Genomic DNA, 45,520 nt, shown 5'->3' with positions numbered 1-45,520 from the left:
CATTGCGAGCGCAGCGAAGCAATCCAGAGTCTTTCCGCGGAGGGATTCTGGATTGCTTCGCTGCGCTCGCAATGACGGGCTACTCGACAACCCGCGCCCTTAAATCGGCATCAGGCACGAAGCACGCATCGGACTTGCCAAAAATATGATAGCGGTTGCGCGCGATGAGGCTGTACACGGGGTCCCGCAGCGGTTTTGGCACGGCCAACAACGCGCGCACCCAGCCCCAACCCGGGAGCTGCGACAGCACCGTCAGCGCGGCGTCGGACTTCGTAAACACCGCGCCGCCATGGATCACAGCGTTGGTGTCGGGATCATCCGGATCGATGCCGAATGTGCGCGCGAGCTTCGCCCCATAATCCGACTGGATCGGCGTGAAGCGAAAGCGCTTCGCCGTGTCGCGCGCAGCAACGAAGCGGACCCAGCGCGAGCAGAAGATGCAGACGCCGTCGAACAGGATCACGTCGTCGTCGGGCCATTTGAGCATCAGCGATTTTCCAGCATGAGCAAAGCCACCAGCATCAGCACGATCGCCGGACCCGTCTTGACCAGGGCGCCGAGCGGCTCGATCCAGAGATCGGGGGTGAGGATCGCTGCGCCGAACATGTAGCCGAGTGAGGCCACGATGCCCGCAACGAGCCCGATCGCAGCCGTGCGGCGGAAGGCGATCAGCGCGCCGATGCTCATGTCCATCAGGCTGGTGCCGATGGTGATGGGATCGACCAGCGCAGGCGGAAAATTGTGCGCGGTCAAAATACCGGTGGCGGCGCGGTAGGAGACAAACAAGGCGATGAAGCCGGAGACGAGCCAGAACGCAACCAGGCTCGCAAAAATCAGCGCCTTGATCAGGAAGAGGCGCGCGAACCATTTGTCCTGGATGGTGGCGGGGTGGCGCCCGATCATGTCAGCCAGCGTTTTCGGCGCAAGACCGGTCGCGGCAATCCACGCCGAGGGATCACCTCGCACGCCGCGGCGGAGCTCGGCGATGGCGGTGGAGCGCATCGGCGGCGTCCAGCCGAGATAATTGGCGAGATCGCCGATGTTCGCGCCGAGACCGAGCATGAAGGCCGGCATCGCGACGCGCGGCCAACCCGCCGTGCCGAACGCGAGGCGGAACTGCTTGATGACGCCGGCCATGGTGACGGGTTCTGTCTGCATCAGGTCCCAGGCCACAGCCTTGACGGACGCATCGTCGACGTCGCGCGCGGCGAGCCAGGCGATGGTGGCGGCGACGTCCTCGACCGCGACAGGCTGGAACGGCGTCGCCATCTCCTTGGCCGGCAAATCGAGCGGGAAGGCGGAAAGCGCGCGCAGCATGGCGCTGCCGCCATAGGCCGACGGCGCCACCACGAAGCCCGGCCGCAGGATGGCGTGAGGAATCCCGGAGGCCGCAATCAACCGCTCGGCGTCGCGCTTCGTGATCGCGAAGGCGGTGCGGTCGGCCTCGGCCGTTCCGGGGATCGAGATGTGCACCAGCCGGACCGCGCGGCCGCTGCCTTCGATCGCCTGAAGCAGGCGCGCGACGAAATGGCGATGCACGGCGTTGGTGTCGCTGCCGGGGCCATCCTGGAGCACGCCGAGGCAATTCACGACGACGTCGACGGCATGCTCGCCGAGGAGCCGCGCCAAGGCGTCCGCATCGAGCGAAAGGATCGGCAGCTCGATATCCAGCGCGCTCATCTGCTGCGCCGGCGACAGGCCGCGCGCGACGCCGACGACACGAAAGCCCCGCGTGCGCAGATCGTCGGTGAGGAAGCGACCGATCAGGCCGGAGGCGCCGAGCACCAAGATGGTTCGCTGGTTCATCGCGTCCTTCAAAACGGTTTTGCGACCATCAGCCAGAGGATCAGCATCGTCGCGCCGAAGCCGGGGAAGCCGAACGCAAACCAGCGACGGAACAGGACAAAGTAGCGCACAGGAAGCGCGGTGCGCTGATCGGCGGCCTTGCGCGCGAGGTCGCGCATCTCGATCTGCATGAACACGACGGGGATCCAGAACAGGCCGGCGACCGCATACAGCGCGAGCGAGGCAAGGATCCAGCCTTCGGTGATCGGCGTGTTGGAGAGCATCATCAGCAGGCCGCCGCTGACCGGCTGGAGGATGACGGCCGACAGCGTGAAGATCGCGTCCGCAATCACCACCACCGAGGCCGTACGCGCGATGAACTCCGCGTTATCAGTGCGATGCGCCATCAGCATGAAGAAGGCGATTCCGGTGCCGGTGCCGAGGATGACGATGGCGCCGAGCACATGGAGATATTTGACCAGGAAATACAGCGTCATGGCTGCTTCACCGACGCCGGCTTCAGCACGCGATCGAGCTCGCTGCCGGCAGCTTTGACGCCCGCTTCAGTCTCGATCATCCAATGCCCCTCGCTACCTGTCGCCGGCAGAGCGCGGAAGTCGACCTTGCCGCCACCGCTGCGGAATGCATCTGCCAGCGACCTGGAAAATGCCGGCGTAAAATAGCTGTCATTGGCGGCAACGAGCCATGTGACGGGACTGCGCGCCGCCTTACCGAATTCGGCGGCAGCAGCAAGAAGCATATGTGGCGCACAGATCCGGTTCGGTTCGTCATTGGCATGGCCGCCCCGCCCCGGCGCGAACACTGTGATCGCGGCGATCGTCTTCGGATCGGCATTCGCGAGCGCCAGCGCGCCCCAGCCGCCGGCGGAATGGCCGATCACGATCGCAGCATCCTTGCGCACGAAATCCTGCTTTCGCACATAGTCCAGCGCGAGCGAAATTTCTTCGGCCGTCGCGCGACCGGAGCGCGTGTAGTCCGCCTCGTCGCAGCCGCCCTGATCCTCCACATAGCGGCCACCGGTCGCACCATGGCCGAGCCGCTCCGGCACCAGCACGGCAAAGCCGCGCCCGACGAGGAATGCTGCGAGCGCGCGATATTCCGGCTGCGGCATTTGTGCACGCCGCAGTACGTTCTGCGTCGAGGCATGCGCGATCACCGCGAGTCGAAACGGACCGGTTCCTGCGGGACGAAACAGCAACGCGTGCGCGGCAATGGCGGTATCCGGCGATGGCACGCGCCACTCCTGCCGGCGAAACGGCTCGCCTTCCGCACCCGATGCACCGAACGTGACCTGAGCGCACAGAGGCGGCGCGGTCAGCAAGGCGAGCAGAGACAGGAGCGCAAGGGTGTTGAAGAGCCGCATGAATGGCCGGAGGCGAACACGGACAGCGAAGACCAGACTAACGGGAACGAATCATCCTGGGCGGATTTTCTGCGTTGCCATCGCGGTTCATTGGTTGCCGCAACGTAGTTTTGCACCGATGCAGGCACGCGATTGCCGTTCAAGGCAGCGCCTTGTCCTCTTTCGATACAACATGGTTAAAATACTGATGCAGAAAGTCCACAGGTTAACCGATAATTAACGATAGGTCTTGCCGCCGGCGCGGCGACTTGGTTTGATCGAGTCCATGAGCACAACCCTGATCGAGGTCCGGCCGGCCAAAGCTGCAGATGCAACTGCGGTGGCGTCAACCCATGACGAAGCCTGGCGCTCGGCCTATCAGGGCATCATTCCCGGCGGCGAGCTGGAAAAGCTGATCAACCGCCGCGGTCCGCAGTGGTGGGACAGCGCGATCCGCAAGGGCAGCCGCGTCAGCGTGCTGGTGTTCGGCGACAAGATCGCCGGCTACGCCAATTACGGTCGTAACCGCGCCCGCAGCCTGCACTTCGACGGCGAGATCTACGAGCTCTATCTGCGTCCCGAGTTTCAGGGCCTCGGTTTCGGCCGCCGCCTGTTCACCGCCGCCCGCCGCGACCTGATGCAGAGCGGGCTGAAGAGCATGGTCGTTTGGGCGCTCTCGGACAACGATCCCGCGACCGAGTTCTATCGTGCCCTGGGCGGCCGCATGGTGGCGCGCTCATCTGAGCGGTTCGGGCCGAAGTCGCTCGACAAGGTTGCCTTCGCCTGGACCAATTAAGATTTGGACCAATTGAGCTGCTGAAAGTCTGGCCGGCAGCGCGTCCCATCCGTCGATACCGCCCGCCTTTTGCGCCGGTGATCGCTGGATTCATTATTTCGCAAAAACACGATGGATTGGCGGGCCAAGCCCGCGTATGACAGCGCCAAAATCGCTGCCGGGCGCGATTTACCCTCGGCAACAACGGAGCCTTGAATGCGTATTGATGCGGTCTCGATCGGGAAAAACGTCCCCCACGACGTCAACGTCATCATCGAAGTCCCCGTGGGTGGCGAACCGATCAAATACGAGATGGACAAGGAAGCCGGCACGCTGGTGGTCGACCGCTTCCTCTACACGCCGATGCGTTACCCCGGCAATTACGGCTTCATTCCGCACACGCTGTCGGACGACGGCGATCCCTGCGACGTCCTGATCATCAACACCCGCGCCATCATCCCCGGCGCCGTGATGAGCGTGCGCCCGGTCGGCGTGCTGTTCATGGAAGACGAAGCCGGCGGCGACGAGAAGATTTTGGCGGTGCCCTCGTCGAAGCTGACGCAGCGCTACGACAAGGTGAAGTCGTATTCCGACCTGCCTGATATCACGCTGCAGCAGATCCAGCATTTCTTCGAGCACTACAAGGATCTCGAACCCGGCAAGTGGGTGAAGATCCTGCGCTGGGGCGGCCCGGAAGACGCGCAGAAGCTGATCCTCGAAGGCATCGAGCGCGAGAAGAAAAAGAAGAAGGGCTGAGCTTTGGTGTCCCGGACGCGATGCGGCACGAAGTGACGCGTCGCAGAGCCGGGACCCAGAATGCCGCGAGTATGGGCCCCGGCTCTGCAGCGCACCGTTTCACGCTGCGCTGCGCCCGGGGCACGAGAGTTTGCCTACACCGCCGGCTTCGGCAGGCCTGCGATCGCGCAGGCCGCGCGCAGCGTATTCACCAGCAGGCACGCCACCGTCATCTGGCCGACGCCGCCAGGCACCGGCGTGATCGCGCCGGCAACGCCGAGCGCTTCCTGATAAGCGACGTCGCCGACGAGACGCGTCTTGCCATCGTCCTTCGGGATACGGTTGATGCCGATGTCGATCACGGTCGCGCCCGGCTTCAGCCAGTCGCCGCGCACCATCTCGGGCTTGCCGACTGCGGCATAGACGAGGTCGGCGCGCTTCACGAGCCCGGGCAGATCGCGCGAGCGCGAATGCGCGATGGTCACCGTGGCGTTCTCGTTCAGCAGCAACTGCACCAGCGGACGGCCGACCAGGTTGGAGCGGCCGATGACGATGGCGTTCATGCCTTCAAGCGAGGTGTGGACGCTCTTGGTCAGGATGATGCTGCCCAGCGGCGTGCAGGGCGACAGCGCCTCGAAGCCACCGGCGAGCCGGCCGGCATTGTTCGGATGCAGGCCGTCGACGTCCTTGGCGGGATCGATGGCATTGATCACGGCCTCGGTATTCAGGCCCTTCGGCAGCGGCAACTGCACCAGAATTCCGTGCACGGCGGGATCGCGGTTGAGCTTGGCCACGACGGCCAGCAAGTCCGCTTGTGAGACGTCGGCCGGCAGCTTGTGCTCGAACGAGGCCATGCCGGCGGCCTGAGTCTGGGTGTGCTTGGAGCGAACATAGACCTCGCTGGCGGGGTCGTTGCCGACCAGGACCACCGCGAGACCCGGCACCAGATTGTGCTCGCGCTTGACGCGGGCGACCTCGTCGGCGACACGGCCACGGAGTTCCGCAGCGATGACTTTTCCATCGATGATCTTGGTCGTCATGTCAGTTCCCTCAGTCTATCGATTTGGGGTCTATCGATTTGGCTTGGGCGAGCTGGCGCAGGACTTCGCCGAGCCGTGCCGGGTCGCCATCGACCGCGATCTGCTTCAACCGCGAGGTGGCGCCGGATAGCAGTTTTACGCTGGCCTTGGGGACGTCGAGCGATTTCGCCAGCAGCACCAGAACGGCCTTGTTGGCCTCGCCGCCATCGGCAATCGCGCGCACCCGCACCTTCAGCACGCTGCGGCCATCGGCCAGCTGCTCGATCCCGTCAATGTCGTCGCGACCGCCGCGCGGCGTCACCCGCAGCGCGATGCTGATTCCTGCGGCCGAGTAACGCCAAGGTTCCTTGCGAGATTCGTTGGCAACCAAGGCGCTCCCGCCTGCTCAGATCACGTTCGGGTAGATGTAATACAGGATCACCCGCTCGATGAACATGATGAGCAGGATCAGGATGATCGGCGAGATGTCGAGGCCGCCGAGGCTGGGCAGGAAATTGCGAATTGGCGCCAGGACCGGCTCGGTGATCCGGTACAGGAACTCCGCCACCGCCGAAACGAACTGGTTGCGGGTGTTCACGACGTTGAAGGCGATCAGCCAGGACAGGATCGCGGAGGCGATCAGCAGCCAGACATAGAGGTCGAGCACGATGATGACGATGTCGAGAACGGCACGCATGGCTTTTGAAGACTCTGGCTTTTGAAACTCTGACTGCGGTCGGGATTGACGCCTGTTGCTAGATATCGGTTCCCCCCCGCCCAAACAAGGGAAGTCGATGCCCGGATGGCTAAAACCGCCTTACACCCGTCCTTGACTTGACCTTGCCGGGGACTTAAATGGCGCCCGGTTGTCGGCCGCGTTTACCAGAGCGGCCAGCAAAGGGGCCATAGCTCAGCTGGGAGAGCGCGTCGTTCGCAATGACGAGGTCGGCGGTTCGATCCCGCCTGGCTCCACCACGCTTCGCCCTTCGGGCTACGCGTGGCGCAGCCGCGCAGAGCCCGAAGGGTGAAGCGTGGTGTCCGGCGAAGCCCGAAGGGCGAAGACGGACTGCCTCCGGAACTACCTCCCCGTAAACCTCGGCGGCCGCTTCTCCATGAAGCTCGCCACCCCCTCCCGGAAATCACTCCCGTTCAGCGCCACCATCATCTCCCTGTTCGCCTCGATCGTCGCCTCGGCCATGGTCTGGAACGGCACCTCGTAGAGCTGCCGCTTGATCACGGCCATCGCGCTCGGCGAGACGAAATGGGCGAGGTCGCGCGCATAGGCATAGGTCTCCTCGCGCAGCTTCTCGGGTGAGCAGAGCCGGTTGACCAGTCCGATCCGTAGCGCCTCCTCGCTTGACACACGACGGGCCGAGAGCAGCAGATCCATCGCGTTGGCGTGGCCGACGATGCGCGGCAGCATCCAGCTGATGCCGTGCTCGGCGATGAGCCCACGCCGCGCGAAGGCGGTGGTGAACACGGTGTTGTCGGCGGCAAAGCGCAGGTCGCAATAGAGCGCGTGGACGAGGCCGATACCGGCGGTCGCGCCGTTGAGCATGGCGATGACAGGCTTTCCGATCGACGGATAGAAGCCGTAGCGCGTCTGCCAGTCAGGCCGGCGGTTCATGTCGAAGGGCGGCAGGTTCGAGGCGCGCCTGACGTCGTTGGGATCGAGCCCTTTCAGCGCATCCATGTCGGCGCCGGCGCAGAAGGCGCGGCCCGCACCCGTGAGCACGATGACGCGGACATTGTCATCCACACTTGACGCTTCCATCGCATGGCGCACGTCGCGCTCCATGGTCGGCGTCCACGCATTCATGCGATCCGGGCGATTGAGCGTGATGGTCGCGATCCTGTCGCTCACCTCATAGAGAATGTGTTCATAGGCCATAACGCTCTCCCTTTGCTGCCGGCACGCGTTCGCGCGCGCTCGTTAGCAGCGAGCCTAGCATATCCAGGGATGAGACAAGGGTTTGCGCCAAGGAGTGAAGCAAAGCACCCGCGCGAGGGCGCGATTACTCGGCGGCTTGCGCCAGCACCGGCCGGCGCGTCAGCCAGCCGTCGATGAAATGATCGAGCCAGGCGCGCTCTGCGGCATCGTAGACGGCACGATCCGCGAAATGATGATGCCGCTGCCGCGCGCCGGGCGCGCTGAGGCCGTCATAGCCGCGCGTGGTCCAGCAATGCATCATGGCGTAGGTCACGTCAGGATGGAACTGCACGCCGAAGGCATTGCCGGTGCGGTAGGCCTGGATCGGAAAATCATCGCCTTCCGCAAGCAATTCGGCACCTCGCGGCAACTCGAATCCCTCGCGATGCCAGTGATAGACCTGCGCCGGCCAGTCCGGACAGAGCGCGTGTCCCGCAACCGTGGGACGGATCGGGTAGTAGCCGATCTGGGTCAGCGCCTCCGCATGCGGCGCGACGCGCGCGCCCAACTGCATCGCCAGCATCTGCGCGCCCAGGCAGATGCCGAGGAACGGCCGCTGTTCGCGGAGCGGAATTTCGATCCAGTCGATCTCGCGGCGGATGTAGTCGTCCGAATCATTGGCGCTCATGGGGCCGCCGAAGAAGACGGCACCTGCATGCCGGTCGAGCGTCTCGGGCAAGGGATCGCCGAAGCGCGGACGGCGGATGTCGAGACGATGGCCGAGCGCGCGCAACGCATTGCCGACGCGGCCGGGCGTCGAGGATTCCTGGTGCAGGATGATCAGAACCGGCAACTTCGTTTCGGAGGCGGCGGCGCCCGGCGTCCTTCTTGCGAAGGGCACCACTTCTGCGCCACCAAACCTGTCCGTCCGAAACGACATGGCCTCTGCGAGTGCTATCGGTTCAAGCCGCCAGCATAGCTAAGCGGTGGTTAACATCGTGTGAGTTCGCGCACACACGCCCCGATATTGAAGCAAGCTCCGGGCCACTACGGTCGCTGCTGGCCTTGTCAGTGTCTCTGCCGCTGAAATTTGCTGGTGGCGGACAGGATGAAGCCGCGCGGGAAGAAGCGCAGCGCGAACGGCACAATCTTGATGCCGAGGCCGGGCAGCACTGCCCGTTTATTTGCCATCAGTCCGCGATAGGCCTCCCGCGCAACATCGGAGGCAGGAACGTTGAGAAGGGCCGTATTATGTCCGGACCCAACGCCGGCGCGCGCCTGGAATTCGGTGGGCACCGGACCCGGGCAAAGTACGGTGACACGAACGCCGCGCGGCGCGAGCTCCGCCCGCAACGCCTCGGTGAGGGAAATCACATAGGCCTTGGACGCGTAATAGACGGCCATGCCGGGGCCGGGCAGAAAGCCGGCCACGGATCCGACATTGAGAAGGCCGCCCTTGTTCCTGATCAGCTGATCGGCAAAGCGCAGCGACAGATCCGTCAGCGCCCGGACGTTGACATCGACGATGCCGAGCTGCGCGACACGGTCGCACTCGATCGCGTCGCCAAACGCGCCAAAGCCGGCATTGTTGACGAGATTGTCGAGCTCGACGCCTTCGGCGGCGAGCGCTGCCGCGATCCTGTCGCCGGCATCGGCTTCCTGGAGGTCGCAGGCAATCACGATCGGCTTCTTGCCGCCCTTGGCGGCGAGCTCGGTCGCGAGCGCCTCGAGACGGTCCGCCCGTCGCGCGGTCAGTGCGAGGCGGTGTCCGTTCGCGGCGAACACACGCGCCAGCTCCGTGCCTATGCCCGCCGAGGCACCGGTGATCAAGGTTACGCGCTCAGTCACGATCGAAGTCTCTTGAATTGAAGTTTTTTTGGCCCGGTAATGGCGGAACGAGAGCATAGGCCGTGCGCGACAGGCAAGCGGCGCCGGCGGCATGGCCGTCTGAGCGGGCGTCAGGGACAGCGGGAAAACCACGGATTTCGCAAGCGAATCCGGAACAGGACGGTCGACGGCTACATTAAAGTTTCGTCATGTGGCCGATACAACCGCCACGCTGGGAGAGATCAGCCGCCGACGGCGCCGTCCTTGACCTGGCCACCGGCCCGGTCCGCGACCGCATGCTTGAGGTCGATCCGGTCGCGCTGCGCGATCCCGAGCAGATCGGAGGCGCGCCAAACGACGTTGTCCTCGAACTCGGAGACCTGGCCGTCGGCGTAGACCAGCTCCCACATCATCTGGACGATACGCTTGCGGCCCGCTTCGTCGAGCGAGCGCATGATGACGCTGGTGAAATGATAGAGATCGACCGCCTCGCCTTCGACCTCCGTCGCATCGGCGATCAGGCGATCGGCGGTGCCGCGATCGAGCCCGAAATGGCTTTCGATCAGGCTGTGCAGCTTGCGCTGCTCCGCCGCGGTCGGCTGGCCGTCCAGCGAGACCACGTGGACCAGCAGCGCGGTCGCCGCCAGCCGGTAATCGCTGTCACCGAATGCACGATCCCCGGCATGGGGAGCAACAATATCGGCGATGAATTGGCGCAGACCGTCGAGCATAAGATCCTACCGAAATCGATGACGCCGCGAGAGCGCGGCCGTTACCAGCATTATATGAGCAGGAAACTCAACAGGCGCAACGTGCGTCAGTTCCGCGCGCGTATTACGTTTCGGCAATCTGGAGTGCTGTCATTCCGGGGCGATGCGCCAGCATCGAACCCGGAATCTCGAGATTCCGGGTTCGCGCTCCGCGCGCCCCGGAATGACCGTTGGAAGCTCACGGTATCTCGTACACCACCATCTTGTCGGCGATGCCGCGGAGCGCCGCCTGCTTCTGGATCGGCGTGATCTCGCGCTGCTTCAGCACTTCCGCCACGGCGGGCGCATCGAGCACCGGGCCGGTGATATGGATCTCCTGCGCGGTCGACAGGCTCTGCACGCGAGCGGCGATGTTGACGGTCTGGCCGAAATAATCCTGCCGCTCGTTGAGCATCACCGCAAGGCACGGGCCTTCGTGGATGCCGATCTTGACGATGAGGTCGTCGGTGCCACGTTTCTTGTTGAGCTCGTCCATCGCCGCGCGCATCCGCAGACCCGCGACGATCGCGTGCTCGGGACGAACGAAGGTCGCCATCACGGCGTCGCCGATGGTCTTCACCACCGCGCCTTTCTCGGAAGAGATGATCTCGAGCAGCGCGTGAAAATGGGCGCGCACGAGATCGAACGCGGCGAGATCGCCGACGCGCTCATAGAGCGCGGTCGAGCCCTTCAAATCGGTGAACAGGAAGGTGAGCGAGGTGATCTGGAGCCGCTGGTCGAGACTGAGATTGTCCGCCTTGAACACGTCACGAAACGTCTGGTTCGACAGCATCCGCTTGGCGGTGAGGAATGGCTTGCGCTTGCCGATCAGATGGTGGAGCGCCTCGGCCGCGATGAACACCGACGGCAGCACGCGCACGCCGGCCTGGTTCTCCAGCGACAGCCGCAGCGGGCCCGGCCGCATCGTCGTGGTCCCCGTCGGGGCCTGCACCCTGTTGTACATGATGGCGAGCTGCTGGCGATCCTTGGTCGGCTCGCCCTGCACGTCGATGAAATGGGCGGCGTGCGTCACCGGCTCGAAGATGATGATGAAGTCGTTCGGCAGTTGCAGCGACATGGTCGCCTTCTCGCCGGCCGGCAGCTCCATCGTGTCGAGCGTGACCTCGTCGGACAACGTCGCGAACGATTCCTTGTTGAAATCGACGCCGGAGCTCCAGAACACCTGCTTGAAATAGTCCCACACTGGAAGCGTATCAGGATCGTGGGCCGCGATGCGGCGCACGCGCGGGTTCACGGTGAAGGAGACCTCGACCTGATCGTCGACGGAGGCCTTGTAGCCGCAGGCGCAGAGCGCGCAGTGGTAGTCATCGGGCTTGAGCGCCTTCAGCGTCGAATGCGCGCCAAGTACGCCGCCGCAGCCCGGACACAGTACGTTCCAGCCGAGATCGAACAGCCCGAGCCGCGCCGAATGCAGGAAGGCGGAGATCGCGCGCTCTTCGTCGACATTGTGCTGCCTGGCGAAGTCGAGCACATTGACGCGATTGAGCTCGTGATCCTCGCCGTGCTCGATGAGGCGCGCAATCGCGTCGACCGCTGTCGGATCGGCGGTCTGCTTCAGAACGGAAAACTGGGCCTGGATATCGCTCATGGCGTAACTCTGTCTGTGTTGGATCACGCCATCGGCCGGACGAACGTCCGTCACCGAGCCGTGATGCTGAACAGGGGTGAACGATCCGGCTGGGTCGTGACGACGCCATGCGGGATCACGGGAATCGTATCGGCCAGCTCGACGCGGAACGCACCGATCAGCCGGGCCAGCGCCAGCACGGATTCGGCCTGCGCAAACGGCGCGCCGATGCAGACGCGCGGCCCCGCGCCGAACGGCAGATAGGCGAAGCGGTCGGGTGCCTCAGCCGACAGGAAGCGCTTGGGAATGAACGCGTTCGGCTGGTCCCACAGCTTCTCGTGCCGGTGCAGCAGCCAGGGCGCGATCATGATGATGTCGCCCTTGCCGATCTCAACGCCGGCGGCATTGTCCTTCTCGCGCGCAGCACGCGCGATGAGGAAGGCCGGCGGATAAAGCCGCATGGTCTCCTCGATCACGGCGCGGGTGAACTTCTGACGATCGATATCGGCCATGCTGTCGAGATGCTCGCCGCGCGTCTCGGACGCCACCTCTTCCTGCGTCTCCGGGTCGAGCGCGAGCAGATAGAGCGCCCAGAACAGCGCGGTTGCAGTCGTCTCATGACCGGCAAGAATCATGGTCGCGACCTCGTCGACGAGCTGCTCGTCGGAAAAGCCCTTGCCGGTTTCGGGATCGCGCGCCGCGTCCATGAGGTCGAACAGGTCTCGCGGCGGCGCGCCGTCCTTCTTGCCCATCGCGCGTCGTTCAGCGATCAACATCGCGACGAACTCGGTCCATCGCTTGCGAAAACGGCCGCGGGCGAAATCCATCGGGGTCGGCCAGGACACCGGCAGCAACATGTCGAGGAGGTACGGCCGTCCCAGCCGCTCGCCGTATTCCATGACGAAATTGCGCAAGGTCGAGCCATGCCGGTCCATGCCGAACGAGAACATCGTGCGCCCGGCGATCTCGAGCGTCATGCGTTGCATGACCTCGCGTAAGTCAACCGGCGCACCGGTTTGGGCATCGAGCTTTGCAATGGTCTCGTCGAGCACCGCCGTCATGTGCGGGACGAGATTTGCGGTGGCGCGCGGCGTGAACGCCGGAGCAAGCGTGCGGCGCTGAAACGTCCAGTCGTGGCCTTCGGCGATCAGCAGGCCTTCGCCGAGCACCGGGCGCAGCATGCGGATGCCCGCCGGCGTGCGCGAATAATTCTCGTAATTGCTGAGCAGGACGTGCCGGATCGCATCCGGGCGATTCAAGATGAAGCTCTTGTGGAGGAAGAAGCGGCCCTCGAGGACATCTTCCTCGTAGGCGCGCTGTCCCCAGGTGGCGATCATGTTCTGGCGGATCACGGCGATCCGGCCGAAGAACGACATGTCGTCGGGCGCACGCGGCGGCGTCGGAGGGATGATGGGCCGACGCACGCTGGCGATGTTCATGGCTCTCTCCCGCAGATGTGACGCAGGCAAATAGCTAGTAAGTCAGCTCGGCAATCGCAATCCTGTTCTCGGTGGCGGGCCAGAGGCGTGCCACAATTCGTTCTTCGCCGAATTGGGCCACGATGTTACGCCCGACCTCGCTGATTGGAAGCCGCAAGGTTGCTGCCGAATCCGTGGGCACGCCGGGCTTGACCTCGGCCGGCTCCTTGCCGTCGAGCAGCACGACGTCCCGCGGCAGGCCAAAATAGCCGCGCGGACGTGACATGATCACGATCGCGCCCGCGTCCTTGTCTGCCGGACCGAGCGGGCGCGCCGCGCGCAGGTGCACGACATCAGACGAGCGCGGGAATGGCGAGCGATAGATGTGCGTCGTTGGCGCATCAGGCGATGCAAGGGCGAATTCGAGCGACCATTTGGGATCGACCTGTGCCGCCCCCCAGCGGCCGTCTGCGGCGGTCTTCGAACTGTGCACCGCGCTGCCCGTGCGCTCTCCGGTATCAGGATCGACGCGGAATATCTCGACGGTTGCACCCGTCACCGGGCGATTGGTGGATACGCCGCTGGGCGTGCCTGTGACGAGGCCGCTCAGCCTGACGCTCTGTTCAGGGACGATCGCGATGCGGGCGGGCTCACGTCCCGCGATGAATTTGTAGATCTCGCGGAAGGCGCGCGGGTGGAACGCCACCTCGCGATGATCGAGCGCGCCGAGCACGAGATTGGTGGCCCCCTTCAGCTCCGGCCCCTCGACCGTCACACCGGTCGGCGTGCCCGGCTTGCCGATGAAGCGGCCGTCGGCCTGGGCGTATTTGTCCATGCCGTCGCTGCGCAGCGTGAGGAAAGCTGGGCCCGGCGTGACCTCGCTCTCGCCCTCGTTGAGGCCGCGCAGGAATGCGCCGCGGCCGTTGAACTCGTTGTTGGGCGTATCGTCGGTGGCGAACACGCCGTGATTGGGTGTGCCACACAGCACGGCATGGCTGACATCGCCGGCGCCGCCATTTTTGATGACATTCCGGATCGCATAGCCGCCGCGCGAGCTTCCGACCAGCGCCACGCGGGATGCGCCGGTGCGGCGCTTCAACTCAGCGATGGCGGCGGCGAGCTCACGGCGCTGGTCCTCGGTCGAGGAACGGTTCGCCTGCTCGACCTTGTCGTCGCTGCGCGCGTTGGGATCGGTGAAATTGATCGCCAGCATGCGATCGCGCGCGACGCCGTTCGATTCCATCCGCCACAAGGTCGTCATCCAGAGCGCGTCGTAGTCGCCATTGCCGTGGACGAACAGGATCGGCGGCACCTCCGGTAACTGCCCCGACATGGGCGCCGATTGCGCCAGCGCGCCCGTCCGCAAGCTCGCAACCGCGAAGGGCAGGCTGCCCGCCGCTTGCAGGATCGTCCGTCGCGACAGCTTCATCTGCTCCTCCCCGGCAAAACCAATTCTTTGCACCGCTTATAGCGGCCTAACCACTGGACAGCGAAGGACTTTCACGGGCATCACTGAACTTGCCGGAATCACCCAAAGACAACTTCTGCCAGCCCATTTGGAAGGGGATATGACCGAGCAGACGAACCGTCAGAAAATTGCGGCCGACGGCATCACCGCGCCCCTGCGGTACACCGTGTTCCGGCGCATCTGGCTCGCCAGCCTGCTCTCCAATCTCGGCCTGCTGATCCAGGGCGTGGGCGCGGCCTGGGCGATGACGCAGATGGCGGCCTCGGCCGACAAGGTCGCGCTGGTGCAGACCGCGCTGATGCTGCCCATCATGCTGATCTCGATGCCGGCCGGCGCCATCGCTGACATGTATGACCGCCGCATCGTCACCCTGGTCTCGCTCATGATCGCGCTGACCGGCGCGACGGCGCTCACGATCCTGGCCGGGCTCAAGCTGATCACGCCGGAAGCGCTGCTCGCCTTCTGCTTCGTCGTGGGCAGCGGCAACGCGCTGTTCGGACCGGCCTGGCAGTCCTCGGTCAGCGAGCAGGTGCCGCCCGAAGCATTGCCATCGGCCGTCGCGCTGAACGGCATCAGCTACAACATCGCGCGCAGCTTCGGGCCCGCGGTCGGCGGCGTCATCGTCGCCTCGCTCGGCGCGGTCGCGGCCTTCGCCTGCAACGCGATCCTCTATCTGCCGCTGCTGGTGGTGCTGCTGCTGTGGCGGCGCAATACCGAGCCCTCGCGGCTGCCGCGGGAAAAGCTCAACCGCGCCATGGTGTCGGGCTTCCGCTACATCACCAATTCGCCGCCGATCAAGATCGTGCTGTTGCGTACGCTGGTGATGGGCCTGTGCGGCGGCGCCATCATGGCACTAATGCCGCTGGTGGCGCGCGACCTGCTGCATGGCGGCGCGCAGACCTACGGCATCATGCTCGGCGCCTTCGGCATGGGCGCAGTGGTCGGCGCGCTCAATATTCACGAATTGCGCAAGCGCATGAGCGGCGAGGCGGCGATCCGCGCCTGCACCATCTCGATGGCCTTCGCGATGGCCGCCCTTGCCGTGAGCAGCGAGCCGGTGCTGACGGCAGCCGCGCTGGTGCTGGCCGGCGCGGTCTGGATGGCCGCGGTCGCGCTGTTCAATATCGGCGTGCAGCTCTCGGCACCGCGCTGGGTCGCGGGCCGCTCGCTCGCGGCGTTCCAGGCCTCGATTTCCGGCGGCATCGCGATCGGCGCCTGGGGCTGGGGCCATCTCACCGACTATGCCGGCGTCGAGGTCGCGCTGCTGACGGCCGCCGGCCTGATGCTGATCTCGCCGCTGCTCGGCATCTGGCTCACGATGCCGCGTGTCGGCGCCCGCAACGAGGACGCCGACGTGCTGGCGGATCCCGAAGTGAAGCTGTCGATCACCGGCCGCAGCGGGCCGCTGGTGGTCGAAATCGAATACCGTGTCGCCCAGGAGAACGCGCGCGCCTTCCACAATGTGATGCAGGACGTACAGCTCTCGCGGCAGCGCAACGGCGCCTATGGCTGGTCGATCGCGCGCGACATCGCCGATCCCGAATTGTGGACCGAGCGCTATCACTGCCCGACCTGGTTCGACTATCTGCGCCAGCGCAACCGTTCGACCCAATCGGAACGCGCACTGCATCAGCAGGCGATCGACTTCCACGTCGGTCCCGAACCGGTGCGAATCCGCCGCATGCTGGAGCGGCCGTTTGGCTCGGTGCGCTGGAAGGAAGAGACGCCGGACCAGGCCGCAAGTGAGGTGCTGCCCGTGGTCGCGACCGCGGCGGGGAGCAGCACGTAGGTTGACTCAGTTCGCAGCCCGGATGGAGCGGAGCGTAATCCGGGACGGTCTCGCTGCGTGGAACGAACCCGGATTTCGCTCCGCTCCATCCGGGCTACGGGAATCATTACTGCCCGTGCTCGGTCAGCACCTTGTCGCAGCCCTTGCTCAGCCGCGTGCGGTTCTGCTTCAGGCAGGCGAGCACGGCGCCGTCGCCATTGTTCATCACGGGACGGCAGAAGCGCGTGACATCGCGCGCGCAGGCATCGTGGCCAGGCTGCTGCTGCGCTGATGCCGCCGACGCGCACAGAATCAAAGGGACAATGAAAAGGAATCTGGTCATCGCGTAATGCCTCTTACCCGGAAGATGTGCGGGCGAAGCTAGTGCGACGATCCCCGAGCCGCAACGGCTTTATTGACGGGCTGAATGATGCCGCCGCGTGGCCCCGGCTTGACGCCGGGGCACGTCGCGAAGGGGAGCTAACCGACGCAACGATCGTTGCGCTTACTGACTGTCTTTTACTGACTGTCCTGGGCGTCAGCGACCTTGCGTGAGGCGCCCTTGGCGAGGTCCTTGTCCATCACCGCGCGGCAACCGGCGCTCAGATCCGAGCGATGCTTCATCATGCACGCCGTGATCTTCGGGATGTTGGGGATTTCCGACGAGCAGAGACGGAAGGCGTCGCCGGTGCACTGCTGCTGCGCTTCGGCCGAGAAGGCGAAGCTCGAGGTCGTCGAGATGATCGAGACGATGGCGGCAAAGCCCAGAGCCAGGCTGGTGTCGCGGATCTTGGCGGTCAAAGACTTGGTGTTCAGCGAGGTGGTCATTTGAAGCTCCCATTGGCGCCGCCGTGGCGAGGCCCGTTGTTGATGGGAACTACGATGCTCCAGCAAAACAGTTTCCACTGTGATGACGGTCACGGGCCGCACCCCAACTGTGACTTCGGTCACTTTGGCGCACCCTGCTGAAATTCCTCCGCATCCGCTGTCGTGTTGGTGTCACGTTAACTGTTCCTTCGCATTAATGGCTCGTCGCGCGGGAAATTCCGCAGGTTTGGTTGCGTAATTGGAAAGAGTAGCGATGCGTAATGCGTTGGGCCTGATGCTGGCCAGTGTCCTTGCGGCGGTCGTGATCGCCGCCGGCGGTTGGTTTTATTATTCCTCGCGCGCCGATCAGGGCGCTCCCAAGACGATTGCCGCCCGTGCCGCCGATCCCTTGCCGGCACAGGCGAAGCTCGCCGCCAAGGATGACGTTGCGACCACCGCGACGATCGCGGCCAAGCCGGCGACACTTGCTCAGGCAGCGGCGCCTGCGCCCGCTCCGGCCATGCCGGTGCAGCAGAAGCAGACTTGCGCCAATCCGAACGCGCTGGGCGTCTCCCGCGTGGTCGAGATCGACACGACCGGCGGCCCCGGCTTCGGCTTCGACCATTTCAAGCAGTTCGACTTCCTCACCGACAAGGAGGTCGTGCTGACCTTCGACGACGGTCCCTGGCCGGTGAACACGCCCGCAGTGCTGAAGGCGCTCGCGGATGAATGCACCAAGGGCCTGTTCTTCTCGGTCGGCAAGCACGCGACCTATCATCCGGAGATCCTGCGCCAGGTGCTGGCTCAGGGCCATACGGTCGGCACCCACACCTGGTCGCACGTCAATCTGAACGGCAAGAAGATGACGGAGCAGATGGCCAAGGACGAAGTCGAAAAGGGCATTAGCGCGGTGAAATACGCGCTCGGTGCCAACCCGGCGCCGTTCTTCCGCTTCCCGCAGCTTCAGCACAATCCGGCGATCGTGAGCTATTTCGGCACCCGCAACGTCGCGATGTTCTCGACCGACATCGACTCCTTCGACTTCAGGAAGGGCGCCACGCCGGAGAAGATCATCGAGACCGTGATGACCAGGCTCGACAAGCTCGGCAAGGGCATCATCCTGATGCACGACTTCCAGAAGCACACCGGCGAAGCCATGCCGGCGCTGCTCGCGCGGCTCAAGGCCGGCGGCTACAAGATCGTGCAGATGAAGGCCAAGACGACCCTCCAGTCACTGCCGGAATATGACGAGGCGGTGATGAAGGATCTGAAGGTGCCGACCGCAAGCACGACCACGCGTCCGATCTCGAGCGTGGTGCAGACGGTTTCGCAGTAACGGGATCACCGCTTCGATACGCGCATGGCCGGGCTTTCGCCCGGCCATTTGCTTTTTGGGGCGAGCGACCGCTTACCAATAGATGCCGTGGCGATGCAGCTCGCTGATGATGCGGCGCTCGGTCCAGGCTCGCTGATGCTTCGGCTTGCTGGCCTTTGCCGTCGTCTTCGGCGCAGGTTGAGTTGCCGTCGGCGCCGCAGCCGTCGTGGTCACGGCGGGAGCGATCGCTGCAGCAGGAGCAGGGGCGGCGGCCGGAGCGGGAGGGGCCGGGATTGCCGGCGGGCGATCGACATATTTCGGCGCCTCGACGACCGGCGCGACTTCGCTGATTTGTGTCGTTGGGGCGGTGGTCGTTGTGGCTTGTGGCGCGGCCGTTGCCGTAGACAGCGACAGGCTGCGCTCGCCTGCGTGGGCAGACGCAGAGGCCAGGACCATGGCGGCAACCAGAATGATCTTGCGCATGTGAAATCTCCCCGTGTTTGCGTGACCGGGACATTAGGGGAGACGCGAGCGGGATTATGTGACGGAGATCACGCGAGCCTCGAATGGGCCCGATCTGCTCATTTCCGCCGATTCATCATCGTTGCAGGCTCAATTCCCTGATCGCGAAGCCGAGTTCACGAGGATCGCCGGGGAAGTAAGTTGGAGCATTGGTCTCGATTTCCAGTCGAAGCGTCTCGTCGCCCGAGAATTCGTCCAGCGATCGCGTCAGCAACGATTGGGGTAGAGGTCCCGAGAATACGGGCCTGCCGTTGATGCGCATACTCATCCGGTCTCCCGACACGGGCATTGGCCATATCTGGAACTGCAGCGATCGTGCCGGAGATGGTCTGTTGGGAAGTTCGAACGTCGCCTTTGGGCCGGCCCACTGAAGATCGCCACCTGGCGTCCTTTCGAGACCGTACAGCCCTGTTGTCATGATTACTGCCGGAGTTTGCGTTCCGATTTCGAGCTTGTCTCGACGTCCATTGAGAAAATCTCGCGCGGTATGCTCCGTTGCGAGATCGATGAGCTTTCTTCCGTTGCCCGCCGTCAGTCGATCAGCCGATGCGAGACAATCAAATTGCTCCCAGCCAGTTGGAAAATAGTCCTGGCCTGATCGGCTGGGCCAATTCATCGTCTTTGGGGCTGCCCACGCAACGCCAGCTTCAACCGCAACGCGCCTCAATAGATTGTCCATCATTGGATTGGATGTCTCGATCACGAGGCCCTTGCAGGTCCCAATCTCCGCGCTGATGCGCCGATAGTCCCAGTCGAGCGAGGCCTTTTGCATTTCCACCTGCGCCGCCGCGGTCGGTAGCCCGGGCAGTGCATGGCCGACAACGAGGAATGGCCGCGCCAAGCCAAGGCACAAATGGCCGAGAACGACGAGGCAGCTCGTGATCGTACCCGTCAGATTATTTGGCCCTGTCACGAGTGGAGAGATGACGAGCGCGAACAGCATGGGTGCAGCCATGGCCAGGCCTTTGCCCGCAGCCCAGCCGTGGCCTGATGCCAATATCCCGAGCGGGACCAGACAGCCCACGATGCTGCCGAGGAAAAAACGTGTCCTGGCCATTTCAGGCTCGGTGCGCCACGCCCACAGGATCGTCGCTGCGATGTTCATCAGCAGCAGCATGGTGAAACCGTACAGAACAAGCTTCCAGACGATGGCAAGCGCGACGGGCCAACCATATGTCGGCAAAACTGCAAATAAACCGAGGCCAGCGATTGTGGCCTCTACCGGCCATGAAAACCAAGCGTAGAGTAGATCGCCGAGACTCGTCGACTGACCGCTGACGACATCGAGGTAAAACTCTTCACGGCCGAACAAATGGCGCTGAAAGTATTTCCACCAATCCGGTGTTTCGCCCGCAGCCTGACTCAGAACTCTTACGACATACGCTCCCGTTCCTGACCACAACGGGACACACATCAGGAGACCGATGCCGATGCCGCCACCCATTCCTGCGGCGGCGACCGGGATGGCCTGCCGTGGACCGCGATGACGGAGCGCGAAAACCGCTGCCGTGGCGCTTGCCGGTCCGTAGATGGTGAGCGGCTCCGGATACAAGAAGAAGATGCCGGCAATGAGTGCCGCGAATATCGCCGTCATCCGCCAGATCGCTGAGACGCCAATTCCGAAGCGGTCTTTATCGAAAGCAAGAACGGTGAAACCGAATAGCAGCAGGAAAAGTGGTTGTCCCGCCAGTTGCGACATTGCATTGATATCGAAAATATATTGCCCGAAGAATCCGATCGCGAGCGCGGTTGCGCATACAGCAGCTATCCGTCGTCCAAGCGCCAAAACGTTGGTAAAGACGAAAAGTGCCGCGAAGAGCATATTGAGCTGCAACGCAACCATATATGGATAAGCGCAATCAACTGCACTCCCGCGCGTCAGAGCCGCAATTGCTCCAAGCATCATCGAAACGGCGCCGCGCCAATCGACGAACCACAGTGCCATCGGGAAGATTGGATCCGGCAAGTCCGCATTGGATCGGACCACCAGGGTGGCATAATCGACAACGCGATATGAAACCGCCGAGCCGACGTAAAGCATGTGGTCGTAGACGTTGCCTTGGAAAACTCTGAATCGATATCCGCCTACCCAAGCCGGCGCCAAACAGATGATGACGATGAGAGCGACGGCCGACGCAACGACCACGGCCATTCGGCGAGGGATCGCGAGCGGACGGGTCGCCAGCAGCGCCACGGTGAGCGCGAGGCCACCTGTTGGGAGAATCGCCATGGTGATCCACGGCGCGATATTGCCGCGAACGTAAAACACAGCCGTCGCCGCAGCCAGCAGGCCAAGGCCGATGGGAGGCGCGAGCGCCCACCGAACCGAAAACCGATGCGATGGCAGGAGCAGCGAGAACGGCAGGCCGATGCAGCCAAAGGCCAGCATCGCAACGGCAACGACGAGGATGTCATGCATCGTCGTGAACCTGCGGGGACGGCCTCGGCAAAGGACCATGCAGGCTCGGCCCCTGGAGCGGTCCGTACGCAGCTGCGGACGTGAACGGAACGGCATCGACGGTGAGATCGGACAGAACCAACCATGCGTTCTGATCCGTCGTGCCGGCTCTGTTCTCCGTACCCACCACTTGCCCCGTCACGCACATGTTTCGGCGGCACATCGTAGTGACACCGGCGTCGAGCGCAACGCGCATGCGAGCTGGTCTCAGTGGGCAAGAAGCCGGCTTGTGACGATCGGACGAAGTGAGGCGCTGGTGCCGCAAGAGGGATTCGAACCCCCGACCCCGTCATTACGAATGACGTGCTCTACCGACTGAGCTATTGCGGCGAACCCTGCCGGGTCCGGGCGATGCCGGCCCCGATACGCGCGCTCCTGATATCGGGCATGGCCCGAATTGGCAAGGACAAGCGGGGTGCGAAATACGCCTCATGCGCCCCAGCGGGACCAGAATCCGCGCCAGCCACCGGCCTGGACCTTTGGCGTGCCGATTTGTTCCGTAAATTCATCGCTCGGACCCTCGTCATCGATCCCGGGGTCATCGGGCGCGCGGACGATCGGGATGACGGCGGGGATCGGGGCCGGCGCAGGCTTACCGAGGTCGGCGCGGGTCCGGAACACCGGTGTCGCCGCCACCGGCGATGATTCGGCAACCTCTGGGGTCGGCTCGGCGGGCGTGGCCGCGGGCTCGTCCTTGGCGGCCGAGGGCGAATTGTCCTGCGCGGCCGGCGCCGGAACCGGAGCCGTCGCGACCGGTTCCACCGGGCTCTCGCTCGGGGCTGCCGTCACCCGCTTCGGCGGTGGGGCCGCCAGCATGGCTTCCTCGAAGGCCGAGGCTTCGATCGTGGTGCCCTTGTCCGAGGGCAGGCTCGCGACCGGCGTCTGCCACTGGAAGGCATCGAGGCGGCCGGTGACCGGGGAGACCGGGCGCCAGCGATCGCTGACATAGCCGTCCGCGGTCCAGGCCGGATCGTGGCGGGCGCGCACCGCGCGCAAGGTCCAGGCCCGGGCCCGGCCGCCGTCGCCATGCTCGGTGCGCTCGATCTCGGCCATCAGCAGCGCGACGCGCTGGGTTGGATCGTTGACGTACGGCGCCAGCACCGCGCGGGCGCGGGCGAACTCGGACGCATCGATCGCGGCGCGTGCGAGCGCGAGCTGGCCCTCGACATGGCCGGGCTTATCGGCGGGCGTTTTGGCCGCGAGGGTCTCGACCCGCTGCAAGCGCTGCCGCGCGGAATCACCGAGTTTGACGTGCGCATAGGCCTCGGCGAGATCGGGATGCGGATTGGCGAGCCAGGCGGCCTCGACCAGCTTCATGGCGCGGCGCACCTGATGCGCCTCGCTCTCGAATTTCGCAGCGAGCACTGCGGCCGGCACCAGCGTCGGCGCGAGCTTGACCGCCTCCGTCACACTCTCGCGCGCGACGTCGCGGTCCATCGTTTCCAGTTCCAGCGCGCGCGCGGTGAGCAGCACGCCGCGCTGCCTGCGATACGCCTGCTTGTCGATCAGGCCTGCAGACAAATTCGAATCGAGGATCGCAAGCGCACCACTCCAGTCGCCGCGGGCGCAGCGGAAGCCGAGCACCGCATGCGAGGCCCAGGTCGAGGACGGCGACAGCTTGATCGCTTCCTCCGCGATCATCACGGCGCCGACCGCATCGTCGGCGCGCTGAGCCTCGATGAACAGGCCGCGCAAACCGAGCAGCCGCGTATCTTCGCGCTCCGCCATGGCGCGGAAGGCGCGCTGGGCTTCGCTGCGATTGCCTTCGAGCTGGGCCGATTGCGCATGCAGGAGCAGCGCGAGCGGATCGTTTGCTGCAAGTCGCCGCGCGGTATCGGCGTGACGGCGAGCGAGGCCGGTATCGCCATGGCCAATCGCGAGCAGGCCCTGGGTGATGGCGTGGCGGCCGCGGGCGTGACGCTTCTCGTGACGGCGCCGCCGCATGCGGCCCGGCAACCGCCAGGTCGTGGTCAGGATGCTCCAGAGCAGCACGATCGCCACGGCAAATATGCCGAGAAGAAGCACGAACACTGGAATGGTCGGCGAGGCTCGCCAGGCACCCCAGGTCATCACGACCTCGCCGGGCTGGTCAGCAACCCAGGCCGCGCCCGCGCCTGCGAGTGCAATCAAAACGAGGAAAAGGACGATGCGAAGCATGGCGATTCCTATACGCGCGGATTGTTGCGCGAACCTTTATTGACCAGGCTTGGCCGTACCGGATTTGGCAAGATCGGCCATGGCATCGTCGGCGAATTTGCGGGACGCGGCGAGCGCGGCGTCGCGGGCATCGGCCTTGTCGAGCCAGGCCTGCGCCGGGGCGCGATCGGCCTCGGGCAGCGTCTTGAGCTCGCGCCGCGCCTCGACGAAATCGTTGCGGAGCGCGAAGGCCGTCACGCGCGCGACAACGGCGCCGCGATCATTGCCGACGCCGTCGGTGCGCTCGATGCGAACGAGTTTTGACGCGCCCGCCTGAAGGCGCTCGACGATGCCGGCACCGGCGGCCGGGGCTTCCGCCGGTGGCGACAATTTCGGCACGATGTTGAGCAGCTCGCGGCTCAGGGCCACCGGCGTCGGGATGCCGGACGAAGCAAATGTGTCGAGCGGCTTCAGCATCTCGGGCCTGGCCGCCAGCGACCGCGCCGCGGTCAATTGCGATTCGTAAGCGTCACCATGGCGCACGGCGACGTCGAGCAGGGCCGCCGCCACCACGTGGCGCAGCGGCTTGTCATCCGTCGTTTTCGCATCCGCGATTTTCTCGCCCTGCTGTGCGAGTTCGGCGCGCTCGGTCTTGCTGGCACGCTCGAGCTGCGAAATGCGATCGCTGAGAGCGGCAAGATCAGGCGCCGCAGCGCGCGGCACGGATGTCGTGTTGTTGAGAGCGCTCGCGGTCTTGTCGGATTGCGCGCGCAGATTGGCGACGTCGCTGCGCAAGGCGCTCGCTGATTTTTCCAGCGCGTCGATCCGCGCCACCAGCGCAGGATCGGCGGCGGGTTTGCCGGCCTTGGCTTCGACCGCCGCAACGCGCCCGCTCAACTCGTCGACGGTCGCGCTCGTCACTTGCGGCGCGGCCGGAGGCGCCTGCACGGCGGGCCAACCCAGCGCCCAGCCAACCCCGATCACCAACGCGGCTGCGACAGCGCCGGAGAACGGCGCAATGACCCAGGGAGAAATCGGCGGCGAGACGGGCGCCGACGCCACGGAAGGCTGCTCTTCGGCGTGTTCGGGCTGCGGCTCGGGCTTGGCTTCGTCGACCTCGGCCTCTTCGACCTTGGCCTGCTCATGCGCGGCTTGCCCGGACGCCGGCTCGGCGGCCACCTCCTGCGGCTGGGTCGAGACTTCGGTCGCCTCAAGGTCGATGGTGGGCGGGGTGCGCTTGGCACGACCGGGCTCGGGGGCCAATCCTGCGTCTTCAGGCTTGTCGTCGGCCATCGTGACGGTTCCTCACACTTCCATACCAGAGCGGACCCGATTGCGTCGGATTCGGCCCGACCTCTTACGCCAAACGGGTACGCAAAGCACGCTCCAAGGTGCCAAATAAGGCATTTTCGTCCGGCGTCGCAGCCACTAGAACCTGCGACGCACCGGCATCGCGCAGCACGGCCGCGACCGTCTCGGACAGGCAACATTGCGGGATCGCCAGCGCCGAGATTTCGACACCTTCACCCCGTGCCGCCTCCAGGAAGGCCCGCGCGCTGCGCCGGGAGTAATGCAGCACCGCCTCGACGCCATGGGCGGCAAAGCCCTCGCAGACCTGGCGCGGCAGATGCTTGACCGGCGCCATGCGATAGGTGGTCTGCGTGACCACGTTGAATCCCTCTGCACCGAGCTCGCCGCCGAGATCGCGCGACAAATCAGCGCCCGCGAGATAGAGCAGCGTGCCTTTCTTCTTCAGCACCTTCGCGCGCGTACTTTGAACGACCGTGTCGCGCAAGGAAGCGGCATCGCCGCCGGCGACGATCACCTCGGCAAAGCCGGCATCGCGCGCGGCGGTCGCGGTGTGCTCGCCGACCGCAAACAGCGGCAGCTTCAGGAGGCCAAGGTTCTTTAAGCCAAGATCCTGCAATTGCGGCGCGACGGCACGGATCGCATTGGCCGACGTCACGATGATGGCGCTGTAATTCGCCTCGCTTTCGTCGTGAAAAGCGATCGGTTCGAACTTGAGCACCGGCGCGAGCAACACCACATGCCCCCGCGCGCGCAGACCTTCCGCCGTCGCCTCATTGTCGGGATGCGGCCGTGTGACAAGAATGGACATCGCTCGTGTTCCCGAACCGCGTGACGGTGACGCATTCGCTGGGATGGCCGCGCGTGACGATTGCGCAAGCCGACCCCGGAATGCTACCGGACGTACCAGAACTCTGCTTTGCGGATGAGCGCAAGGGGGGTGAGAAGGGCGCAAATTGGATAACAATTCGCCAATGCTGGTACTGGGCATCGAAACCACCTGCGACGAGACCGCCGCGGCGGTGATCGAGCGCGCGCCTGACGGCAGCGGCAAGATCCTGTCCAACATCGTGCGGTCCCAGATCGAGGAGCATGCCCGTTTCGGCGGCGTGGTGCCGGAGATCGCCGCGCGCGCACATGTCGATGTGCTCGACGGCATCATCGACCGTGCCATGCACGAGGCCGGCATCGACTACGCCCAGCTCAGCGGTGTCGCCGCCGCGGCGGGACCGGGCTTGATCGGCGGCGTCATCGTCGGGCTCACCACCGCGAAGGCGATCGCGATGGTGCACGACACACCGCTGGTCGCGGTGAACCATCTGGAGGCGCATGCGCTGACGCCGCGCCTCACTGACGGGATCGAGTTTCCCTATTGCCTCTTTCTCGCCTCGGGCGGCCATACCCAGATCGTCGCGGTCACCGGCGTCGGGCAATATGTGCGGCTCGGCACCACCGTTGATGACGCGATCGGCGAGGCCTTCGACAAGGTCGCGAAGATGCTGGGCCTGCCCTATCCCGGCGGACCGCAGGTCGAGCGCGCGGCGGCCAACGGCGATGCCACGCGCTTTGCGCTTCCGAGGCCGATGCAGGGACGCCCTGATGCCAATTTTTCGCTGTCGGGATTGAAAACCGCGGTGCGCACCGAGGCGAGCCGGCTCACCGAGATCACGCCGCAGGACATCAGCGATCTCTGCGCGAGTTTCCAGGCGGCCGTGCTGGACTCAACCGCCGATCGCCTGAGCGTCGGCCTGAGACTTTTCCGCGAGCGGTTCGGCGCACCCCATGCACTGGTGGCCGCCGGCGGCGTCGCCGCCAATCAGGCCATCCGCGGCGCGCTGCATGACGTTGCCAAGCAAGCGCAGACGCAATTGATCATGCCGCCGCCCGCGCTCTGCACCGACAATGGCGCGATGATCGCCTGGGCCGGCGCCGAACGCCTCGCGCTCGGAATGACCGACACGATGGAAGCCCAGCCCCGCGCGCGCTGGCTGCTCGATGCCAACGCGACGGCGCCGGCGGGCTACGGCAAGACGCGGGCGGGCTATTGATGCTGTGGTGTCGCCGCGAGCTCCACTTCACCTCGCCCCGCTTGCGGGGAGAGGTCGGATTGCATCGTAGATGCAATCCGGGTGAGGGGGACTCTCCGCGAATCTCTCTGTCACCGTCCTTGCGGAGACTCCCCCTCACCCCGACGACCCTCTCCCCACAAGCCGGGCGAGGGAGTGGAGGGATCGAGCAATGACCACGTTCCAGTCCGTTGCGGTGATCGGCGCGGGCGCCTGGGGCACGGCGCTGGCGACGGTGGCGGCACGGGCAGGTCGGAACGTGACGCTCTGGGCGCGCAATGTCGAGCATGCGACGCGCATTGCATCGACCCGCGACAATCCGCGGTTGCCGGGCGTGCGGCTGGCGCCGGAGATCGTCGTGACGAGCGAGCTGGCGCTCGCCGCGCGCGCCGACATGCTGCTGATCGCGACGCCGGCGCAGCATCTGCGTGGCGCCGTCAACATGCTGGCCTCGCACCTTGCAAAGCCGACGCCGATCGTCGCCTGCGCCAAGGGCATCGAGCACGGCACCCATAAATTCATGACCGATGTGATCGCCGAGGCCGCCTCTCACGCGCAGCCGGCGATCCTGTCGGGCCCGAGCTTTGCCGACGACGTCGCGCGCGGCCTGCCGACGGCGGTGACGCTGGCAGCAAAGGATGAGGCCTTGGCGAGCGCGCTGGTGCAGGCGCTGGGCTCGGCGACCTTCCGGCCCTATCACACGACGGATGTGCGCGGCGTCGAAATCGGCGGTGCCGCCAAGAACGTGCTGGCGATCGCGGCCGGCATCGTGGTCGGCCGCAACCTCGGCGCCTCCGCGCTTGCTGCGCTGACCACGCGCGGCTTCAGCGAGCTGGCACGGCTCGGCCGTGCCTGCGGCGCGCGCACGGAAACGCTGTCGGGACTCTCCGGCCTCGGCGATCTCCTGCTGAGCTGCTCGACCGCGCAATCGCGCAATTTCGCGCTTGGGATCGCGCTCGGTCGCGGCGAGGCCGCACCGGCCGGCAAGCTTGCGGAAGGCGCTTTCACAGCGCCGGTGCTGGTCGAGCTCGCCGCCGCGCGGAACGTCGACATGCCGGTCTCGCAAGCGGTGGCGGCCATCCTGGACGGAAGATTGACGATCGACGCAGCGATCGAAGGGCTGCTGACGCGGCCGTTCAAGGCCGAAGAATGACGGCGGCCCAAGCGTCGCGGGTGGCACTTCACGACCTCTGCATGCTGGTCTAGCCTAGCGGCACACCGCAGGATCCCGGTCCAACAACAACGAAACGGATCCAAGGGAAGAACGCATGCGCAAACCGCATCATGCGATCGTTTCGATCGCCATCATCACACTTGCCGCCGTTACGCTACCTACCGCGGCCTACACCCAGGCCGCACTCTCCTATGACGAGCTCGCCAAGAACGAAGCTGCGGCCAATGCCGAAAACGGCAAGCGGATCGCGCCGGTCAAATCGATCGGCAATCCCGCGGGTGACGTCAGCTCCGATATGCAGGCCATGATCGGCGCACCGTTTCCGCCGCACTTCAATGCGGACCCGAAGACACCGGCAGAGTGGAAGGAGCTGATCGATCGCCGCGCAAAACTGTCGATCGCAGGTGTTCCCACGATGAAGGAGAAGCTCGGCGTCAAGGTCGAGGAGACAAAGATTGCCGGCGTGCATTGCTTCATCGTCACGCCGAACAAGATCCCACCCGAGAACCGACGGCGCCTTCTGGTCCACGTCCATGGCGGCGGCTACGTGTTCGGGCCCGGCGAAGCCGCGTTACCCGAAGCGATCATGATGGCGGGCTTTGGCGGCTTCAAGGTGATCTCGGTCGACTACCGCATGCCGCCCGACTTCCCCTATCCCGCCGCGATGGACGATGCGATGGCAGTCTGGAAGGAGGTCACCAGGGAGCACGATTCACGCCGGATGGCGATCTTCGGGACGTCGACGGGCGGGGCGATGACGCTGGCGATGGTGCTGCGGGCCAAGGACGAGAAGCTGCCGAAGCCGGCGGCGATCGCACCGGGCACCCCGTGGTCCGATATCGACAAGGTCGGCGACACCTATGCCAGCAATGAGTGGGTCGACAACGTGCTGGTGACCTGGGACGGCTGGCTCGGCCGCGCCGCAAAGCTCTACGCCAACGGCACGGACCTGAAAAATCCCTACATCTCGCCGATCTATGGTGACTTCAAGGGCTTCCCACCGACCATCCTGACGTCGGGCACACGCGATCTGTTCCTCAGCAACACGGTGCGCACGCATCGCAAATTGCGCCGCGCCGGCGTGATCGCCGATCTCAACGTCTATGAAGGCCAGTCGCACGCGCAGTACCAGTTCAACATCAATGCGCCGGAGACGAAGGAAGCTTTCACCGATATCGCAAGATTCTTCGACCGATATCTGAAGGAGTGAGCGCTGCGATGGATACCGGATGCCCGCGCTTGTCGCGGGTATCCGCGTGCTTGTATGGTCGCGGCACGTGAGACATAAGCGAATGGGGCAAGTTGCGATGAACTACTGGCTGGTGAAATCCGAACCGTCGGTGTGGTCCTGGGACCAGCAGGTGGCGAAGGGCGCCAAGGGCGAGGCCTGGACCGGCGTACGCAATTACACCGCGCGCATAAACCTCGTGAACATGAAGAAGGGCGACAAGGCGTTCTTCTACCATTCCAACGAGGGCAAGGAGATCGTCGGCATCGCGGAGATCATCAAGGAGGCCTATACGGACCCGACCGACAAGACCGAGAAATTCGTCTGCGTCGACATCAAGGCCGACAAGCCCTTGAAGACACCGGTGACGATGGCGGCGATCAAGGCCGAGAAGAAGCTCGCCGAAATGGCCCTGGTGAAATATTCGCGCCTCTCGGTGCAGCCGGTGACGGCGGAGGAATGGAAGCTCGTCTGCAAGATGGGCGGGGTCTAGGCGGTACCGTAGCGCAATCCGGGACAGTTCAGATCGAGGCACGACCCCGGATTACGCTGCGCTCCATCCGGGCTACGATGTCTGCAGTTATGGGGCCGACAGCGCAAAGACCTCGCATGGCGCGGCAATGCCGCGCAGCGGATGCGATCCCATCGCGATCAGAGGCATATCCGTTTCGGCGGCGAGCACGCCCGACACCAGCACGGTCCTGCCGAGCGGCTTGCACAATCCTTCGAGCCGGCTGGCGAGATTGACGGCGGGACCGATCGCCGTGAAATCGAGCCGGTTTGCGGCGCCGATATTGCCCCAGAGCATCTCGCCGAGATGAAGGGCGGCACCGAAGGCGAGCGGCGACAGCCCTTTGGCGCTGCGTTCGGCGTTGAGATATGCCATTCCGGCTTCGGCTGCGCTTGCCGCACGCAAGGCAGCATCGCATGCGCGGCGCGGTGATGCCTCGACCACCGGAAAGATCGCGAGCACGCCGTCGCCGATGAATTTCAGCACCTCGCCGCCGAAGGCGTGCACCGCGCCGGCGATGCGGTCGAACCAGGCATCGAGCGCGGCAATGACCTCCGCAGGCGGTGTGGTTTCCGACAGGCTCGTAAAATTGCGCAAATCGGCATAGAGCAGCGCGGCCTGAATGGTTTCGCCGAGATCGCGCCGCAGCGGCGCTGCCAGCACGCGCTCCGCACTGCGCTTGCCGAGATAGGCATCCAGCGTCGCCCGCAACGTGGCGCGCGCAGCGAGCACGGCAAGGGGAGTCGCGGCAAAGCGCGCCGCCTGGCGCAGCTGCCCGATTTCATCCGGGGTGAACGGACGCGGCCCGATCCAGCCGAGCAACGGTCCATCGGGCCGCCCGGCGGCATCTTCGTGCACCTCGCCATCTGCGATGTCGCGCAACCAGCGGCGACCGGCATCGTTGGGCGGATCGGGCGCCAATCCACTCGGTGCAAAGCCGAGCGCTTCGATCACCCGGCCGCTCTCCGCACGCCACAACCAGGTCCGCTTCGCGATCAACGGATGCGGTACCTCCAGCGTCAGGGCGCCTGCCGCAAGCGACAGGCCGTCGGCGATCAGATGCGCGCCCAGATCCGCAAGCAGACGGTCGGCCCCGGGACTATCGGAGGCGGCATCGACGAGCCAGGCGAGGGTCGGAGAGAGCTGCATGGCCCGATGATGGCGAAGCAAGGCCGCCTTTGTCACGGGCAATCCTTGACGGGCCGCACCAGCGCCGCCATGTCCCGGTGTCAGCCCAGGGATGATCGCCGATGACCGAACCGTTCATAGTGCGACGCGAGACCCAGATCGCGGCCCCACGTGCCACTGTTTTCGCTTACCTGACCGACCCCGAGAAGATCCTGAGCTGGATGGGCTCCGACGCCACCACGGAGCCGCATCCCGGTGGGCTCTATCTGCTGAAGGGTATCGGCCCGCGCGGCAGCGTCGCTCGCGGCGCCTTCCGCGAAGTCGTGCCGGTGCATCGCCTCGCCTACACGTTCGGCTGGGAGGGCGGTCAGGAAGTGCCGCCCGGCTCGAGCCTGATTGAAATCGACCTGATCGAGCGCGATGGCGGCACGTTGCTGCGGATGACCCATAGCGGGCTGCCGAGCGAAGAGCAGGCGGCTGCGCACGCGAAGGGCTGGGCGCATTACCTGGGACGGCTCACGAGCGCAGCTTCAGGCAGCGATCCCGGTCCCGACAGGGGTTTATCCGACAAGATGTGATGCCGGCGGGCGGCTTAAACCGCCGCGGTCGCCACCACCTGCTGCAACAGCTGCTCGCGCCTCGCCTGCGAGCGCTGGCCCTTCATGGTCGCGGCGAAGCGCTCGAGGATGCCGTCCTCGAAGGCGGTGACGATGGTGTCGTGGACGTAGCTCTTGCGGCAGATCGCCGGCGTGTTGGAGAGCTGGTCGGCGGCGGCGCGGATCGCGTCCAGCACCTGCTTCTTGCGGCCGCGCTGGCTGGTCGCCGGCGTGATCCGCGACAAGGATTCGACGACGACGGCAGACGCCATCAGCGTGCGAAAGTCCTTCAGTGAAATCTTGATGCCGGCGATCTCGCGCAGAAACGCGTTCACCTGTGTGGTGCTGACGGCCCGGACGATGCCGTAGGCGTCCCGATACTGGAACATGCGCTTGCCGGGAACGCTGCGCAGAATGCCGATGGCACGCACCAGCTTGGCCGCGTCGCACTCCTTCCGCACCGCCTTGCCACCCTTCGCCTTGAAGGTCAGCACGAAGCTATCGTCTTCCAGCGTGACATTGGATTTCAGCATCGTGGTGGCGCCGCGGGTGCCGTTGAGGCGGGCATAGGATTCGTTGCCGGGGCGGATCGCGGTGCGCGCGATCAGCTCGATTACGGCCGAGAGCGCGAACTCGCGCGTCGGCTCGTCGCCCGACAGGAACGCCGACACCTTGCGCCGGATCTTTGGCAGCGCGCCGACGAGCTTTTCCAGGCGATGCGCCTTGCGGTGCTCGCGAACCTTTTCCCAATCGGCGTGATAGCGATATTGCAGCCGGCCCGCGGCATCGCGTCCCACCGCCTGGAGATGCGTGCTCGGATCGGCCGAGTAACGCACCTCGCGGTAGGCCGGCGGCACCGCCATGGCGTGCAGCCGGCGGATGGTGCGGGCATCCCGGATATGGGCGCCATTGCCACGGACGAAGGAATAGCCCTTGCCGCGCTTGATACGGCGGATGGTCAGCTCGTTCTGGTCGCCGAGCCGCAAGCCGAGCTCCTTGGCGAGGGCCTCGACAGTCGCCGCAGGCGCCGTGTCGAACACCTTTTTGGGGCTGGAACGGCTGGAACCGGCCGGTTTCGGCCATTGTCCGAGGGCTTTGGCCAGCGCAATAGCGGCAGGATCGGCTGAAGCGGGCCGTATCGTCCCGAGATTCTGCTGATCCATCATAGTCTTATGCCTGGCCCTGTCTGTTACCGTTCAATGCCGCTGTTCTGAATTTTGTTCCAAGGGGCCGCTTGAGGGTCTCTTGGAGGGTCTCTTGGGACCCGGGTTAGCCACTTAGGGTGTTCCGAACCGTATTGCGAGTCCCGAATCAGTGAGGGACGGTTTCTAATTACCTTCGTGGGGCGCATGGGGCTCTGCACCGGCCTGTTCCGGCGATTTGGGTAAAGAGCCAAAAGGCCCCTCCCGGCCTGTTTCAGATTTGCGACAACCGGCCTTCGCGGCTTGATCCTCCGCATGGTCGGCGGCTCGCCGAAGGTCCAGCTTGTGCTCCTTGTCGGGTCCGGTTAGCCCGACGCATAATCGGTTCAACGATCGAGTTGGCTCGCCTGTCGCTTGGGTTCGGCTAGCCGTATGTGGAGGGAATCATGTCCGAGAAGATCTACGACGTTCCGGCGGAATGGGCGAAGCGCGCCTGGGTCGACCAGGCCAAGTACCAGGAAATGTACGCCCGCTCTATCTCGGACCCGAACGGTTTCTGGGCCGAGCAGGCCAAGCGTATCGACTGGATGCACGCGCCGACCAAAATCGAGAACGTCTCCTTCGCGCCCGGCAACATCTCGATCAAATGGTTCGAGGACGGCATCCTCAACGTCGCCCATAACTGCATCGACCGTCACCTGCACAAACGCGCCAACCAGACCGCGATCATCTGGGAAGGCGACGATCCCTCGCAGTCCCGGCACATCACCTACAAGGAGCTGCACGACGAGGTCTGCCGGATGGCCAACATCCTGCGCACCCGCAACGTCAAGAAGGGCGACCGCGTCACCATCTATCTGCCGATGATTCCGGAGGCCGCCTACGCGATGCTGGCCTGCGCGCGGATCGGCGCGATCCACTCCGTGGTGTTCGCCGGCTTCTCGCCGGACTCACTCGCCCAGCGCATCAACGACTGCCAGTCCAAGGTGATCATCACCGCTGACGAAGGCCTGCGCGGCGGCAAGAAAGTGCCGCTCAAGGCCAATGTCGACGCCGCGCTCGCCAAGGCCGACGGCGTCGACTGGGTCGTGGTGGTCAAGCGCACCGGTGGCGCTGTCGACATGAATCCCTCGCGCGATCTCTGGTACCACGACGCCGCCAAGATGGTGACGACGGAATGCCCGGTCGAGCATATGCACGCCGAAGATCCGCTGTTCATCCTCTATACGTCAGGTTCGACCGGCCAGCCCAAGGGCGTGCTGCACACCTCGGGCGGCTATCTCGTGTTCGCCGCGATGACGCATCAATACGTCTTCGACTATCATGACGGCGACATCTACTGGTGCACCGCCGACGTCGGCTGGGTCACCGGCCACAGCTACATTCTCTACGGGCCGCTCGCCAACGGCGCGACCACGCTGATGTTCGAAGGCGTGCCGAATTACCCGGATAATTCACGGTTCTGGAGCGTCATCGACAAGCATAAGGTCAACATCTTCTACACCGCGCCGACCGCCATCCGCGCCCTCATGCAGAGCGGCGACGAGCCCGTGAAGAAGACCTCGCGCGCGTCGCTCCGCCTGCTCGGCTCGGTCGGCGAGCCCATCAACCCGGAAGCCTGGGAATGGTATCACCGCGTCGTCGGCGACGACCGCTGCCCGATCGTGGACACCTGGTGGCAGACCGAGACCGGCGGCATCCTGATCACGCCACTGCCGGGCGCGACCAAGCTGAAGCCAGGCTCGGCAACGCAGCCGTTCTTCGGCGTGGTGCCTGAAATCGTCGATGCCGATGGCAAGGTGCTGGACGGCGAGACCACCGGCAATCTGTGCTTGACGCGGTCGTGGCCGGGCCAGATGCGCACGGTCTATGGCGACCACGCCCGCTTCGAGCAGACCTACTTCTCGACCTACAAGGGCAAGTATTTCACGGGCGACGGCTGCCGCCGCGATGCCGACGGCTACTACTGGATCACCGGCCGCGTCGACGACGTCATCAACGTCTCCGGCCACCGCATGGGCACCGCGGAAGTCGAGAGCGCGCTGGTGGCGCATGAGAAGGTGTCGGAGGCCGCCGTGGTCGGCTTCCCGCATGACATCAAGGGCCAGGGCATCTACGCCTATGTCACCCTGATGGCCGGCGTCCAGCCGTCCGACGATCTGCGGAAGGAGCTCGTGACCTGGGTGCGCAAGGAGATCGGCCCGATCGCCTCGCCCGACCAGATCCAGTTCGCGCCCGGCCTGCCCAAAACCCGCTCCGGCAAGATCATGCGCCGCATCCTGCGCAAGATCGCCGAGGACGAACCGGGCAGCCTGGGCGACACCTCGACCCTGGCCGATCCCGGCGTGGTCGACGATCTCGTCAAGAACCGGCAGAACAAGAAGTCAGCGTAAGCCACTCTGGCGCCCCGGACGCAGCGCAGCGCGCACTTGCGCGGTGCGCTGCAGAGCCGGGGCCCGCGCAATAGCGGAATGTGTGGCCTTCTTGGTCCCGGCTCTGCGCCGCACCGCTTCGCGCTGCGCCGCGTCCGGGACACGAGACCGCATTTGGCGGCACCCTCCCGAAACAACAGCCGTTCACACCTTCACGCGTTTGTCAGGGCGCGCGCGGGCACGGCCGTATCTTTCCCGCCGAGTGTTGTTTTCAAGTCATTTACTTTGTTTCGAACATTTCCTTTGTTCCCTCTGCTGGCTGGCCCTTGGCGGCCGCGTGTGGAAACCATCCGGTTAACGGGCGCGGTTAAGATTGTCGGGACGAGCGGGCAATTGCCGGTTTTGCGTAGATTTGGACGACCCGTTCGGGGGAAGGGGAAAATTGATGTCGATGAGGATTGCACTGGCGCTGGCCGCCACCATCGGGGCAGGGGTCTTGATGTCGACAGCGGCCGAGGCGCGGCCAGAGATGGTAGGGGCACACCTGGCCGACTATTCGCCGGGCACCATCGTGGTCAAAACCAACGAGCGGCGGCTCTATCTCATTCTCGATAACGGCCACGCCGTGCGCTATCCGGTCGGCGTTGGCAAGTCCGGCAAGCAGTGGGCCGGCACCACCCGCATCGACGGCAAGTATCGCAATCCGGCCTGGTCGCCGCCTGCCGAGGTGAAGCGCGACAAGCCGAGCATTCCGGACGTCATTCCCGGCGGCTCCCCGCGCAACCCGATGGGCGTTGCGGCGATGACGCTCGCCGGCGGCGAATATGCGATCCACGGCACCAACGTGCCGGGCTCGATCGGCGGCTTCGTCTCCTATGGCTGCATCCGCATGCTCAACGAAGACATCACGGATCTCTACAGCCGCGTTTCCGTCGGCACCACGGTGGTCGTGGCGCGCTGAGCGCAGCGACCAGATTCAGGACAGCCAAAGCCGCGTCACTCGACGCGGCTTTTTTGTTACCAGAAGCGCCAGCCGCGCGCGGCGCACCAGCCGTCGCGATGGCCGCCATTGTAGCTGCGCGCATAACCGCCGGCGAGCAGCGCGGCCGACACGTTGGCGGTACGCTTGGTCGCGACGTCAGCAAGGACCCGCCCGTATTTGTCGGCGCCGAGATTGGTGATGGTGACGCCGCCCTCACGCAGCAGTCCCCGCAACGCATCGGCGGCGGCTTCAGCCTTGTCCAGCTCCTCCTGGCAGGACGCCTTCATCTCCGGCGCATCGATGCCGCGCAGGCGAACGCGCGCGACGAGATCGCGGCCGCCCTGCTGATAAACACGCGCGAGAAAGGTGTCGCCGTCGATGGTGCGGATGACGTCGACTGGACGACGAGCATCGGCGGTGCCGGCCTGCTGAAGGATGATCTCGGCGTCCTGCGACCGACCGTCGGCTCCGTGCGGAACCGGCCAGTTCGCTCCGTGCCGGAAGACGAGCACGATCGCCACCACGATTCCGACTACGAACATCCATGGCAACAGGCCGGAGAAGCGGCGGCCGAACGGCGAGCCGCCGAATTGCGGCCGATAGGCATTGGGGCGATCCTGGAAACGCATCGGCTCACGCTAGGACTGAGTCGGGGAAACCGGCAAGGCACGATCGGATGCCCGGCCTGCCGCCAACGCGCGTCTCGTCCGGATCGTGACCGGTCGTAAATTCCACCTATGCAGAGAACGCTATTCCAAGCGCGACGGATAAGGCCGCCGCAACGCTCCCGTTGTCGATTAACTCACCCGCTCTACGCGCGCTGCATCTCCGATCGAGTTGGTTCTACGCCAAGCTGCATCGAGCTTTACCACGAGCCGATCGCTGGCTTCGAGGGTGACGGCCGTGGCTAAAGTGCTCATATGCTCTGCTGTCCATAGCAGATGGCTGTCGGACCAGAGTTCTTGTGTCCAAAGGATGGCATTGCATAAGCCCGGCGCGACAAGGTCCAGGCTCAACTCGCCTGGATAAGGTGCGGTTTGCGTCTCTGCACCGTAGTTGATGTCGGCAACCTGGCTTTCTCTGCTCAGTTTGCGGAATGCGCCGCGCAGATAACGATAACCTCCACTTCCCCACGATGGAGACCATTCGTAGTCAGCGCTGATGCGCGGGCGCGCCATCGTGTGTTGTAACTCCATGCGCGCCGTCTCGAACAGCGTCGTCAAGCTAAGCTGATACCGCTTTTCCATATCGGAAATAGTGCGGCGCAGATCATCTAGTTCGGTACCGGCGTCGACACCGGGCCATTCACAAGCAACACCGGAATAGCGAACCCGGTCCGGTATGATGATGCAATTCGGCCCACCGAATTGCTCGCGCAAAGCGTAAACAAGCGTTGAGCGAGCCTCGTCGACAACGAGATGATTCGTATAGACGAAGGCGATAATGGCATCGAAGCCACCATTGAGCGTGTCGCGCGACTGGGTTGTGAGATCGCCTTCGACGAAGCGGATCTTGTTTGAAAGACCATTCTCCTCGGCTAGGGCGCGCGCGAGCTCCACGTTCTCGCGATCGATCGCAACGACCTCAGAAGCGCCCGCCTTCGCAGCGAGGAACGACATGAGCCCGGTACCACAGCCGGCGTCGAGCACGCGCATTCCGGGTCGGATGAGCCGTTCGATGGCGCGTGCAACGGCCATGGTGCGATCGACTCGTGCGAGCAGTCTGACATGCGTAATACTGGAGAACAGTGGGTTGTGAAAGGAATGGGCAGGTTTCGTAGCTGTCGACATCGGCGGAAATCCGGGTGCTATGGTTGATTCCACTTTCAGTTCGGGTGTTAGCATCGTCTCGGAGACCGACGCTAAGCCGAAATTCTCATAACGTTGCCGGCGGGAAGATCAGTACCGGCGATTCAAATCATAAGTTTCAATCGTGTGAGCAGCTCGGGGGCGCGGCGTCTGGAACCGGTCGTCCGGCTCCGCTCAAGATTCTTTCACCTGTTCATAGGCTATTGCTATCTTAAGATGTGTCAACGACATTCGATGCCTATACCCGCCTAAGTAGATTCATCCCACCGTCGGAATGGCCCCCGGCGCGGAGCGGAACTTAGCAAGTTACGGATTCGGATCAGGGAATTGCGACAGATGGCTCGCGTTCTGGCACCAAATCCGCTCCACTAGCGTGGCGGATCAGAAGTTCGCCAAACTGGTGTTGCGAAAATGGCGGCGACCACGATCTCGGACGCCATCTCCGATGGCTGCCGCGCAGCCGGATGTCGCGGCCGCGACCACCGTTGCCGGAGGCGAATGCGCGATTCACGTCACCGACCGGCCCGGATCAATCGACGTCTTCGTATCCTGTGACTGCATTCGCACGCTGAACGAAGACGTTTCCGATCTCTAGAGTCACGTTTCGCTCGCCACCACAAAAGGTCGTGGGCGCTGACGGAATTGATGCCGCGCGGCTTGCTGTTTGCGGCGCATCCACGCGCTGAACGACGCTATCATCGCCGTCACCAGCCTCGTTTCGGATGATCACGATTGGCTGAAGCAGCGCGACCCCGTAATTCTACCACCAGGTGTGGCAATCTTCCGTGGCTACTTTGCATAAAGTTGCAATTCGTTTACGCGAATTTCAATTTTTGGTTGCCAACTGACAAGAGTATTTGCTGGGACGGGGGTTCACGATGGCATCATTCAAATTTCGTATCGGTACAAAGCTGGGCATCGTCTCAGCGATCAGCATCCTGCTGGTCGGTGGCATGCTGGTCAATCAGGCGCTGGGCAATCGGTCGATTGTCGCATCCAACGGCTTGTTGATTCTCAACTATCTCAACAAGGGCAATGCGCAGTCGGCGCAGACGGCGATAGCGCGGGCGCAGACAACCGCTCTTGAGATTGCGTCCGCGCCGTCAGTCGCAAGAATCGATGAGCTCCTTCAGGTTCTCCGCGCCAACGTGACCAAAGCCGACACGGAGATTGATGCCGCGCGCGATCGGGCCAAACAACAGTTTACAAAGGATGCCTATCAGGCGGCCCGGCAAGCAGTGGATGCCTATCTGACCAGCGCCCTCGAGCTTGCGGAGGCGCAAAAGCGCGTCATTGGCGCCAATGGAGGGGCCGAGGCGGAAGCGGCGAAGGCCCGCGTTCTTAACGAGCGTACGTTCCCGGCGGCTGCGCAAGTCAATGCTGCCATCGACAAAGGGGTGGACATCGCCAACGACTACGCGGCCAAGCGCAAGAGCCAGGTGCTGGAGGAACTGGATTCCACCGCCAATCTCGCGCTCATAATCGGCGTGGCCGTCATGTTGACGCTGATGGGTTCCGCAGTCTTCGCGGTATTGAACATCGCCCGACCGATCCGGCGTATCGGCGGTGTGCTGCTGCAGCTCGCCGACGGCAACAAGACCATCGAGATTCCCTTCACGACCCGTGGCGACGAAATCGGTGACAACGCCCGTGCGGCCCGTACCTTCAAGGACAATCTGATCCGCATCGAGCAGATGGAAGCCGATCAGAAGGATCTGGAGGCCGCAGCCGCCGCCCGGCGCAAGGATGAGATGATGAAGCTCGCCGGTGCGTTCGAAGCCGCGGTCGGTAGCATCATCACCTCGGTATCGTCAGCCTCCAAGCAACTCGAATCCGCAGCCGGCACGCTGTCCGGGACGGCAGAGGAGACGCAGCAACTCTCCGGGATGGTGGCCGCAGCTTCCGAAGAGGCCTCCGCCAATGTCGGCGCTGTGGCTTCCGCCGCAGAAGAGATGAGCACGTCGGTGGTCGAGATCGGCCGGCAGGTGCACGATTCCAGCCGCATCGCCGGCGAAGCGGTGAGGCAGGCCGAGCGCACCGACGCGCAGATCAACGAATTGCTCAAGGCTGCGGGCCGGATCGGCGACGTCGTCAAGTTGATCACCGCGATTGCGGAGCAGACCAACCTGCTGGCGCTAAACGCCACGATCGAGGCGGCTCGCGCCGGCGAGTCCGGCCGCGGCTTCGCCGTGGTCGCGAGCGAGGTCAAGGCGCTCGCGGCACAAACCGCGAAGGCCACGGAGGAAATCGGCGCGCAGATCGCCGGCATGCAGAGTGCGACGGAAGACTCCGTTGGCGCGATCAAGGAGATCAGCGCCACCATCGCCAGGATCTCGGACATCTCGACGACCATCGCTGCAACCATTGAAGAGCAGGGTGCTGCGACGGCCGAGATTGCGCGCAATGTCAACGAGGCAGCGAAGGGAACCGTCGAAGTTGCGGACAAGATCGCTCAGGTCAGCCAGGGCGCCAGCGCCACCGGCGCTGCGTCCGGACAGGTGCTGTCATCGGCGCGCTCGCTCTCCAGCGAGAGCGGGCTCCTGAAAGCCGAGGTCGAGAAGTTCCTCGAGACGGTGCGCGCGGCCTGATTTGATTTGCGGCGAAGCGGCGAGCATCGCGTCGATGCTCGCCCGTCGCGACCCCGGTAAGTCCCGGGTTTGACGGCAATCAGAAAGCAACTATAGGTAGGCGGTGCCCCGAAACGCGCGATCATCGTCGCCAGCGGTATCTGTTCCAGGGAGCCCCAACATGAACAACGAGCAGGTCTTCGCCGATTCTCTGCAACGAATGGCCGATCTGATACGCCAGCAGCACAGCTCGCTCGACGTCATGTCGCTCTCGCCAGTTGGCGAATTCCAAACCAGAACAGTCAGTCTCGAGACTTTGACGCGGGAAGTCACTGAGTGCCTTTCCGCAAGCTTTCGGCAGCGGCCGGCGCACGATTTTCCGACGCTGCATTTCGCATGGGGAAAATGCCGCGTCGGGTCGACGGCGCTGACCAACCTGTTTGGCACGATGGGAATGCCCTCATACTACCAGCCGGTGAAAGCCATCCTGCGCGATGCAATGGTGGGCAACTCATTGAGACCTTGGATCGTGCCACCAGCAAGCAATAGCCCGAATATCTTCAGCAAGGAGACGATGGGCCCCTATGTGCTCGCGGAAAGTCTGTTCAATCCCCTACGGATATTGATTGATGCGGGCTATCCGCGACACCGGCTCCATTGCATCATGCTCGATCGCGAACCGGCAAGTTCACTGGCGTCGTGGATCGAAAAATGGTCGGACCGCGCTTCTGAAAAAACGCTGGTCCACAATTACGTTGCCGCCGCGCTCAACGCCGTGCGGGTGGCAAGCTACGCCGAACAACAGGGCATTCCGGTCACTCACTACGTCTACGAGGTGAGCAAGGAGGCCGTATCGTCGGTTCGTATCCTGTTCGACCGCCTCGGCCTTTCGGGCAGCTTCACCGAAAACGCCGTGACGTCCTGGCGAAAGCCGGGACAAGTGGAGGCGAACAACGCGCGCGTCATCTTCCCGAGCGAAGCGACGATCTACAAGGTGCCAAATCTGCACACCTCCGATAGTGCCTATCGCTACCAGCGCCGCGCAACCGCGTCCCTGAGCGAAACCCAGCTCGACATTCTGGAGCGCTGCGGCGTTAACGATGCCTATCGCGCGTCGGTGGCCGCCTGCGTTCGCGACCTCCACCTGAACGCAACGACGTCGACGCGCTTGTTCGGCGACTGGTTTGCAGCAGCCGCGTGATCCCCATGCTTGATGTTCCCACAGTCGCCGAATCGTCCCTTCCAGGAAGGGCCGAAGGTGAACCCCTTCGCACCAGCCATCTTCAACGGCTGGAAGCGGAGAGCATCCATATCCTGCGCGAGACCGCGGCCGAGTTTCGCAAGCCGGTCATGCTCTATTCGATCGGCAAGGACTCCTCGGTGCTGCTGCATCTGGCGATGAAGGCATTTCATCCCGGCAAGCCGCCGTTCCCGCTGCTGCACGTCGATACGACATGGAAGTTCCGCGAGATGATCGAATTTCGCGACCGCCGTGCACGCGAGCTCGGCCTCGATCTGATCGTCCATACCAACAATGACGGCCTGAGCCAGGGCATCGACCCGTTCCGCCACGGCTCGGCCCGCTACACCGACGTCATGAAGACGCAAGCGTTGCGGCAGGCGCTGGACCTCCACGGCTTCGACGCGGCGATCGGAGGCGCGCGACGCGACGAGGAGAAATCGCGCGCCAAGGAACGCATCTTCTCGCACCGGAGCGCGGCGCATCGCTGGGATCCGAAGAACCAGCGGCCGGAGCTGTGGAGCCTGTACAACACGATGCTCGCCCCCGGCGAGAGCATGCGGGTTTTTCCGCTGTCGAACTGGACCGAGCTCGACATCTGGGACTACATCCTGGTCGAGGCCATCCCGATCGTTCCGCTCTATCTGTCCGCACCGCGCCCGGTGGTCGAGCGCGACGGCGCGCTGATCATGGTGGACGACGAGCGGATGCCGTTGCGCCCGGATGAAGAGCCCCGCATGCGCTCCGTCAGATTCCGTACCCTCGGCTGCTATCCCCTCACCGGCGCAACGACGTCGGACGCTGCAACCCTGCCGGAGATTGTGCGCGAGATGATGGCCTCGCGCACCTCCGAACGGCAAGGACGCATGATCGACCGGGACAGTCCCGCATCGATGGAGCGCAAGAAGGCGGAAGGATATTTCTGATGTCCTATCACGAGGCCCCCTCGATTGCCGCGCTCGAAGCGCCGCGGCTGGACCAGGACGATCGTCCGACGCTGCGTTTCGTGACCTGCGGCAGCGTCGATGACGGCAAGAGCACGCTGGTCGGCCGCCTGCTCTACGATTCGAAGACGCTGCTCGACGACCAGCTCGACGCACTCGCCTCCGAGAGCAAGACCGCCGGCACCACCGGCGGCGATCTCGATTTCGCGCTGCTGGTCGACGGCTTGCAGGCCGAGCGCGAGCAGGGCATCACGATCGACGTCGCCTACCGTTTCTTCGCCACCAAGCGGCGCCGCTTCATCGTCGCCGACACGCCCGGCCACGCGCAGTATACACGCAACATGGCGACCGGCGCCTCCAACGCCGATCTCGCCGTGGTGCTGGTCGACGCCCGCAAGGGCGTGATCACGCAGACTCGGCGCCACAGCCACATCCTGTCGCTGCTCGGCATCCGCCACGTCGTGCTCGCCGTGAACAAGATGGATCTGATCGGATTCGACGGCGACCGCTTCGCGGCGATCACAGCCGAATATTTGACCATGGCCGGCCAGCTCGGGATCTCCCAGGTGCAGTGCATCCCGGTGGTGGCGCCCAGCGGCGACAACATCGTCGCCGCAAGCACACGCATGCCCTGGTACGCGGGGCCGACTGTGACGGCCTATCTGGAATCCGTGGACGTGGCCGGCGACGTCTCGCAGCGGCCGTTTCGGCTGCCTGTGCAATGGGTCAACCGGCCACATGCGGATTTTCGTGGTTTCTGCGGACGGATCGCGAGCGGAACGATCGCGACCGGAGAGACCCTCACAGTGCAGCCGTCGGGCCTTCGCACCCGCGTGGCGCGTATTCTCACACCCGGCGGCGAGCGAGATCGGGCCGCGGCGGGCGAATCGGTCACGCTCACGCTCACCGACGAAATCGACGTCAGCCGCGGCGACGTGCTGACGGCGGGCAGCGCACCGCTGGTGTCCGACCAATTGGCCGCCCATCTCGTCTGGTTCGACGACGAGGCCATGGTCGCGGGCCGGCGCTATTTGCTCAAATGCGGCACGGCTTCGACCGGCGCGGTGGTCACGACGCTCAAGCACCGCATCGCCATCGACACCATGGCGCAGGAAAGCGCCACCACGCTCGACGTCAACCAGATCGGCTACGTCCATCTCAATCTCGACCGCCCGCTGGTGTTCGAGGCCTATCGCGACGATCGCGAGATGGGCAGCTTCATTCTCGTCGATCCGATCAGCCACCGCACGGCGGCGGCCGGAATGATCGACCTGTCGCTCCGCCGCGCCACCAATATTCATTGGCAGCGGGGCGCCGTCGACAAATCCATGCGCGCGCGGCTCAAGCAGCAGAAGCCCTGCGTGCTCTGGTTCACTGGCCTCAGCGGTGCCGGCAAATCGACCATCGCCGATCTCGTCGACCGCCGGCTTGCCGAACTCGGACGCCATGCCGCGCTGCTCGACGGCGACAATCTCCGTCATGGCATCAATCGCGACCTCGGCTTCTCCAGCTCGGAGAGAATGGAGAATGTCCGGCGCGTCGCGGAGATTGCAGCCCTGTTCGTCGATGCCGGCATGATCGCGCTGGTCGCGCTGATCTCACCGTTCCGCAGCGAGCGCGAGATGGCGCGGCATCGGGTCGAGGCCGGCGAGTTCATCGAGATCCACGTCGCGACCCCGCTCGCCGAATGCGAGCGGCGCGATACCAAGGGGCTTTATCGCAAGGCGCGAGCGGGCGAATTGCCGGCGTTCACCGGCATCGACCAACCCTACGAGGCGCCGCAGGCACCGGAGATCACCATCGATACGTCGGTACTGTCGGGCGAGGCGGCCTGCGAGCGCATCATCAGCTACTTGCGGGAACACCATTACCTTTAGCGGCCGGAGCGCGCCTTGCGCGCGTCGTCCGGCCGATTCGGCTGAAGGCTCAGAAGTCCGAGGCGATGCCTTTGGTTTCCCAATCGCCATAGCGGGTGGGCTCGGGCCCCTTCGGTCCCTGGAGCTCCTTCGGCCGCGCCTTGGCCTCCGCGGCCGCAGCATGCCGGCGCGCCTCGGCTTCAGCCAGCGCGCGCTGGGCGGCCGGCGGGAGCTGCTTGCGATCGGGAACGGGAGGCTGGTCGCTCATGGTCCGGCTTTTTAGCGCAGGACGAGCCGCGGCGCGACGTCCAATAACGCATTCCTGAAATCGGGCCCGGAGGGCTGAAAAAACCGGAAGCTATTCTTACATTTGGCATATTCGCGTGCCAGAGATCGATCTCTCAAGGCATGCGCCCATCGTGGCGGAACTGCCGCTCGCTCAGAACCTTAAGCCGCATGCCATCTCAACGTTTCGCCCCTCCATCCGAAGTGCCCGGTCTCGCGGCGCGGCGGATTGCCGCTGATATCGTCGACGGCGTGCTGCACAAGCACCGCACGCTCGACGACCAGCTCGACGGCAGCGGCGCCCATCCCGGACTGAAGACGCTGGCCGACCGCGACCGCGCGCTGATGCGCCGCCTGGTCGCCACCGTGCTGCGCCGGCTCGGCACGCTCGGCCATGTGCTGTCGCGCCTGCTCGACAAGGGCATTCCCTCCGAGGCGCCGCGCGCGCAGAGCGCGCTGCTGATCGGCGCCGCGCAGATCCTCTGGATGGACGTGCCTGACCATGCAGCCGTCGATCTCTCCGTCCGCCTCGTGCAGTCCGACCGGCGCGCCGCGCGCTATGCCGGCCTCGTCAACGCCGTGCTGCGACGCTGTGCGCGCGAGGGCCACGCGCTGGTCGAGGAAGTTGCCGCGCAATCGCTGGACCTGCCGCCATGGCTGCTGGCGCGCTGGAGCGCGCATTATGGCGAGGCCACCGCGAGAGACATGGC

43 protein-coding genes and 2 tRNA genes (1 of these 45 only partly in view) are annotated in these 45,520 nt (G+C 64.5%); 18 read left to right on the top strand and 27 right to left on the bottom strand.

Annotated features, from left to right (window positions below; translation table 11 throughout):
• Positions 1-79: 79 nt before the first annotated feature.
• The 4 genes from AC1RR3_RS19575 to AC1RR3_RS19560 are packed head-to-tail and all read right to left on the bottom strand — an operon-like array spanning position 80 to position 3,169.
• On the bottom strand, positions 80-487 hold the full coding sequence (locus AC1RR3_RS19575; protein WP_492824726.1) for a thiol-disulfide oxidoreductase DCC family protein: 408 nt from the start codon (positions 485-487) through the stop codon (positions 80-82).
• Positions 487-1,806 carry an SDR family oxidoreductase gene (locus AC1RR3_RS19570; protein ID WP_492824725.1) on the bottom strand — a complete coding sequence of 440 codons (1,320 nt, stop codon included), beginning with the start codon at positions 1,804-1,806 and terminating at the stop codon, positions 487-489. Before AC1RR3_RS19570 ends, AC1RR3_RS19575 begins: the two co-directional genes overlap by 1 nt.
• An 8-nt stretch (positions 1,807-1,814) precedes the next feature.
• Positions 1,815-2,282: a DUF2269 family protein gene (locus AC1RR3_RS19565; RefSeq protein WP_492824724.1), complete on the bottom strand. Its 468-nt coding sequence runs from the start codon at positions 2,280-2,282 to the stop codon at positions 1,815-1,817.
• Positions 2,279-3,169, bottom strand: a complete 891-nt coding sequence (locus AC1RR3_RS19560; RefSeq protein WP_492824723.1) for an alpha/beta hydrolase family protein — start codon at positions 3,167-3,169, stop codon at positions 2,279-2,281. The genes AC1RR3_RS19565 and AC1RR3_RS19560 overlap by 4 nt, the downstream gene beginning before the upstream one ends.
• A gap of 265 nt (positions 3,170-3,434) precedes the next feature.
• Between AC1RR3_RS19560 and AC1RR3_RS19555 the strand changes: the two genes are divergently transcribed.
• Together AC1RR3_RS19555 and ppa are read left to right on the top strand one after the other, a co-directional pair.
• On the top strand, positions 3,435-3,944 hold the full coding sequence (locus tag AC1RR3_RS19555; protein WP_014490714.1) for a GNAT family N-acetyltransferase: 510 nt from the start codon (positions 3,435-3,437) through the stop codon (positions 3,942-3,944).
• Positions 3,945-4,139: 195 nt separating this feature from the next.
• Positions 4,140-4,679: an inorganic diphosphatase gene (gene ppa, locus AC1RR3_RS19550; RefSeq protein ID WP_492824722.1), complete on the top strand. Its 540-nt coding sequence runs from the start codon at positions 4,140-4,142 to the stop codon at positions 4,677-4,679.
• 134 nt (positions 4,680-4,813) lie between these two features.
• Here ppa and folD read toward each other — a convergent pair whose 3' ends face one another.
• The 3 genes from folD to AC1RR3_RS19535 are packed head-to-tail and all read right to left on the bottom strand — an operon-like array spanning position 4,814 to position 6,374.
• Positions 4,814-5,698 carry a bifunctional methylenetetrahydrofolate dehydrogenase/methenyltetrahydrofolate cyclohydrolase FolD gene (gene folD, locus AC1RR3_RS19545; RefSeq protein WP_492824721.1) on the bottom strand — a complete coding sequence of 295 codons (885 nt, stop codon included), beginning with the start codon at positions 5,696-5,698 and terminating at the stop codon, positions 4,814-4,816.
• A gap of 10 nt (positions 5,699-5,708) precedes the next feature.
• The gene (locus AC1RR3_RS19540) at positions 5,709-6,068 is read right to left on the bottom strand and encodes a DUF167 domain-containing protein (protein WP_492824720.1); all 360 of its coding nucleotides are present in this window, start codon (positions 6,066-6,068) and stop codon (positions 5,709-5,711) included.
• A gap of 15 nt (positions 6,069-6,083) precedes the next feature.
• On the bottom strand, positions 6,084-6,374 hold the full coding sequence (locus AC1RR3_RS19535) for a YggT family protein (protein WP_007598721.1): 291 nt from the start codon (positions 6,372-6,374) through the stop codon (positions 6,084-6,086).
• A gap of 202 nt (positions 6,375-6,576) precedes the next feature.
• Between AC1RR3_RS19535 and AC1RR3_RS19530 the strand changes: the two genes are divergently transcribed.
• Positions 6,577-6,652: transfer RNA gene (locus AC1RR3_RS19530), tRNA-Ala, on the top strand.
• A 103-nt stretch (positions 6,653-6,755) separates the two neighbouring features.
• On the opposite strand, the gene AC1RR3_RS19525 is transcribed toward AC1RR3_RS19530, so the two are convergent.
• From AC1RR3_RS19525 to AC1RR3_RS19495, 7 genes are all read right to left on the bottom strand, one after another.
• On the bottom strand, positions 6,756-7,568 hold the full coding sequence (locus AC1RR3_RS19525) for an enoyl-CoA hydratase (protein ID WP_492824719.1): 813 nt from the start codon (positions 7,566-7,568) through the stop codon (positions 6,756-6,758).
• 124 nt (positions 7,569-7,692) lie between these two features.
• Entirely contained in the window at positions 7,693-8,487 is a 795-nt protein-coding gene (locus AC1RR3_RS19520) for a glutamine amidotransferase (RefSeq protein ID WP_492824718.1), read from the bottom strand.
• 128 nt (positions 8,488-8,615) lie between these two features.
• The gene (locus AC1RR3_RS19515; protein ID WP_492824717.1) at positions 8,616-9,395 is read right to left on the bottom strand and encodes an SDR family NAD(P)-dependent oxidoreductase; all 780 of its coding nucleotides are present in this window, start codon (positions 9,393-9,395) and stop codon (positions 8,616-8,618) included.
• Between the two features lie 221 nt (positions 9,396-9,616).
• Positions 9,617-10,105, bottom strand: coding sequence for a tellurite resistance TerB family protein (locus tag AC1RR3_RS19510; RefSeq protein ID WP_492824716.1), 489 nt, complete (start codon positions 10,103-10,105; stop codon positions 9,617-9,619).
• A 217-nt stretch (positions 10,106-10,322) separates the two neighbouring features.
• Positions 10,323-11,732: an adenylate/guanylate cyclase domain-containing protein gene (locus AC1RR3_RS19505; RefSeq protein WP_492824715.1), complete on the bottom strand. Its 1,410-nt coding sequence runs from the start codon at positions 11,730-11,732 to the stop codon at positions 10,323-10,325.
• A 50-nt stretch (positions 11,733-11,782) separates the two neighbouring features.
• Complete coding sequence (locus AC1RR3_RS19500; RefSeq protein ID WP_492824714.1) at positions 11,783-13,150, bottom strand: cytochrome P450; 1,368 nt, start codon at positions 13,148-13,150, stop codon at positions 11,783-11,785.
• A 34-nt stretch (positions 13,151-13,184) separates the two neighbouring features.
• On the bottom strand, positions 13,185-14,558 hold the full coding sequence (locus AC1RR3_RS19495; protein ID WP_492824713.1) for a hydrolase: 1,374 nt from the start codon (positions 14,556-14,558) through the stop codon (positions 13,185-13,187).
• Positions 14,559-14,697: 139 nt separating this feature from the next.
• On the opposite strand from AC1RR3_RS19495, the gene AC1RR3_RS19490 reads away from it, so the two are divergent.
• Positions 14,698-16,386, top strand: a complete 1,689-nt coding sequence (locus tag AC1RR3_RS19490; protein ID WP_492824712.1) for an MFS transporter — start codon at positions 14,698-14,700, stop codon at positions 16,384-16,386.
• Between the two features lie 106 nt (positions 16,387-16,492).
• Here the strand turns inward: AC1RR3_RS19490 and AC1RR3_RS19485 are convergent, their stop codons facing one another.
• Both AC1RR3_RS19485 and AC1RR3_RS19480 read right to left on the bottom strand, forming a co-directional pair.
• A complete protein-coding gene (locus AC1RR3_RS19485) occupies positions 16,493-16,708 on the bottom strand; it encodes a hypothetical protein (protein WP_492824711.1) in 216 nt (71 codons plus the stop codon).
• A gap of 176 nt (positions 16,709-16,884) precedes the next feature.
• A complete protein-coding gene (locus tag AC1RR3_RS19480; protein WP_492824710.1) occupies positions 16,885-17,193 on the bottom strand; it encodes a hypothetical protein in 309 nt (102 codons plus the stop codon).
• 253 nt (positions 17,194-17,446) lie between these two features.
• On the opposite strand from AC1RR3_RS19480, the gene AC1RR3_RS19475 reads away from it, so the two are divergent.
• The gene (locus AC1RR3_RS19475; protein ID WP_492824709.1) at positions 17,447-18,508 is read left to right on the top strand and encodes a polysaccharide deacetylase family protein; all 1,062 of its coding nucleotides are present in this window, start codon (positions 17,447-17,449) and stop codon (positions 18,506-18,508) included.
• Between the two features lie 72 nt (positions 18,509-18,580).
• Here AC1RR3_RS19475 and AC1RR3_RS19470 read toward each other — a convergent pair whose 3' ends face one another.
• The 6 genes from AC1RR3_RS19470 to AC1RR3_RS19445 all read right to left on the bottom strand — a co-directional run bounded on the left by AC1RR3_RS19470 (position 18,581) and on the right by AC1RR3_RS19445 (position 25,722).
• Positions 18,581-18,970 (bottom strand): hypothetical protein, encoded by a 390-nt coding sequence (locus tag AC1RR3_RS19470; protein ID WP_492824708.1) that lies wholly within the window; start codon positions 18,968-18,970, stop codon positions 18,581-18,583.
• 115 nt (positions 18,971-19,085) lie between these two features.
• A complete protein-coding gene (locus AC1RR3_RS19465; protein WP_492824707.1) occupies positions 19,086-21,428 on the bottom strand; it encodes a hypothetical protein in 2,343 nt (780 codons plus the stop codon).
• A gap of 293 nt (positions 21,429-21,721) precedes the next feature.
• A tRNA-Thr gene (locus AC1RR3_RS19460) sits at positions 21,722-21,797 on the bottom strand.
• Between the two features lie 99 nt (positions 21,798-21,896).
• Positions 21,897-23,624 carry a heme biosynthesis protein HemY gene (locus tag AC1RR3_RS19455; protein WP_492824706.1) on the bottom strand — a complete coding sequence of 576 codons (1,728 nt, stop codon included), beginning with the start codon at positions 23,622-23,624 and terminating at the stop codon, positions 21,897-21,899.
• Positions 23,625-23,660: 36 nt separating this feature from the next.
• A complete protein-coding gene (locus tag AC1RR3_RS19450; protein WP_492824705.1) occupies positions 23,661-24,896 on the bottom strand; it encodes a COG4223 family protein in 1,236 nt (411 codons plus the stop codon).
• Between the two features lie 64 nt (positions 24,897-24,960).
• A complete protein-coding gene (locus AC1RR3_RS19445; RefSeq protein WP_492824744.1) occupies positions 24,961-25,722 on the bottom strand; it encodes a uroporphyrinogen-III synthase in 762 nt (253 codons plus the stop codon).
• 163 nt (positions 25,723-25,885) lie between these two features.
• Here AC1RR3_RS19445 and tsaD point away from each other — a divergent pair, with 163 nt between their 5' ends.
• From tsaD to AC1RR3_RS19425, 4 genes are all read left to right on the top strand, one after another.
• The gene (gene tsaD, locus AC1RR3_RS19440; protein WP_492824704.1) at positions 25,886-26,959 is read left to right on the top strand and encodes a tRNA (adenosine(37)-N6)-threonylcarbamoyltransferase complex transferase subunit TsaD; all 1,074 of its coding nucleotides are present in this window, start codon (positions 25,886-25,888) and stop codon (positions 26,957-26,959) included.
• 190 nt (positions 26,960-27,149) lie between these two features.
• Complete coding sequence (locus AC1RR3_RS19435; protein ID WP_492824703.1) at positions 27,150-28,130, top strand: NAD(P)H-dependent glycerol-3-phosphate dehydrogenase; 981 nt, start codon at positions 27,150-27,152, stop codon at positions 28,128-28,130.
• Between the two features lie 115 nt (positions 28,131-28,245).
• The gene (locus AC1RR3_RS19430; protein ID WP_492824702.1) at positions 28,246-29,361 is read left to right on the top strand and encodes an alpha/beta hydrolase; all 1,116 of its coding nucleotides are present in this window, start codon (positions 28,246-28,248) and stop codon (positions 29,359-29,361) included.
• Positions 29,362-29,458: 97 nt separating this feature from the next.
• Positions 29,459-29,872 (top strand): EVE domain-containing protein, encoded by a 414-nt coding sequence (locus AC1RR3_RS19425; protein ID WP_492824743.1) that lies wholly within the window; start codon positions 29,459-29,461, stop codon positions 29,870-29,872.
• An 87-nt stretch (positions 29,873-29,959) separates the two neighbouring features.
• Here the strand turns inward: AC1RR3_RS19425 and AC1RR3_RS19420 are convergent, their stop codons facing one another.
• On the bottom strand, positions 29,960-31,039 hold the full coding sequence (locus AC1RR3_RS19420; RefSeq protein WP_492824742.1) for an adenylate/guanylate cyclase domain-containing protein: 1,080 nt from the start codon (positions 31,037-31,039) through the stop codon (positions 29,960-29,962).
• 101 nt (positions 31,040-31,140) lie between these two features.
• Here AC1RR3_RS19420 and AC1RR3_RS19415 point away from each other — a divergent pair, with 101 nt between their 5' ends.
• Complete coding sequence (locus AC1RR3_RS19415) at positions 31,141-31,596, top strand: SRPBCC family protein (RefSeq protein WP_492824701.1); 456 nt, start codon at positions 31,141-31,143, stop codon at positions 31,594-31,596.
• A 14-nt stretch (positions 31,597-31,610) separates the two neighbouring features.
• On the opposite strand, the gene AC1RR3_RS19410 is transcribed toward AC1RR3_RS19415, so the two are convergent.
• The gene (locus AC1RR3_RS19410; protein ID WP_492824700.1) at positions 31,611-32,780 is read right to left on the bottom strand and encodes a DNA topoisomerase IB; all 1,170 of its coding nucleotides are present in this window, start codon (positions 32,778-32,780) and stop codon (positions 31,611-31,613) included.
• 422 nt (positions 32,781-33,202) lie between these two features.
• Between AC1RR3_RS19410 and acs the strand changes: the two genes are divergently transcribed.
• A complete protein-coding gene (gene acs, locus AC1RR3_RS19405; RefSeq protein ID WP_492824699.1) occupies positions 33,203-35,149 on the top strand; it encodes an acetate--CoA ligase in 1,947 nt (648 codons plus the stop codon).
• Between the two features lie 424 nt (positions 35,150-35,573).
• The gene (locus AC1RR3_RS19400; RefSeq protein ID WP_492824698.1) at positions 35,574-36,089 is read left to right on the top strand and encodes a L,D-transpeptidase; all 516 of its coding nucleotides are present in this window, start codon (positions 35,574-35,576) and stop codon (positions 36,087-36,089) included.
• Positions 36,090-36,145: 56 nt separating this feature from the next.
• Here AC1RR3_RS19400 and AC1RR3_RS19395 read toward each other — a convergent pair whose 3' ends face one another.
• A complete protein-coding gene (locus AC1RR3_RS19395; RefSeq protein WP_492824697.1) occupies positions 36,146-36,739 on the bottom strand; it encodes a thermonuclease family protein in 594 nt (197 codons plus the stop codon).
• 168 nt (positions 36,740-36,907) lie between these two features.
• A complete protein-coding gene (locus AC1RR3_RS19390; protein WP_492824696.1) occupies positions 36,908-37,807 on the bottom strand; it encodes a methyltransferase domain-containing protein in 900 nt (299 codons plus the stop codon).
• A 556-nt stretch (positions 37,808-38,363) separates the two neighbouring features.
• Here AC1RR3_RS19390 and AC1RR3_RS19385 point away from each other — a divergent pair.
• From AC1RR3_RS19385 to cysN, 5 genes are all read left to right on the top strand, one after another.
• A complete protein-coding gene (locus tag AC1RR3_RS19385) occupies positions 38,364-38,513 on the top strand; it encodes a hypothetical protein (protein ID WP_492824695.1) in 150 nt (49 codons plus the stop codon).
• Positions 38,514-38,796: 283 nt separating this feature from the next.
• Complete coding sequence (locus tag AC1RR3_RS19380) at positions 38,797-40,506, top strand: methyl-accepting chemotaxis protein (protein WP_492824694.1); 1,710 nt, start codon at positions 38,797-38,799, stop codon at positions 40,504-40,506.
• A 160-nt stretch (positions 40,507-40,666) separates the two neighbouring features.
• Positions 40,667-41,686, top strand: a complete 1,020-nt coding sequence (locus AC1RR3_RS19375) for a sulfotransferase family protein (protein WP_492824693.1) — start codon at positions 40,667-40,669, stop codon at positions 41,684-41,686.
• Between the two features lie 5 nt (positions 41,687-41,691).
• Complete coding sequence (gene cysD, locus AC1RR3_RS19370) at positions 41,692-42,651, top strand: sulfate adenylyltransferase subunit CysD (protein WP_492824692.1); 960 nt, start codon at positions 41,692-41,694, stop codon at positions 42,649-42,651.
• Positions 42,651-44,546 (top strand): sulfate adenylyltransferase subunit CysN, encoded by a 1,896-nt coding sequence (gene cysN / locus AC1RR3_RS19365; RefSeq protein WP_492824691.1) that lies wholly within the window; start codon positions 42,651-42,653, stop codon positions 44,544-44,546. Before cysD ends, cysN begins: the two co-directional genes overlap by 1 nt.
• A 49-nt stretch (positions 44,547-44,595) precedes the next feature.
• On the opposite strand, the gene AC1RR3_RS19360 is transcribed toward cysN, so the two are convergent.
• Entirely contained in the window at positions 44,596-44,793 is a 198-nt protein-coding gene (locus AC1RR3_RS19360) for a DUF1674 domain-containing protein (RefSeq protein ID WP_492824690.1), read from the bottom strand.
• 188 nt (positions 44,794-44,981) lie between these two features.
• Between AC1RR3_RS19360 and AC1RR3_RS19355 the strand changes: the two genes are divergently transcribed.
• Positions 44,982-45,520 carry the 5' portion of an RsmB/NOP family class I SAM-dependent RNA methyltransferase gene (locus AC1RR3_RS19355; RefSeq protein WP_492824689.1) on the top strand. The gene runs 808 nt beyond the window's last position, so only the first 539 of its 1,347 coding nucleotides appear in the window; its start codon is at positions 44,982-44,984; its stop codon lies off the right edge, out of view.

This window comes from Bradyrhizobium sp. GW821-FHT13H05, assembly GCF_058804065.1.
The sequence above is the reverse complement of the archived record's forward strand: the minus strand, read 5'-3'. Positions and strand labels throughout refer to the sequence as shown.

What these genes read in the sequence shown, in the direction of transcription:
- AC1RR3_RS19470 (WP_492824708.1), bottom strand. Translation starts at nt 18,970, where the DNA reads ATGCGCAAGATCATTCTGGTTGCCGCCATGGTCCTGGCCTCTGCGTCT.
- AC1RR3_RS19485 (WP_492824711.1), bottom strand. Translation starts at nt 16,708, where the DNA reads ATGACCAGATTCCTTTTCATTGTCCCTTTGATTCTGTGCGCGTCGGCG.
- AC1RR3_RS19390 (WP_492824696.1), bottom strand. Translation starts at nt 37,807, where the DNA reads ATGGCCGTTGCACGCGCCATCGAACGGCTCATCCGACCCGGAATGCGC.
- AC1RR3_RS19410 (WP_492824700.1), bottom strand. Translation starts at nt 32,780, where the DNA reads ATGATGGATCAGCAGAATCTCGGGACGATACGGCCCGCTTCAGCCGAT.
- folD (WP_492824721.1), bottom strand. Translation starts at nt 5,698, where the DNA reads ATGACGACCAAGATCATCGATGGAAAAGTCATCGCTGCGGAACTCCGT.
- cysN (WP_492824691.1), top strand. Translation starts at nt 42,651, where the DNA reads ATGTCCTATCACGAGGCCCCCTCGATTGCCGCGCTCGAAGCGCCGCGG.
- AC1RR3_RS19525 (WP_492824719.1), bottom strand. Translation starts at nt 7,568, where the DNA reads ATGGCCTATGAACACATTCTCTATGAGGTGAGCGACAGGATCGCGACC.
- AC1RR3_RS19430 (WP_492824702.1), top strand. Translation starts at nt 28,246, where the DNA reads ATGCGCAAACCGCATCATGCGATCGTTTCGATCGCCATCATCACACTT.
- tsaD (WP_492824704.1), top strand. Translation starts at nt 25,886, where the DNA reads ATGCTGGTACTGGGCATCGAAACCACCTGCGACGAGACCGCCGCGGCG.
- AC1RR3_RS19385 (WP_492824695.1), top strand. Translation starts at nt 38,364, where the DNA reads ATGGCTGCCGCGCAGCCGGATGTCGCGGCCGCGACCACCGTTGCCGGA.
- AC1RR3_RS19445 (WP_492824744.1), bottom strand. Translation starts at nt 25,722, where the DNA reads ATGTCCATTCTTGTCACACGGCCGCATCCCGACAATGAGGCGACGGCG.
- AC1RR3_RS19455 (WP_492824706.1), bottom strand. Translation starts at nt 23,624, where the DNA reads ATGCTTCGCATCGTCCTTTTCCTCGTTTTGATTGCACTCGCAGGCGCG.
- AC1RR3_RS19420 (WP_492824742.1), bottom strand. Translation starts at nt 31,039, where the DNA reads ATGCAGCTCTCTCCGACCCTCGCCTGGCTCGTCGATGCCGCCTCCGAT.
- ppa (WP_492824722.1), top strand. Translation starts at nt 4,140, where the DNA reads ATGCGTATTGATGCGGTCTCGATCGGGAAAAACGTCCCCCACGACGTC.
- AC1RR3_RS19560 (WP_492824723.1), bottom strand. Translation starts at nt 3,169, where the DNA reads ATGCGGCTCTTCAACACCCTTGCGCTCCTGTCTCTGCTCGCCTTGCTG.
- AC1RR3_RS19520 (WP_492824718.1), bottom strand. Translation starts at nt 8,487, where the DNA reads ATGTCGTTTCGGACGGACAGGTTTGGTGGCGCAGAAGTGGTGCCCTTC.
- AC1RR3_RS19435 (WP_492824703.1), top strand. Translation starts at nt 27,150, where the DNA reads ATGACCACGTTCCAGTCCGTTGCGGTGATCGGCGCGGGCGCCTGGGGC.
- AC1RR3_RS19480 (WP_492824710.1), bottom strand. Translation starts at nt 17,193, where the DNA reads ATGACCACCTCGCTGAACACCAAGTCTTTGACCGCCAAGATCCGCGAC.
- AC1RR3_RS19425 (WP_492824743.1), top strand. Translation starts at nt 29,459, where the DNA reads ATGAACTACTGGCTGGTGAAATCCGAACCGTCGGTGTGGTCCTGGGAC.
- AC1RR3_RS19400 (WP_492824698.1), top strand. Translation starts at nt 35,574, where the DNA reads ATGTCGATGAGGATTGCACTGGCGCTGGCCGCCACCATCGGGGCAGGG.
- AC1RR3_RS19500 (WP_492824714.1), bottom strand. Translation starts at nt 13,150, where the DNA reads ATGAACATCGCCAGCGTGCGTCGGCCCATCATCCCTCCGACGCCGCCG.
- AC1RR3_RS19395 (WP_492824697.1), bottom strand. Translation starts at nt 36,739, where the DNA reads ATGCGTTTCCAGGATCGCCCCAATGCCTATCGGCCGCAATTCGGCGGC.
- AC1RR3_RS19490 (WP_492824712.1), top strand. Translation starts at nt 14,698, where the DNA reads ATGACCGAGCAGACGAACCGTCAGAAAATTGCGGCCGACGGCATCACC.
- AC1RR3_RS19565 (WP_492824724.1), bottom strand. Translation starts at nt 2,282, where the DNA reads ATGACGCTGTATTTCCTGGTCAAATATCTCCATGTGCTCGGCGCCATC.
- AC1RR3_RS19575 (WP_492824726.1), bottom strand. Translation starts at nt 487, where the DNA reads ATGCTCAAATGGCCCGACGACGACGTGATCCTGTTCGACGGCGTCTGC.
- AC1RR3_RS19535 (WP_007598721.1), bottom strand. Translation starts at nt 6,374, where the DNA reads ATGCGTGCCGTTCTCGACATCGTCATCATCGTGCTCGACCTCTATGTC.
- AC1RR3_RS19375 (WP_492824693.1), top strand. Translation starts at nt 40,667, where the DNA reads ATGAACAACGAGCAGGTCTTCGCCGATTCTCTGCAACGAATGGCCGAT.
- AC1RR3_RS19475 (WP_492824709.1), top strand. Translation starts at nt 17,447, where the DNA reads ATGCGTAATGCGTTGGGCCTGATGCTGGCCAGTGTCCTTGCGGCGGTC.
- AC1RR3_RS19495 (WP_492824713.1), bottom strand. Translation starts at nt 14,558, where the DNA reads ATGAAGCTGTCGCGACGGACGATCCTGCAAGCGGCGGGCAGCCTGCCC.
- cysD (WP_492824692.1), top strand. Translation starts at nt 41,692, where the DNA reads ATGCTTGATGTTCCCACAGTCGCCGAATCGTCCCTTCCAGGAAGGGCC.
- AC1RR3_RS19505 (WP_492824715.1), bottom strand. Translation starts at nt 11,732, where the DNA reads ATGAGCGATATCCAGGCCCAGTTTTCCGTTCTGAAGCAGACCGCCGAT.
- AC1RR3_RS19415 (WP_492824701.1), top strand. Translation starts at nt 31,141, where the DNA reads ATGACCGAACCGTTCATAGTGCGACGCGAGACCCAGATCGCGGCCCCA.
- AC1RR3_RS19380 (WP_492824694.1), top strand. Translation starts at nt 38,797, where the DNA reads ATGGCATCATTCAAATTTCGTATCGGTACAAAGCTGGGCATCGTCTCA.
- acs (WP_492824699.1), top strand. Translation starts at nt 33,203, where the DNA reads ATGTCCGAGAAGATCTACGACGTTCCGGCGGAATGGGCGAAGCGCGCC.
- AC1RR3_RS19450 (WP_492824705.1), bottom strand. Translation starts at nt 24,896, where the DNA reads ATGGCCGACGACAAGCCTGAAGACGCAGGATTGGCCCCCGAGCCCGGT.
- AC1RR3_RS19570 (WP_492824725.1), bottom strand. Translation starts at nt 1,806, where the DNA reads ATGAACCAGCGAACCATCTTGGTGCTCGGCGCCTCCGGCCTGATCGGT.
- AC1RR3_RS19465 (WP_492824707.1), bottom strand. Translation starts at nt 21,428, where the DNA reads ATGCATGACATCCTCGTCGTTGCCGTTGCGATGCTGGCCTTTGGCTGC.
- AC1RR3_RS19510 (WP_492824716.1), bottom strand. Translation starts at nt 10,105, where the DNA reads ATGCTCGACGGTCTGCGCCAATTCATCGCCGATATTGTTGCTCCCCAT.
- AC1RR3_RS19360 (WP_492824690.1), bottom strand. Translation starts at nt 44,793, where the DNA reads ATGAGCGACCAGCCTCCCGTTCCCGATCGCAAGCAGCTCCCGCCGGCC.
- AC1RR3_RS19555 (WP_014490714.1), top strand. Translation starts at nt 3,435, where the DNA reads ATGAGCACAACCCTGATCGAGGTCCGGCCGGCCAAAGCTGCAGATGCA.